This is a genomic window from Paraburkholderia sp. UCT31, from assembly GCF_014397655.1.
Classification (GTDB): Bacteria; Pseudomonadota; Gammaproteobacteria; order Burkholderiales; family Burkholderiaceae; genus Paraburkholderia; species Paraburkholderia tuberum.
Map to the genome: position 1 here is coordinate 1 of NZ_VZQP01000061.1, position 44,044 is coordinate 44,044.

Here is a 44,044-nt window from a genome sequence, read left to right on the forward strand (position 1 = left end):
CGACCCGCCGCCCGGCCGTGGACAACCCGCGATTTGATCTTATCGGGAGGTGCCACACCGCACTAAACTCAACTGCAAATCTATCCAACTCAACTGCAAATCTATCCGTCGAACCGGGTCAACCTCAAACATATCGCAAAGGCTCAACAACCCCGTACGGGCATCATGCCCGCATCGCCTTCATAACCGATTCTGAACCGAGTAGCTTGATCACCCGCTTCATGTTGTACGCCAGCACGTGCAAGCTCATCTCCGTACTCACCCGCCCGATGGTCCGTGTCAGGAAATGAGTGGCGCCCATCCATGCCTTGATCGTGCCGAACGGGTGCTCGACAGTCTGTCGCCGGATGCGCATCATCTCAGGCGCATGATCAAGTCGCGCCTGCATCTCATCAAGAACAGCTTCGTGTTCCCAGCGGGTCACGCGACGTTGAGGACCCGGCGTGCAGTCCCCTTTTAGCGAACATTGCTGGCAATTCGAACTCCAGTACTTACTGAGCTTCAGGCCGCGCTCAACGGTCGAGAATCGCCAGATGAGTCGCTCGCCTGCTGGGCACCGATATTCGTTCGTCTTTGCGTTGTAAATGAAGTCTTCCTTGCCGAAGCGGCCATGAGCTGTTGCGCTCGATGTCACCGTCTTCGGAACAAACACACTATTAAAGTTCAACGTGAATCAGGCCCATACACCAACTCGCCTAATGGTGAACCGTCGCGGCATCCCCGTGATTTCAATGCAGATTACGACTGTAGTGCGATCCAGACACGACAAGGTTAAGCGGTCAGCTCGAACTGGACCGTCCCTATTTAATGCGGCGCAGCATGATTCGAATGCGGCACTTTTTTGTTGTCGCTTCACAAGCCTTGTTGGTAGGCGATCCCGCAGACTTTGCGGATCTGCAATCGATGCAGTCTCAGAAATCGCGGTTGCTGGTGCAAACTTTGACCCTGCCTCGTGCTTGCGACTTCGACGGTGATAGCGGCCGTTCGATCAATTTTTCCCCCGAACTTTGTTGTACGCCCATAGGTGGGCAGATCGTTGAGCGCGGCTATGGTGTCCGTGCTGCCGTTCATCTGCACGTTGTATTCCTTCGTGCCGATCTTCGCGGTGCCGCCCGGCAGGATCAGGTTCTGCGCGTTGACGGCGTTGACCACGTCGAGCGGTGCGAGGCCTTTGGCTTGCAATGCGCGCGGGTCGATATCGACCATGATCTGCCGGACCTTGCCGCCGAACGGCAGCGGCACCGACGCGCCTTGTACCGTCGCCAACTGAGTGCGGATCGCGCTGTTGCCGAGGTCGTAGAGTTGCTGTTCGGAGAGCGTGTCGCTGCGGAGAGCGTGTCGCTGGAGAGGCCGAGTTGCAGGATCGGCACCGTCGAGGCGTTATAGGTAATGATGTTCGGCGGCAGCGTGCCGGGCGGCAGCACGCGTAGGATCGATGCGGAGTTCGACGCTGCCTCGGCGATCGCGCGATTGATGTCCGCGCCCGGATGGAAAAAGATCTTCACCACCGAGACGCCGTTCAGCGATTGCGACTCGATATGCTCGATGTCGTCGACGTCCGAGCTCAGCGCGCGCTCGTAATTCGACGTGATGCGATTGGCCATGTCCTGGGCGGAAAAGCCGTTGTACGTCCAGACGATGCTGACCACCGGGATATCGATGTTCGGGAAGATATCGGTCGGCGTGCGCAGTATCGCAAGCGGGCCGACGATAAGGATCAGTACGGCGAGGACCACGAAGGTATAAGGGCGGCGCAGCGCGAGCTGGACGATCCACATGACGGGTTCCTGAAATGAGGCCATGAAGGCACGGCGTTCCTGCGCTGTCAGAGCGCGTGACGCGGGCTTCGCGAGTCAGGAGTGTGATGGTGCGGCCCTTATGGGCTGCGGTCGGCTAGATTACCGTTCTGTTATCTGGTGTTGATGGGAACGTGCGGTGACGTGAGGACTCACGCGCGATCTATCGATCGTGGCCGGCCTCGCGTCTATGGAGACGGTTCAGGAAGACACCGGCGACCCGACCACCCATGGCAAGCGCGCTGCCAACGCGCCGCGCTTCCAGGCGAATGCGTTCCTCGTTTGCCGCGTTCCGGGCGTCCCTGATGTCGCAACGTCTTACCAGGCTCGCGGCCAACCTGACAGTGCGCGTTCGGCTATTCCAGGCGCGTTTCTGAGCCGGACTCCGCGTCCCGGTTCGAAGGCGCGTGATCGGTACGCCTTTCGCCGAGATCGAACTGCCGTCGCGCCGATTCCATTTCCGCCATATGCGCTTCCACCCAGTCCCAGATCCCACAGATCTTGTCGAGCAGACTGCGTCCTAGCGGCGTCAACTGATAGTCGACACGAGGCGGTATCACGGGATGCACATAGCGCGTGACGAGACCGTCGCGCTCGAGTTGCCGCAAGGTCTTCGTGAGCATCTTCTGACTGACGCCCCCCACCTCGTCGCGTAGCCGCGAGAAACGCATCTCGCCATGGGTGCCCAGCGCGTCGATCACGAGGATCGTCCACTTGTCGGCGATCTGCTCGATGACGTTGCGCGCGAGGTCATCGGTTTTCTTCTGTGGGTTCTCGGCGGCGTGAGGGCCGTCGTAGCAATTTGTTTCCATGGGGAAAGTATGGAACCTTCAGGTGCCTTCTTGTGATCGCCGGATCCGGCTGAAATAATCGACTCGCCTGCCCGTCCTTTGGGCACGTCGCATTTTCTCGGACCGCATTCGACATGGATGCGGCGCTTTAACCAGAGAGCATCGCATGACTATTGAAACAATTGAAGTTGAGGGTTTATCGACGCCTGTATCGCGTATCGGCCTGGGCACGTGGGCGATCGGCGGATGGATGTGGGGCGGCACTGATGAGAAGGACTCGATTGCGGTGATCCGCCGGGCGCTCGACAGCGGCGTGAACCTTATCGACACGGCGCCGGCGTACGGCTTCGGCGCGTCGGAGGAAATCGTCGGCAAAGCACTGGCCGATGGATATCGCCACAAGGCAGTCATCGCGACTAAAGTCGCTCTCGAATGGCAGGACGGCAAGGTATTTCGCAATGCTTCGCCGGAGCGCATTCGTCACGAAGTAGAGGATACACTTCGGCGCTTGCGGACAGATTACATCGATCTATACCAGGTTCACTGGCCCGATCCGCTCGTGCCAATCGAAGAGACGGCCGCGGTGCTGAACGACCTACGCAAGGAAGGCAAGGTTCGCGCTCTCGGCGTCAGCAATTTCTCTGCGGCGCACATGGACGCGTTCCGCCGCGTGGCGCCGCTGTCCACCACGCAGCCGCCTTATAACCTGTTTGAACGCGACATCGACCGCGATGTGCTGCCTTATGTGAAACAGCATGGGCTGGTTGCACTCGCCTATGGCGCACTGTGCCGCGGATTGCTGGCAGGGCGCATCGGCGCCGAGACGCGTTTCGAGGGTGACGATCTGCGTCAACATGACCCGAAGTTCCGTGCGCCGCGTCGTCAGCAGTATGTCGACGCTGTGAAAGCACTGGACGTCTTCGCGCGCGATAACTTCGACAAGTCGGTGCTTGCGCTTGCAGTGCGCTGGGTGCTGGACCGCGGCCCGACGATCGCGCTGTGGGGTGCGCGCCGTCCGTCGCAACTGGACGGACTCGAAGCCGCGTTCGGCTGGCGACTCGACGACAAGGCCTTCGCGCAAATCGACGCGATCGTCTCGCAATTCGTCAAGGACCCGGTAGGCCCGGAGTTTATGGCGCCGCCGCAACGTGTTCTGGTGTCGTGAAAGGAGTGTATTGAACATGCGAACCCATCGACGAACTTTCATTGTGCATACCGTTGGCGCCGCGGCGCTGGCAATGACCGGCGGCACGGCGTGGGCCGCGCCCACGCAGCTTCAGGAAAGCGATCCGGCCGCGCAGGCGCTCGGCTACCGGACCGACGCATCGCGCGTCGATCACGCGAAATATCCGCGCTTCAGCGCCACCCAGCGCTGCTCGAATTGCCAGTTCTATCAGGGCAAGCCAGCCGACACGAGCGCGCTTTGCGCGCTGTTTGGTGCGAAACAGGTGAGCGGCGCGGGATGGTGCAACGCCTATCAGGCGAGAGCCTGATAGGCTTGGGCGGGTAAAGCGATACGGCGCATGACGACTTCGTGCCGTTCGCGTCGACTACGAGGAATCAGCTGATGGAACTCATTGTGAACGGCGTTCATCACAACGTCGATGCGGATGCGAATATGCCGCTGCTGTGGGCAGTCCGTGATCTGCTCGGGCTGCACGGTACCAAGTTCGGTTGCGGGGTCGGCGCGTGCGGCGCATGCACGGTCCATCTGGACGGTGTCGCTGTGCGTTCGTGTGTGACCGCACTGGCGGATGTTCAGGGCAAGCCCGTCACGACCATCGAGGGACTCGGCAAAGGCGGCGATCACCCCGTGCAGCGCGCGTGGAAAGCCGCCAATGTGCCGCAGTGCGGTTACTGCCAGCCTGGACAGATCATGCAGGCCGCGTCGTTGCTCAAGCAGACGCCGAAGCCGAGTGACGAGCAGATCGTCGAAGCGATGTCCGGCAATGTTTGCCGCTGTGGCACCTATCAACGCATCAAGGCCGCCATCAAGGCGGCAGCGTCGGAGGCGTGATGGGCGAAATCGTCAATCTGAGCCGGCGCGGGGTGTTGAAAGGGACTTTGGCAGGTGGGGTTGTGCTGGGCTTGCAGATCGGCGGCGCGGGTACCGCACTCGCGGCGAGCGTGCTGTCATCCGCGAATGGCGCTAAAGCGGCTTTCGCACCGAACGTGTACGTCTCGGTCGCGCCGTCCGGCGAGATCATTCTGGTCGTGCATCGTTCGGAGATGGGGACCGGTATCCGCACCAGTCTCGCGATGATTCTTGCGGACGAACTCGATGCCGACTGGAACACCGTCAAGGTCGTGCAGGCGCAAGGCGATGCGAAGTATGGCGACCAGAATACCGATGGCTCGCGCAGCATCCGCCAGTTCTTCCAGCCATTGCGCGAAGCAGGCGGCACGGCCCGGCAGATGCTCGTGGCGGCGGCCGCCGTGCAATGGCGCGTGGCGCCGGCGACCTGCCACACTGAGCCGGGTCATGTCGTGCATGCGGCGAGCGGGCGGCGCGTGGCCTACGGCGCGCTCGCAACGGCGGCGGCGCGTCAGCCGGTGCCGGGCCGTGACACGCTGCATCTGAAAGACGAGGGTACCTGGCGCTATATCGGCAAGTCGCTGCCGATCGTCGATCTCGACGACATCGTCCACGGCCGGGCGACGTACGGCATCGATGTCGTGTTGCCCCGAATGACGTACGCGTCGATCGAACGTTCGGTGGTCTATGGCGCGACGCTCAAGAGCGTCGATTCGACCGAAACGATGAAAGTGCCCGGCGTGCTGCATGTGGTCCGCATTCCCGCTGCGCCGTTGCCCGCCGGTTTCCAGCCGCTGGGCGGCATCGCGGTGGTGGCAACCAGCACCTGGTCTGCGATGCAAGGGCGGCGGAAATTGAGGCTCGACTGGGACCTTGGGCCGAATGCATCCTATGACAGTCAGGCTTATCGCAAGGCGCTCGAGGACACCGCGCGGCAGCCGGGCAAAATCGTTCGCAACAACGGCGACACAGCGGCTGCGCTAAAGAGCGCCGCCCACCATGTCTCGGCGGACTACTATGTGCCGCACCTGGCGCACGCGGCGATGGAGCCGCTCGCCGCGACCGCGTCCTACGCGAACGGTGCGGTTGAAGTATGGACCGCGACGCAGAATCCACAGCAGGCTCGCACGACCGTGGCACAGGTGCTCGGCTTGCAGGAGCCGGCCGTGACGATCAATGTCACGTTATTGGGCGGCGGCTTCGGCCGCAAGTCCAAGCCTGACTATGTGGCCGAGGCGGCCTTCCTGTCACGCGAGGTTGGCGCTCCCGTGAAGCTCACGTGGACTCGCGAAGACGATGTGCACAACGACTATTTCCATGCGGTGTGCGCCCAGCACATGGAAGGCGGGCTCGATGCGCAAGGCAAGACGGTCGCGTGGTTGCACCGCACGGTGTTTCCGTCGATCAGTTCGACATTCAAGGCTGGTGTCCGTTACGGGGCGGCGGGTGAACTGGGGCAGGGCGTGACCGACATGCCTTACGACATCGCCAACGTGCGGTGTGAGAACGGCGCCGCCTCTGCACACACGCGCATCGGCTGGTATCGATCGGTGTACAACATTCCCCACGGCTTCGCATTAGGGTCGTTCGTCGATGAACTTGCCGCGGCCGCGCGGCACGATCCGGTGCAGCACCTGCTCACGCTGCTCGGCACGCCGCGGCATGTCGATTTGCATGCACTAGGGGTCGATTACCCAAACTACGGCGCGTCGATCGACGAGTATCCGATCGACACCGCCCGCTATGCGGCCGTGGTTCGCGCGGCCGCCGCGCGCTCCGGGTGGTCGACCGTATTGCCGGCGCGGCACGGGCGCGGGATTGCGGTACATCGCAGCTTTCTGAGTTACGTGGCGGCGGTCGCGCATGTGCAGGTGGCCGACGACGGTTCGGTGCGTGTGACACGCGTCGATCTGGCCGTCGACTGCGGGCGCATCGTCAATCCCGATCGGGTTATTGCGCAGTTCGAGGGTGCGGTGGTGATGGCGCTCGGCAACACGTTATACAGTGAACTCACTTTCCGGAACGGCGCGTCGGAGCAATCGAACTTCACGGACTACCAAGTTGCCCGTATCGATTCCGTTCCCGAGACACACGTGTATATCGTGCCGAGCGATGCGCCGCCGGGCGGTGTTGGCGAGCCGGGCGTGCCGCCGACTTCAGCGGCCATCTGCAACGCGATCTTCAATGCGACCGGCCAGCGCATTCGTGCGTTGCCGGTGGATACGTCGCTGCTGAAACGGGCGTAGCGGCGCAACGCATCGGTTGCGGCGGTATTGTGTTGCGAAATGGCCATTTGCAGCGCGGTGCCTCCGCGTGCGTCGACATGATTGACGTTCGCTCCGTGCGCCACCAGCACCGCAAGCATATCGAGCCGGCCGAACAGCGCAGCAAACGATAGCGCCGTTTCCCCTGCGTTGTTGGTTTGATCGATAGGGCAGCGCGTCCCGAGCAATATTTGCGCAATGTTCGTTTCGCCCTTGAAAAGCGCACCCATCAACGCGGTATTGCCGTGCTTGTCGGCGGCGCATGCGTTGGCGTGTGCGGCAAGAAGCGCCTTTAGCGTGTCCGGGTGATTGTCATACGCGCTAAGAATGAGCGCCGTATATCCGTCAGGCGTTGCGGTTTCGATCGGATAGTGTGCGTCGATCAGCAATTGAACGATATCGGTGCGCCCTTCGCGCGCCGCGGCGAACCAATCATCGGTGTATCCCCGCGCGTCGACCGTGCCGGAATACGTTGCTGGCCGACAAACGTGCTCCGCACAACTCGCGGTCAGGAGTGCGGCTATCGCTGCCACGGGTGCGTTTCGAACTACTCGCCGCGCAGTAGAGAAACCTCGCATGACATTCTCCGTCGGAAATCGTATTCAGGCAACACGGGGCCTACTGGCTTCAGTTATTGCCAAGGTGCGACGCCATATCCTGCACGCGTGAGAGATCCGCATGTGTGGCGCGCGCGAGGCGGGTACCGTAATCGGAATCAGCCTTGTAGAAGTACGACAGCATCGTGTACTTGTTCGCGTCGTTTGTTACACGGCCCAGATCGCCCGACAATGCCGTGACCCGATCCGCCTTGTTGGCTTCAGGTAGCGTCCGGTAGAACTCGCCAGCCTGACGGAAGTCGAGCGTCTTGTGGATCGCCATTTGCTGCGTCGTTCCGCTGAGCGGCGTCTGCACGGACTTGTACCTGGCCTGCTGCGAGATCTCCGCTACCCGGGTCATTCTGCACGGACTCTCTCTGTTTAATTTGGACCGGTAGCCGTCAATGCGCTCGATACAATTTCCGCACTACTGCGATGCGGCTTGCGTATGGCCGCTAACCTCGCAGCCGGCATCGGGTTCGATGCCGATAAAGTAGAGCATGGAGATCAGTACCAACGCCGCGACAAGCAGAAACGCGACCCGGAAGTCAGCGAGCGAAAGCTGCGCGTGGCCGCCATGTATCAGGACTGCAGCATGCAGCGCGATCGCACCGAATGCGATGCCTAGACCGATGGTCATCTGCTGGACCATGCTGAAAAACGTGCTCGCCGAACTCATCCGCGCCGACGGCACGTCCGCGAATGCGAGCGTGTTGATGCTGGTGAACTGCATCGATCGGCATAGCCCGCCGATCAGCAGCACCAGCATGATCAGCGTGCGTGGCGTGTCCGGCGAGAGTAGGGCGCACAGGGCGATGGTGGCGGCAGTGAGCAGGCCATTCACGATCATTACCTTGCGAAAACCAAAGCGCTTGAGAATGGGCATGGTGACGGTCTTCATGGCCAGATTGCCGGCCGCGTAAGCGAGCACGAGCAAACCGGCGGCGAACGCGTTCAGCCCGAAACCGAGTTGGAAGAACAGCGGCAACAGGAAGGGCGAAACGCTGACCGAGACGACATACAACGAACCTCCTTCGAGGGTCAAGCGAAAGGTCGGGATTCGCCACGGCGCAAGATCGATCAGCGGATGTTCGGCACGCCGGAAATGCCGTACCGCGAAGGCCGCGGCGACCATGCCAGCCGTCAGGGCTGCGACCGTGATGTGCCAGTCGCCATATGGTTGCCCAACGAGTTCCATGCCATACATGAGGCAGGTTAGCGCGACTCCGCTAAGCACGAATCCGGGCACATCGAACGGCCGGCGGCTGGATTCGCGGTAGTTCGGAATGAACGTGGCGGTCAGCACCAGACCCAGCAGACCGATCGGTACGTTCAGCAAAAAGATCCACCGCCAGCTGAAATAGGTCGATATAAAGCCGCCCAGCGCTGGACCCAGCACCGGTGCGGCCAAGCCGGGCCAGGTAATGTATGCGATCGAGCGCATCAGATGACGCTTCTCAGTGCTGCGCAGCACCGCGAGCCGGCCTACCGGCACCATCATTGCACCGCCGAGTCCCTGCAGGATCCGCGCGACCGTGAATTCGACGAGACCGTTGCTGAGTCCGCAAAGTATCGAGGCGCCCGTGAACACGACGATGGCGCTACCGAACACAGAGCGTTGCCCAAAGCGATCCGCCACCCAGCCGCTGATCGGGATGAAAACCGCGAGCGCGAGCAGATAGGCGGTCATGCCGATACTCAACCTCACGGGCGTGACGCCGAACGTAGCGGCCATGTGGGGCAGCGCCGTCGCAATCACCGTAGCGTCGAGGTTCTCCATGAAATAGGCACTGGCGACGATCAATGCGATGACGACCGATTGACGGCTTGACAAAGACATGAGCGGAGAACCGATACGGGTTGAGTGGCAGACTCGCAAACGCCTTGGCACGAGTGTTTGCCGATGCCGGCAGTCACAGATGAAGCTCGCTTCGCGATGGCACTGAGATAGTGCATGGCTAGACCGGGAGCATGGCGACACCGGTTCATGCTTGCGGACGATGTACTCTATCAAATCATAAGTCGTCATGTGAAGACGTATTTGAAAAGCCGGTTCACAAGGGAGGGGCATGAAGGCAGGGATGGCGCCGATCAAACGGCCGATAAAAAACGCCACATCGCGATTTCCTTTACAAACAGGCAAATACACCAGCTTGCATGCTGGATCGACGTCGAGCCTGTTCATGGAAATGTAGTCGTCAATTGACGATTTAATTTATCGGCGATATCCTCGTTGCCAATGCGATGGCTGAAGCAGTAGCTATCCCACAGGGTGAACAGCGCCGCGCACGCGGCTGGAGCGACTCATGAGCAGCGTCAAGCGAATCGGGAATGGCCGCCGTCGATTGCCTCGGTTATCGGCGGGCGGGGCTGTCGCGGGTTGCCTGTCATCGCCCGGAATCGCAGCCTGAGTGCGCAGGCGCAACGCGTATGAAGCCCACCGCATTTTCGTATCACCGGCCGAGCACGCTCGACGACGCGCTGTCGCTGCTTGCTCTTCACGGTTTTGACGCCAAGCTGATCGCCGGAGGACAAAGCCTCGCGCCGATGATGATTATGCGCTTCGCGCAACCGGCGCACCTGGTCGATCTGAATGCGCTGCCTCAACTCAAGGGCGTCACGCTTGAACCCGATACGCTAGCGGTCGGCGCAATGACGCGCCATCACGAGCTGGCCACCAGCAACGCAGTGCGCGCTGCTTGCCCGCTACTGGCTGAAGCGGCGGCGACGATCGGACATTACGCGATCCGACAGCGCGGGACGCTCGGCGGCAGTCTCGCGCATGCGGACCCCGCGGCGCAATTACCGCTCATTGCGAGCACGCCAGGCGCAAGGTTTGACGCCGGGCCTTGAATTTCACCTGACTTACGACCCTCCGGCCATGACCTATTCGAATGCGGCTCATGGATGCGAGATCGAGGTGGACGTCTTGACCGGCGCCATCCGTATCGCGCGTTACGTCGTCGCCGAAAACTGCGGCACGCTGCTCAATCCCACCGTGGTGGAAGGGCAGCAGCATGGCGCCGTGGCGATGGGACTGTCGGGCGCGCTGTTCGAGCAGATGCGTTACGACGACTCGGGACAGAACGTGAGCGGCTCACTCGCCGACTACCTGATCGCTACTTCAACTGAATTGCCCAACTTCGAGATCATCCCGCTGCATACGCCTGGCAAGTCGACGGCGGCCGGCATCAAGGGGATGGCCGAAGGCGGGGTGATGGGAGCGATCGGCGCTTTGACCAACGCGGTCAATGATGCGCTTGCGCCATTTGGCGTCGTTGCCGACCGTCATCCACTGACTCCCATGCTATTGCGCGACTTGCTGCGCGACAAACTCTGAACGGACCAACCATCATGAATCAATCTACAGGCAAACCCGCGATTGGTTTTATCGGCCTTGGCATCATGGGTTTCTCGATGGCCTCGCGGCTCGCCGCCGCCGGCTATCCGCTGCATGTCTATAACCGTACGCGTGCGAAGGCTGAGCCGCTCATCGAGGCCGGCGCGACATGGCAAGCGACCCCGCGGGCGCTCGCCGAAGTATCGGACGTCGTGTTCACGATTGTCGGCACCCCCGCGGACGTCCGCACACTATATCTGGGCGACGACGGTCTGATCGCGCATGCGCAGCGCGATGCGGTGCTGGTCGACATGACGACGTCGAGTCCAAAACTGGCCGAAGAGTTGGCCGCGCACGCCGCTGAGCGCGGGGTGCACATGCTGGATGCGCCGGTATCGGGCGGCAACATCGGTGCGCGCGAAGGGCGCCTGTCGATCATGGTCGGCGGCGCAAGCGCTGTGCTCGCACGCGTGGAACCGATGTTGCGCTGCCTCGGCACCAACATCGTCCTGCAAGGCGGCCCGGGTGCGGGTCAGCACACGAAGCTGTGCAATCAGATCGTCATTGCGTCGACGATGATGGGCGTGTGCGAAGGGCTCGCCTATGCGCACAGCGCCGGGCTGGATGCCGACACCGTATTGAGCGCGATTGGCGGAGGTGCGGCGGGTGGATTCCAGCTGAACAACCTGGGGCCGCGCATTGCCAAGGGCGATTTTGCGCCCGGTTTCTTCATCGAGCATTTCATCAAGGACATGCGGATTGCGCACGAGGAAGCGCGGAGCATGGGACGTGAATTGCCGGGTCTGGAACTGGTGCGCGTAATGTACCGGGAGTTGGCCGAGCGGGGCTGCGCGCGCAACGGCACGCAGGCGCTGTTCAAACTCTACGAGCGCTGAGCGGCGGCGATGAAGCTGACAGATCAAACCATCCTGCCCGTGCCCCCTGAAGCCGCATGGCGTGCATTGAACGATCCCGTAGTACTCGAAGCATGCCTGCCTGGGTGCAAAGCGCTGAAGAGGCTCGACGACAACGTCTACTCCGCGCTCGATTGAAACGCTCGGTGTTTGTTGTCGGTCGCTGTCATGGTCTTGTCATTCCGGTCGGGTGAAATGAATTCGCAGTCGTGCATGGTAGAGCGCGGACCGTGATGAAGCCATCACGGTCGTGCTCGCGGAATCGGCCGGGTGGATCTTTCCCTAAACATCTAGACGTTTAGACGAAAGCGCGGCCAGCAACCGCTTTCTGGGCCGGCAGGAAACGCCCATGAAGCACGAGCGTCGCTTTCTGCCGGGCGGAGCGTCGAGATCGCGGACGCAACAGCACGACTCATCGCGTCGAATCACGACCAACGCTGCGTCGTACAGCAGCACGCTAAAGCCGACACACATACGGAGCATGTCGATGCTGATCAGGAACGCTCGCGTCGTCACGCGGGACGAGGAATTTACGGGAACCTTGCGGATTGAAAACGGCGTCATTGTCGACCTTGAACGGGGCACGACGTCGGCGGCCGAAGCCGAAGACTGGAACGGTGACTATCTGTTGCCGGGCCTGGTCGAACTACACACAGACAATCTCGAGAGGCATCTGGCGCCGCGGCCGGGCGTGAGATGGAATATCGACGCGGCGTTGGTGATTCATGACGCACAGGTGGCCGCGGCGGGCATCACAACCGTATTCGATTCGCTCAGGATCGGCGCGCGTTCGGACGTCGACATGCACAGCCGGGATCTTCAGACGCAGTGCGTGGAGGCACTCGCGCGCCTGTCCGCGTGCGAGTTGCTGCGTGCCGAGCATTTCCTCCACCTGCGCTGCGAAATCGCCGCCCCCGACGTCGTGAATGTATTCGATTCACTGTGCACGCATCCATTGCTGCGGCTCGCTTCGGTGATGGATCACACGCCGGGCCAGCGCCAATGGCACGATCGGGATCAATGGCGTCGCTGGCAGGAACGGCACGGCAAATTGACCGACGAACACTTCGCCGCCGTGATTGCTGTGCTTTCAGACGGACAGGAACGTTTCGCCGACCGGCACCGTCGCGAGATCGTTGTGCGCTGCATGGAGCTCGGCGTGCCGGTGGCGAGCCACGACGACACCGTAATCGAGCATGTTGAACAGGCAGCGGCCGAAGGCATCGTCCTGGCGGAATTCCCAACCACCCGCATCGCCGCGCAAGCCGCACGCGAACACGGCATCGCAACGATTATGGGCGCGCCGAACGTCGTAAGAGGCGGATCGCACTCGGGCAACGTCTCGGCAATCGAACTTGCGCAAGCCGGACTGCTCGACATCCTGTCCTCGGACTACGTGCCCTCGAGCCTGTTGACCGCCGCCTTCGAACTGGTCGGCAAGGCCGGCTGGACGCTGCCGCGCGCGATGGCAACGGTATCCGCGCAACCCGCGCGCGCAGTCGGGTTGGACGACCGCGGCGCGATCGCCCCCGGTTTGCGTGCCGATTTTGTGCGCGTGCGGATGCACGATGCGCTGCCTGTCCCCCGCGCGACGTATCGGGCAGGCGAGCGCGTCGTCTGACGGACGGAACAAAGCAATCCGTTGTTGAATCGCCTGGCATGTACGAAACATAAATTGAGGAAAATATGAAGGTCTCCAAAATTCTATCTGCCGCGGCTCTGGCCGTGAGTTTTGTCTCCGTTACGGCACATGCAGCTGGTACGTGTCCGAACGATGGCGTGGTTCGCTTTGGTGTCGAACCATACGAATCGGCCCAGCGCATGCTGCCGGTCTATACGGATCTCGCCAGGATGATCGGCGACAAGCTTGGCTGCACGGTGCAACTTTACGTCGCAACCAGCTATAACGCCGAGATCGAGGCAATGCGCAACAACAAGCTCGAATTCGGCGAATTCGGTCCCCTCGGCTACGTGCTCGCGCACCAGGTCGCGCACGCTGAAGCCGTCGCCACGTTCGCCGGCGAGCAGGGCAAGCCGGCCACTTACTACGCCTCCATCGTCACGTGGCCCGGCTCGGGCATCAAGACGCTGGGCGACACCAAGGGTCGCTCGTTCGCTTACGCCGATCCGGCGTCGACGTCCGGCCATCTGTTTCCCGCCTTCGGACTGAGCAAGAACGGCATCGATCCGGACAAGGGCGTAAAAGCGGTCTACGCGGGCAGCCACACGGCGTCGTTCGAGGCGCTGCGCAACCACAAGGTCGAAGCGGGGGAGCTGAACAGCGAAGAAATCGCCAGCGCCAAGCTACACAACGAATTCGATCCTGCGGCTTACGTGACGCTGTGGAAATCGGAACCGATTCCGCTCGACCCGCTGGCCGTGCGCGGAGACTTGCCGGCGGATTTCAAGGCCCGTCTGGCCAGTGTGCTGAGTTCGCTCGATCTACGCCAATTACCGGAAGCCGATCAGAAGTTCCTGGCATCGAACGAGAACCCGGAACTGAAGACGGTGCCGCAAACGGATGCTGCTTATAACCAGATCCGCGATCTGGTTTCGACTCTTCACATCGACCTGGCAAAACTGTGAGCACTCTGTCCAGCACCTCGGGCGGCGTCCCGATAGATTCGGCGAGCCGGTTTTCAGCCGGCGTGTCGAGCCTACCCGGAGCAGCACTCCATACGACGCGTGGGCCCGGCGTAAAGCTGGCTGTCCGTGATCTGACGATGCGTTACGCAAATGGCCACACTGCGCTGCGCGGCATGAATGTGTCGGTCCACGCCGGTGAGCTGGTCGTGGTGCTGGGCAGCAATGGCAGCGGCAAGTCGACCTTCATGAAGTGCGTGGTCGGACTGAATCGGCCGACCGCCGGGTCGGTCGAGGTGGCTGGGCGCGATCTCGCCGCACTGTCGGGCAAAGCTTTGCGTGAGGCGCGTCTGCCGCTTGCGTTGATCTCGCAGAACGCCAATCTCGTGAAGCGGCGCAGCGTGCTGGCGAACGTCTGCTGCGGCGCGCTCGGCCGACACCGGACGCTGGCAACCGCGCTGGGTCGGGTGCCTCGCGAGGAGATCGATCCGGCGCTGTCCTATCTGGACGAGGTCGGCTTGCTGCATCTGGCGCGCCAGCGCGCCGGCACGCTTTCGGGCGGACAGGCGCAGCGCGTGGCGGTGGCCCGCGCGCTGGCCCAACGTCCTCACGTCTTGCTCGCCGACGAGCCGGTCGCCAGTCTGGACCCCGAAGCGGCCGACGAAGTCATGCGGCTGCTGCGCCGCCTCGCCGACGAGGACGGTCTCGCGGTGGTGTGCGTACTGCACCAGCCCGAACTGGCGACGCGATATGCCGACAGACTGATCGGTCTGCGCGGCGGCCTGCTTGAATTCGATCGGACGGCGTCGGCCGTCTCCCGTCAACAGATCGCGAGCCTTTATTTGGCCGAGGCGTCATGAGCAAGGTTCTTGAAATGCGTGCATCGACGGGCTCGTCGAGCAGCCGGACCATCTGGTCGGTGTGTGCCGCCGTCGTGCTGTTCGCGCTGTTTGTGCAGGCGTGGATCGTCGTCCAGGCCCGTCCGCAGGATCTGGTTACCGGTGCCCACGGTATGGTCGACATTATTTCGCGCGCCTTGCCGCCGGCGTTCGATCAGTTCGTCCCGAACTTGTGGCCGGTTCTCGAAACGATCGACCTGGCGATTTTCGGCACGGTGTTCGGGGTGCTGCTCGCCTTTCCGCTGTCGATTCTGGCGGCCGCGAATGTCACACCGGCGCTGCCCCTGTACTACGCCGCGCGCGCGCTGATCGGCGTCACCCGGGCAGTGCCCGATCTGGTCTGGGCACTGTTGTTCGTCACGGCGGTCGGGCTGGGGCCGTTTCCGGGCGCACTTGCGCTTGCGGTCCATTCGGTCGGCATGCTTGGGCGGCTGTTCGCGGAAGTAATCGAAGACATGGATATGGGCCCCGTCGAAGCGTTGACGCTGACCGGTGCAGGGCGCCTGCAGGTGTTAAGCCATGCTGTCGTGCCGGGCGTGTTGCCCTCGCTGCTCGGCATTGGGCTGTTCCGCTTCGACGAAAACCTGCGCTCGTCGCTCGTGCTCGGCTTTGTTGGAGCAGGCGGAATCGGCTTCCAGTTGCTGACTGCAATGAACCTGTTCCAGTACCAGACGGTGTCGTTCCTGTTGATCGCCACCTTCGTCCTGGTCGTCTGTGCCGAACGCGTTTCCGCTTACCTGCGCAGCCGTGTCACCTGAACGCGGGCCGCTCACCTGCGTCGCCGTCGCTCTACATGCCCTGGCGCGATCGTCATGGGAAGTGCGCAGCCGGCGGCCCAGGGCTCTCCTCATCATTGAAGCACGAGAATCGATATGTTGATCAATCATGGCGTCGGCGTCGATCCGTGGGCGCTCGGTCGCGTTCTGTCGGAGCATCCGGAAATCCATCCAACGGCGGTAGTTCGCGCCAGCGACTTTGGCCGTTACACCTATCTCGGTCCGCGCAGCCATGTCGCCGAATCCGTCATCGGCGACTACGGCTATGCGATGGGTGACAATCAGATCGCCCACGCACTCATTGGCAAGTTCGCCAATATCGCCACCGGCGTACGCATCAACCCGCCCAATCATACTTCGTGGCGTGCGACCCACCATCACTTTACCTATCGCTCCCGATCGTACGGATTGTCTCTCGACGACGACGTCGACATCTTCCAGTGGCGGGCCCAGGAGCCAGTCGAGGTGGGTCACGACGTGTGGCTCGGCCACGATGCCATCATCATGCCCGGCGTGACGATCGGCACTGGCGCCGCGGTCGGCTCAGGAGCCGTTGTGACCAAGGACGTACCGCCGTTCGCCATCGTCGTCGGGGTGCCGGCGCGGGTGCTGCGTTTTCGCGTCGACGCGCGCACCTCGGAGCGCATGCAGCAGATAGCCTGGTGGGACTGGAGCGCCGAGCGCATTGACGCGGCATTGGCCGATTTTCGTGGGCTCACGGCGGCCGAGTTCGTGGAGAAGTACGACGGGCAAAAGTGAATGAATGGCCAAGCGGCCGTTTCTCCGCGACGGGCGGAGCCTTGCACGGCCCTAATGGTGCGTTGCCCAGACGAGGGTGCCAACGGTCGTCGCTTCAATCACCTGGTCTCGACGTGCCCGTCTCTATGGATGTGTCACGTGGAATTCCCAGGTTAGATCCTTCAAATTAACGGAACAGTCTCAAATGGAATTTCGCCAACTTGGCCGCTGCGGCCTCAAGGTTTCGACGCTGACGCTTGGGACGATGCTGTTCGGCGATCCGACCGACGAAGCAACCGCGGCACGTATCGTCGACCAGGCGCATGAACAAGGCGTCAACTCGATCGATACCGCCGACGTCTACGCTGGCGGTGAATCGGAGCGTGTCGTCGGGCGTTGCATCGCCGCCCGGCGCGATCGCTGGGTGCTGGCGACCAAATTTGCCAGTCCATTCGGCGATGGTGACGTCAATGCGCGCGGCGCGTCGCGCAAACACATGGTGCGAGCCGTTGAGGTCAGCCTCAAGCGCCTGAAGACGGACTATATCGATCTGCTTTACCTCCACGCTGAAGATCACGACACGCCGGTCGATGAAACGGTGCGCGCGCTAAATGATCTGGTCCAGGCCGGCAAATTGCGCTACTACGGCCTGTCGAACCATCGCGCATGGAAGATCGCCGAATTCAGTCATACCGCCCAGGCACTGGGTCTCGCTGCCCCGGTAGCCAGTCAGCCGCTCTACAACCTCGCGAATCGGCAAGCCGAGGCCGAACAGCTGACAGCTGCGCACCGTTACGGCCTCGGCGTGATTTCGTACAGCCCACTCGCTCGCGGCGTGCTGACCGGCAAATACGAATTGGGCGTGACGCCCGCGGCCGATACGCGTGCAGGGCGCGGCGACCGCCGCTTGCAGCAGGCCGAATGGCGGCCCGAATCATTGGAGCTGGCACGGCGCGTTCGCGAGCATGCAGAGGCGCGTGGACTGAGTGCCGGACAATTCGCACTCGCTTGGGTGCTCAACAGCAGCTATATCAGTTCAACCATCGCCGGACCACGCACCGTGGCGCAATGGGACGATTATCTGCCAGCCTTGAGCTATCGCCTGAGCGCCGAAGACGAAGACTTCGTCGACTCGCTCGTCACTACGGGCCACCCTTCGACGCCCGGGTTCAATGATCCCAAGCATCTTTTCTTTGGGCGGATTCCCCGGCACGGTTCGTAAGCCGGACACGTACAAGAGAATTTCTAGAGTCGCGGCATTCCGAAGAGATTCCGCCACATCGGACTGCTACGCATGCTATCGACAGCGTGCGCAACCGGGTCACCCTTCCGGTTGCGCCCTGTGCAGGCCTTCAATTTGCGCCCTGTGCCATCGTTGTCGCGACGAGTGCCCGCGTGGCAGCCACCTGGGCGAGTTCATCGCTCGACCATCCGCCGCCCAGCGCATGCAGCAGTTGCACGTTGGCACTTAGCTGGCGTGTCTGGATATCGAGCACGCTGCGTTGTGCTTCGAGTGCGACGGTCTGCGCCTGCACGACATCGAGGTAACCTACAGTGCCTTGGCGATATTGGCGCAACGCCAGATCGACCGAGTACTGCGCGGCATTCGCGGCATCCTTTTGCTCGCCAAGCGCGGTGCCGAGATACGACAGCAGCGCAAGGTTGTCTTCGACCTGCTGGAATGCCGACAGAACCACGCTGCGGTAGCGGTCTCCGGCTTCCTCGGTTGCCGCCTTCGCGGCATCGAGCTGCGCATGACGGTAGCCGCCGTCGAAGACGTATTGCACGAGCTGCGGGCCGATCGCCCAGAACAGATTGGGCGCGCTAACCAGTCCAGCATAGGCGGCGCTTTGCACACCACCCTGCAAGCTCAGCGTGATGTCCGGGAAATATGCCGCGCGCGCGACGCCAATCTTTGCGTTAGCCTCGGCAACCCGGCGTTCCGCTGCTGCGACGTCGGGGCGACGTTGCAGCAGCGTCGAGGGCAGGCCGGTTGGAATCGCCGGCAACGCGATGGCGGCGGTCTGCTGCGGCAGGCTGAATTCGGACGCGGAAGTGCCGACCAACACGGCAATCGCGTGTTCGATGAGCGCTCGTTGCGCGAGATTCTGCGACAACTGGGACTTCGCCGACGACAATTGCGTTTGAGCCCGCGAAACGTCGAGGCCCGCCACGATCCCGCTGCCATGCAGCGTCTGCGTGAGTTGCAGCGCTTTCGCATACGCCATGACCGTCTCGTTCAGCAGCTCGGTCTGCTGGTCGAGGCCCCGCAAACCGATGTAATTGTCTGCGAGTGCCACTTGCAGGGCCAGTTTCACCGAAGCCAGATCGGCTTTGGTCGCCTGAGCCTCATCCTTGCCGGCCACCACGGAGTCACGCACGCGGCCCCACAGGTCGAGGTCGTAATTGACTTCGGCGCCGAGCGTGACGGAGTTGTAGTCGTTCGGGCCGCCCACGCGCAACGGCCGGTCGTCGGACTGGCGAACGCGCTGCGGCACGGCGCTTGCGCTGATGGTCGGATACAGTCCCGACGCGACCTGCGCGACGAAAGCCTGCGCTTGCGCATAGTGCGCGTACGCGGCGCGCAGATCGGTGTTGTTTGCCAGTAGACGCGCTTCGAGATCGTCGAGTTGCGCGTCGCCATATATTTTCCACCAGCCGTTACGGTCTATCCGGTCGGCAGGCTGAGCGGCGGTCCAGGGACCAACGGTTTTGTATTGCGCCGCTATCGGCGCCGAAGGCAGCTGATATTGCGGCGCGAGCGAGCAGGCGGATAGCGCCAGAACGCCCGTTAAAATCGCGACAAGTCCAGGCTTAACCATGTGCGGTCGCCTTCCTGTCAGTGGCCGGCGCAACCTGCACGCCGTCGCCGTCGGCGAGTCCATCGGGCGGCGTATCGATCACGCGATCGTTGGCGGCGAGTCCCGAGCCGATCTCCACCGAGTCGCCCAGATCGCGGTCGATCTTCACCTGCTTGAACAGTACGTGACCGTTCGCACCGAGCGTGGCGACCACGACGCCGCGGCTATCGAACACGAGCGCGCTAGCTGGGACCCGAAGTGAATCGGCGGACGCGGGCAACGTGAATTTCAGGCTGGCGAAACCGCCCGGCAGCAGCTTGCCGTTGGCATTGTCGACCAGCAGCTGCACCAGCGTCGTTCCCGAACTCGAATTGACGGAGTCTGCCGCTGCTATCACGCGCGCGGTGAAATGCTGGTCGGAGTACTCGGGAACGGTCAGGGTCGCGGTCGTGCCATCGTGGATCGCGGGAGCGTAGTTCTGCGGTACCTGAACATACACACGCAATTGCTTGACCTCGGAGACCGCGAACAGCTCCTGGCCGACGCCACCGCTACCGGCGTTCACCAGCGCGCCGACGTCGGTGTCGCGCGCGGTCACCACGCCGTCGAACGGCGCGACGATCCGCGCGAAGGCCTTCGTAGCGACGAGGCGATCGACGTTGGCCTTCGCGGCCGCCACGATCGCCTCCTTCGCGGAGTAATCAGCAGTGCGTTGGTCGACGTCCTGCTGGGCCACGGAATCGGTGCCTCTTAGCGCCTCCCAGCGCTTCGCCGTCGTACCCGCTACGACGGCATTCGCCTGCGCGCTCTGCAGATCGGCGCGTGCCTGAAGGAGCTGCTGGTCAAGCTCGGGTGTTTCGATTTCGGCGAGCACTTGACCCGCCTTGACCGGCGCGCCGATATCGACGCTCCATGATTTCAGGTAGCCGCTGACCTGCGCGAAAATCGGCGCCCGCGTGAACGCTTCGAGCCGGCCGGGCAGTTGCAGTGAAGGTCCGTTGGGGTCGCGCATGGGCTGGATCAGATTGACTGTCGGTACGGCCTGAGCCTCCGTCCAGGTTTTCAGCTTGCGGGCGTCGACGGCTCGCAGCGCGACACCGCCAACGACGATGCCTAAGGCGACCAGCAGGCCGATCACACCCGCAACCCGAAGCGGACGGCGCGATGGCGTATTAGTGGGAAAAGCGGTTTCAGACGACATGTGCAGGATCTCCCGGGACGGATGCTGGGGTCGCCGCGCGCCCTGGGCGCGCGTGAACAATACAGAAGATGACGGGGACCAGGAACAGCGAAGCCGTGGTGGCAAACATCAAACCGCCGATCACGGCGCGGCCGAGCGGCGCGTTTTGCTCACCGCCCTCGCCGAGAGCGAGCGCCATCGGCGCCATGCCGATCATCATGGATAGCGCGGTCATGAGCACCGGGCGAAAGCGCGTAAAGCCCGCTTCGAGCGCCGCCTTGAACGGATCGCCATGGACGGCAAGACGTTCGCGGCAGAAGCTGACGACCAGAATCGAATTGGCAGTCGCCACCCCCATGCACATGATCGCGCCAGTGAGTGCGGGTACGGAGAGCGTCGTGTGCGTCGCGAACAGCATCCAGACGATACCCGCCAACGCCGCCGGCAATGCGCTCACAATCACGAACGGATCGGCCCACGACTGGAAGTTGACGACGATCAGCAGATAGATCAGCACCACTGCGCCAAGCAGGCCGAACAACATGCCGGCAAAGGCGCTGTTCATCGTCTGCACCTGACCCAGCAGCGCGATGCTCGAGCCCTTCGGCAAGGTGCTGGCGTTCTGGTGCACGACGCGCTGGATATCGGCCGACACCGCGCCGAGGTCGCGGTCCTGGGTGGTCGCGAAGATCTCGACCATGGGCTGGATGTTGTATTGGCTGACGACTTCGTTGCTGGTGGTGCGATCGACCGTTGCCAGACCGCCGAGGATCTGGGCGGTGCCTCCACCGCTGGCGGTGATCGGCAGATTTTGCAATGCTGCTAGTGAATCGAGACTGTATTGCGGCGTTTGCATCACGATCGGATACGACACGCCGTTCGCGTTGTTCAGCCAGTACGTGGGCGCAACCTGGCTCGAACCTGCGAGGTTCACCACCATACTGTTCGTCACGTCGCGCTCGGTGATGCCGAGTAACTGTGCACGCGTGCGGTCGACATCGACGTTGAAGGTGGGGTTGCCGTGCGACTGCGCGATCCGTGCATCGACCACGCCGGGCACGTCGCGGACCGCGCGCAGCAGACGGTCTGCATACGCATAGTTGGCGTTCAGGTTGTTGCCGCGGATCTGCAGGTCGATCGGCGCCGGCGAGCCGAAGTTAAGGATCTGACCGATGATGTCCGCCGGCGGAAAAGAGAACGTGACTCCAGGGAATTGGCGCGGCAATCGTTCACGCATGATTCGGACATACTCGTCGGTCGGACGATGCCCTTCGTTCAGCGCAATCTGGATGTCGCCGTCCTGCGAACCGACCGTCCCGGTGTTGTTGTACGCGGTATTGATGCCGCTGACCGGCAGACCCATATTGTCGACCACCGTGCCGAGATCGGATGGCGGGATGATCTGCCGGATTGCGCCTTCGACATTCGCGAATATCTGCGCGGTCTTTTCGACGCGAACCCCGACTGGTGCGCGCACATGCATCAGGATCTGCCCGGCATCGACCGCCGGGAAGAAGTCGCGGCCGAGCAAGGGCGCGAGGGCGAACGAGAGCGCGACGAAGCCGAGGAAGCAACTGACGAACGGACGCCGATGGTTCAGCGCGAGTTCGAGTAACCCGCGATACACGCCACGCACCGTTTCAAAGCGTGCTTCGAAGCCGCGCTGGAAGCGTCCGAGCGGACCCGGACGCTGCGCCTCATCGGCATGCTCACCCTGCGCATGCGGTTTCAGCAGGTATTTGGCCATTGTCGGCACGAGGGTTCTCGAGAGGATGAACGACGAGATCATCGCGAAAATGACGGCCTCCGCCATCGGCACGAACAGGAAGCGCGCCACGCCGTTCAGGAAGAACATCGGCACGAACACGATGCAGATGCACAGAAGAGAAACGAACGCGGGTGTGACGATCTGCGCGGCGCCATCGAGGATAGCGGTCTCCACCTCCTTGCCGTGCTCGAGATGCCAGTTGATGTTCTCGATCGTCACGGTCGCATCGTCGACAAGAATCCCGACCGCTAACGCGAGACCGCCGAGCGTCATGATGTTCAAGGTTTCGCCCAGTGCGGAGAGCGTGGCTATCGAGCCAAGGATGGCCAGTGGGATCGAGGTTGCGATGATGATCGTCGAACGCCAGCTGCCGAGGAACAGCAGAATCATCAGGCTGGTGAGCACGGCAGCGATCACGCCTTCGCGTGCCACACCGGTGATGGCTGCGCGCACGAAGATCGACTGGTCGCCGATCGGCTCGACATTCAGGTTATCGGGCCACGATGCTTTCCCGTTGGCGATTTGCTGTTTGATGCCGGAGATGATCCCGAGCGTCGAAACCGAACCGTTCTTGAGTACCGACATCAGCACCGAACGCCGGCCGTTCACGTGAACGATATTGGTTTGCGGCGGACTGCCGTCGCGAACATTCGCAATGTCACGAATCGCGACCGTCGTGCCATTGACCGCCTTGACCGGTAGATCGCCCAAGGTCTTGATTTCCGAGGGCGCGTTGTTGAGTTGCAGCGTGTATTCGTAGTCGCCGATCTTTTCCGTGCCGACCGGCGTGATCAGGTTCTGACCCGCCAGGGCATTGGCGACGTCCTGCGCGGATAAGCCGCGCGCCTGCAGTGCCGCAGGATCAATGTCAATCTGCACCTGGCGTGTCTTGCCGCCGAAAGGGTAGGGAACCGACGCACCGGCGACAGTCGTGAGAACGGGACGCACCGCATTCAGACCGAGGTCGCCCAGCTTCTGCTCGGACAGCCCCTTGCCGGATAGCGCCAACTGGATGATCGGTACGGTCGACGCGTTGTAATTGAGGATCAGCGGCGGCGTAGTGCCCGCGGGCAACTGCCGCAACTGAGTTTGCGCGACCGCGGTCACTTGCGCGTTCGCCGTGCTGATATTCACGCCCGGCTGGAAGAAGATCTTGATGATCCCAAAGCCGGCGACCGATTCCGCCTCGATGTGTTCGACATCGTTCACGGTGGTAGTCAGCGTGCGTTCGAACGGCGACGTGATCCGACCGACCATCTGGTCCGGCGGCAGCCCCGTGTATTGCCACACCACGCTGATCACCGGGATTCTGATATCGGGAAAAATGTCGGTGGGCGTCTTCATCGCGGACAGTGGCCCGATGATGAGGATGAAGATCGCGAGGACGATGAAAGTGTAGGGGCGTCGGAGCGCGACACGAACTAGACCGAGCATGAGAATTCCAGGGCTTGGAGGAAACGTAAGAGCATCTTGGAGCGATCTCGCGCGATGTACGGCCGACCTCGGCCGCAGTTCTTAAGCCTGACACACTCATAAAACACGGTTGAGCCAGCGACATGTTTGGCTGTGACGGATGGCGCAACGTTTGAGAGGGCCATCGAGGGTTCTCGTGGCTCGTTTCAGACGGCATTCAAAGGGTTGGCTGCGTTCTAAAGGCGAGGTCTTCGCGTTACTGCCGTATCGTTCAGGATGATCGTCACTTACCTCTCGGTGAAGATCGCTTTAGGTGGAGAGTCAAGCGACGATTCACGGATGACATGCACATGAAGGTGCATCAGTGACCAAAGTAGATCGAGTGAGTACCTGCGGGCGTCGACGGCGCACCCGACTGCGAGGAGCCGTTCATTGACACTCCGCCGACTGCCATGCTGCCCGGCGTCGTGGCATCCTGCGCGTGAATACGCGCCTCCGCAGCCTGAATATCGGTTGGATAGTGCAAGTCATTGGCGCTCGGGCGATACCCGGCCTGTTCGACTTGCACCAGGTCCGCGCGCACTTCGGCGCGCGTCAGCGGGGCAGTGACGTCCTGCGCAAAGGAGACTGCGGGGACGACGAGTGCGCTGGCAACCAACGCTGCATAGATCAGAGTCTTCATGGTGAATTACCTCTCAAGTTAATCGTGGTCAGCTTCAGGCACGATGAATGAAGCCTGGGGTCTCGCCGCGCCACCGCCGCGAGGATGAGTAAGCTCTATTGTCCGCAGATCAGGTGACGCGAGGCTGACCTCTGCATTACGCCGCTGCCATGTTCAGATAGGCAAGAGCGTGCTGAGCGTCGCGACGTAGTGACGGATCGAATCGCTGACGAGCCACGTCGGAAGTGCGGTCTGAACTCGATGAGGCTCTATCGGCAAACGTACGCAAACGCGGCTATGATTTCTCGCGGCGATCGGCGCCGAAACAGAAAAGGAGAAGTACCCGGATGATCCATGTCATTGCCACAATCACTGCACAGCCCGGTCAACGCGAAGCCGTGCTGGCACTTTTCAACAAGAACCGGCCGGCGGTGTTGGCCGAAGAGGGGTGTATCAGCTACGAGGCCGTCATCGATGTACCTGAGTTCGGGGCGATTCAGACACCGCTCGGCAAGGACACGTTCGCTGTCATCGAGCGCTGGGAAAGCGCGGAAGCGTTGAGGGCGCACGGGGCCTCCGCGCATATGGCCGAATATGGACACGATACGCGCCCGTTGCTCGTGAGCCGCGTCATCAACGTGCTTCAGGCTTGCTAAAGAGAGCGTTCGTGGCGGCCCGCCATCGGCTGGGCGGGATTCGGTGCCAATGCGGGCGCCGTCACGCCGACACCCATCACGATGCCTCCGTGGCAACGCGGACATGGACGAACATCCGGTTCCAGGTTAGTTGGCAGCAGCAAGGACGACGCTCGCTTCGCAACGGCTGAGATAATGCGAGGGTCACGCAGGGCAGCGCGGGACTGCCGCCCACACCCGGGGCGTATACTTTATCAAAACGTAAATCGTCATGTGATGATAACAGCTATAATCCGAGAGCGTAGGGAGCTATGAAGACCAAAGGGACTATCGAGAAGCCGAGCCGTGGAACCGGCGCCGACCGCGTGGCGGTCAAGCGGCCGATGAAAAAAGCGCCGCAGCGTTTGCCGCGCGCCGAGCGTCAGGCGCGCGTGCTGGAGAAGGCCGCGGAATATTTCGCGGAGCATGGTCTCGGCGCACAGACCCGCGCCATCGCGCAAGCCTGCGGCGTATCGCAACGCTTGTTATATAGCCTGTTCCCGAGCAAGGCCGCCTTGATTGATGAAGTCTACAAGCGGGAAGTCGTCGGAATCTTCGACGCAATCTGGTTTGTTCAATTGCAAGACCGAAGTGTGCCGATTGAAAGCCGACTCAACCGCTTTTATTGCGAGTACTATGATACGCTCCTGACGCGCCGCTGGCTGAGGCTCTTCCTTTATTCGTCGCTCGAGGGCCTGCACACGGCGCCGGCCTATACGAACGCGATCGTCAGCCATGCGCTCGAGATCATCGTCACGGAGACCGCGTATGAACTGGGTCTACGCATGCCCGCCGACCCGACTCAACTGGGCGAAGTGGGTTGGCTGTTACATGGCGCCGTGTCTCATCTGGCGATTCGCCGCCGCATCTATTCGAATGAAAACAGCATGCCCGCCGCAGCGGTGATTGCCATGCACGTGCGCGCCTTCCTGACGAGCCTGCCGAGCCTGCTGCCTGCGCTATAAACGCATTGCGAGTCGGCGCCGGGCGGCTCGCCGGTGTTATCGCTGCGATCGTCCGAGTCGTCTCCAGCGCAACTCGTCAGGTGACGATATAATCCTGCGAAATTGAGCTGCGTTGCCGCGATGGCGCCGATGCAGTCGCCGACATGAGTCACGCGATTGCCGCCGGCAATGCCGATCTTGGCGCGCGCACCGAGCTCCAGGCCAGCGCGCTCGAGCAGGCCACCGGCGCACTCAAGGAATTCGACGCGAGCGTGGCCACCAACGCTGCGAACGCGGGACACGCGGACGAGCTTGCCAGGCACGCCTCGGAAACGGCTGGGGAAGGCGGCATGGCGGTCGGCCGGGTGGTGGAGACGATGCATGGGATACGGGCGTCGTCGGCGCGCATCGCGGAGATCATCTCGGTCATCGACGGGATCGCGTTCCAGACCAACATCCTCGCGCTGAATGCGGCGGTCGAGGCCGCGCGGGCAGGTAGCCAGGGACGTGGTTTTGCCGTGGTGGCCGGCGAGGTCAGCTCCTCGCGCAACGTAGCGCAGAAGCGGCGAAGGAAGTCAGGCAACTGATCGTGGCGAGCGACGCTCGCGTGAAAGACGGCGCTACCCAGGTCGATGACGCGGGCTCGACCATCACCGCGGTCGAGGGTTCGTCGGCGCGCGTCACGGGCATCATGAGCGAAATCCATGACGCGTGTCAGCAGCAAACGCTTCAGATCGGCGAGGTCCGCGAGATGATCGCAAGCCCGGAGCACAGCACGCAACAGAACGTCGCGCTCGTCCAGCAATCGGGCGCCGCCGTGGACGCCTTGAACCGGCAAGCACGAAACCTCCTTGGAGCGGTCAATCTTTTCTGCGTTGGGTCCGAACGCGGCTCGGAACTGAAATCGCCCAACCCACAGCAGCGCGATGCCACTGCGCGCAACGCGGCGCTTTCGCTCGCCAGCAGCTACCTCGTGAGCGCGTGGCGGCATAACCCGATTTTCAATTCAATCGAAATCGTCCGCGCTGCAGGCGCGCGGACATCGATACGTTTCTGTCGGCTGTAAAGGCGTATTTCGCTCGCGGCTGATGTCCGTGCGATGCCGGTTTTTTCATCGCGTGTTGACATGGCGCGTTCGGGTCGGACAATAATCTCAGCCCCGACACTCGCCAACTCAGGTTCTAAGCGTGAACGACATCACCGGCATTCCCCCCTCGCGGGCTGATCATGTCTATGTCAGCGTCCGCGAAGATATCTTCGATATGCGCCTGCTGCCCGGCGACCGCGTGACGGAAGGCAGCATCGCCGAGCGCTTCGGCGTGTCCCGCACGCCTGCGCGCGAGGCCTTGCAGCGCCTGCAAGGCGACGGCCTGATGCGCGGCTATGTGCGCGGCGGCTGGGAAGTCGTGCCGGTCGATTTCAAGCGCTTCGAAGACCTGTACGAAATGCGCAAGCTGATTGAAACCTTTGCGGTCTCGAAGCTTGCGAGTGCCGAAGGAGAGCTCTCCGAAGGCGTCGCACAGATGCTCGGTCAGCTCGAACAAATCTGGAAGATCCCGCCTGCTCATCGTCGGCGTGACGGCCGCGAGATGGTCGCGCTCGACGAAGCGTTTCATCACGCCCTCGTGCAGGCCGCCGATAACGCCGAGCTGACCAATGCGATGCAGCGCGTGACCGATCGCATCCGGGTCGTGCGGCGGCTCGATCTCGTGTATGGCGACTGCATCGACGAAACCTACGACGAACATGTCGCGATCCTCGATGCGATTCGTTGTCGCGAAACGGATCGTAGCGTTGCGTTGATCGCGCGCCATATCGAGGGTAGCCGCGTTGCGGTGCGCACCTTGACGGGCGAGCGCCTGCAACGCGCACGCACTGCAATGGGGCCGAATGCGGTCCCCTATGCACCACCCAGGTCGCGGGGCACCAAGTAGCGACATCGCCGCGCGTACCGAGCCGTGCGAAACCTATCTGGCGCGCATGAGCGGGCGACTCGCGTGCTGGCATGCTTCTCGCGTTAGTGATCGACGATGACTGAACATAACGGATGGCGCCGGATGGTCGAGAATCGACGGGTGCGCCTGACAGGCACGCAGCATAAGATCGCGAACCTGTTCAGGATCGGTGTCCAGGCTTACCCCGAGATGGACGGCAAGATAGGGATCTGCGTCAATCCGGCAAGCGCCCGGAATGGAGATGCAGCAGTTTCCAGCCGCCCTCGCGTTTGACCCAGATTTCAGTTATGAGCGCGCGAATGTTGAGCTCAGATCCATCGGTCCTGCGCACCAGGGATTGCTCGAGATGGCCCGTCGTGATCACGGTGTCTGGCAGGAACCTATACGCGAGCGGCTGCGGACGCACGATTTGACGCACCTTGATCTTCTCGGTAAGGAAGGACAGATACTCCGACTTGCCATGAACGTAGCCAGCTGAATGGACGAACGTCAGATCGTCGTCGAGTAGCGACGCGAGTTTGAGCAGGTCTCCAGCCACCGTGGCGTCGCAGCGCTGTTGTTCCAACGCCTCGACGGCGGCCTGAATGGACGCATCTTTCATCGTAAATCTCCCGAAAATACTGCATGGATACCTCTTGTCAGAGACGGTGCCGGCCGCGTCGTGGCTCGATTCGGCTCAACGCAACAGTTCGCCGCTCAGTCCATCTGTCTTCGAAGGCGACCCGGCCCGAGACTTTCCCGTCGGCAACCCATAGCTCGCAAGCAGCGCGACCGTGCATGCGGCGATGACATACCAGGCTGGCGCTGCCAAGGAGCCGGTCATGCGAATCAGCATGGTCGCCAGCAAGGGCGCAAAGCCGCTGAATACGACAACGGCCAGGTTGTAAGCCAGCGCGATTCCGCTGAATCTGACCTGGACAGGGAATTGGTCGGCGAGCACCGACGCCCATGTCCCGCTTGCCAGTGAAAAAACCAGGCCGGCAAGCACAAACAGCACCACCGGATTGACGGTGTGACTCGCCAGCGCTTCATAGAACGGGTAGCTCAATGCGATCAGCAGCGCCGCTGACGCTCGAAGCAGGTACCGGCGTGGAATCTTGTCCCCGAGCCAGCCTGCGGCGAGGAGGCCGAGGGAACTGACGATCAGATAAGCGTTCTGGGCAATTGCCGCGGTCCGTGGTGCATAGTGCAGCTGCTGGACGAGGTAGGCGGGCATGTGGCCATAAAGTATGCCGTTGACGCCGGCCATCACGGCGATCGCCAGTGCCCCCGTCACGACCGCTTTGCCATGACGTCGCAAGGTCTCGCGAAACGGCTGTTTGACGACAGCTCCTTGCATCTTCTTGAACTCGGGCGACTCGTCCAGATTACGGCGCATCAGGTAGGAAGCGATCCCGCAAACGCCGCCGAAAAGAAACGCGATCCTCCAGCCATACGCCGCCGCGTCCGTGGCGGACAGGTAGGTCTGGATGCCGAGGTTGACGAATGTGGCCAGCAAAACACCCAGGTTCACCGCGCAGATAATAATGCCCGCGGCGAGCCCCGCCCGATGCGGCGCGGCTTCCACTGCATAGGTAATCGCGCCGGGCATTTCTCCGCCGACGCAAAAACCCTGAAGCATGCGCAGCAGGATCAACAGGATCGATGCGGTCATGCCCCAGCTCTGAAAGTTGGGCAGCAGACCAAGACAGATCGTCGCGGTCGTGACCACAATGATTGAGCCGAGAAACACTGGACGCCGGCCATACCGGTCGCCCCAGCTACTGAGCACAATTCCGCCGAGCGGTCGGATCACGTACCCGATTGCGAGCACGGAGAAAGTAGCCAGCATGCTGACCAGCGACGACGAGTTCGGGAAAAACTGGGCCGCGATGTTATGGGCAAAAAAGCCGTAGACGATGAAATCGTAAAACTCCAGCGAGCCGCCAAGGCTTGCGATGAGAATCATCTTCCACTGCGACCGGGACAAGCCGGATGGCTGTGAACGGTCGGCGCCGCCGACCGGGTTGTGGGATATTCCCATGACTCCTCCAATTTGATTATCGGATGCTTTGTCCGATGGTCTACGTGCGTCGACCGCGAGACATCTCGCGTGACAACGGGGGGTGCGGGCTCACATGGCCACAGCACCTTCGGTTTGCAAGCCGGGTACGGCGTGGTGCAGAAGGTTTTGCAAGGATTCACCGTCCTGCGCGACGCCGTACACATACCGGTCGGGGCGTACAAGCACCGCTGGAGCGTCGATCGACTCCAACCACTCGCGAACAGCCGCTCCATCGCTGGCCACAATCCCGACGCCCGCTTGCGCAGCGCTATTGGCGACGTCGGGGCATTCACGAAGCAATTCCGGTCGCGCAAGCAGCGCAAACCGATAGCCGACCACGTCGTCCACGAGTTGTCCGTCCGGCAGGCGGGGTTGCGGTGCAATATGCCCGGCCACGCCCGATGGTTCATCGATCCATGCGCCCGGGCCAAGCCTGGGTTGTGGGGTCACAAAATTGCGAATCGCTGCGCTCATTTCTTCATCACGGACTTCGGCCAGGTCTGACCTCGTCGTTTGAATGACTGAGCCGAGCTGTACCGCCGTTTCGATAAATAAGCGCACGTGCGGCGAGCGTTCGGATTCGTAGCTGTCGAGGAGGGTATCGGGCGCTTCGCCATGAATGACGGCACCAAGCTTCCACGCGAGATTCGACGCGTCGCGAATGCCGGCTCCCATCCCCTGGCCCATAAAGGGTGGCGTCTGATGTGCGGCATCGCCTGCAAGCAGGAGTCGGCCACGGCGCCAACCGTTCGCCACGACCGAGTGAAATGTATAGATGGCAGAACGTTCGAGGCGCGCATCGGCGGGAGAAATCCAGCGAGCGAGTTTGTCCCACAGCCATTCGGGGGACGTGAGTTGCGTCACGTCATCACCGGGCATCACCATGATTTCCCAGCGGCGCCGATTTCCGGGACCACGCGTGTAAGTGGTCGGGCGCGCCGGGTCGCAGTATTGGACCGAGTAGTCGCCAAGATCGGGCCGCGGTGCATCGAGCAATACGTCGACCACAACCCAGCGTTCATGCGATTTCAGATCGGTCAATTCGGTGCCCATGAAGCGTCGCGCAATCGAGCGCGCACCGTCGCAGCCGACTACATATCGCGCGGTGGTACGTCCAAGTTTGCCGCAGCACGTATCCTCGAAGCGCAACTGGACGCCATCGCTCGCCTCGTCAAGCGCGAACACTTCGTGGCGCAACCGGACGTCAACGCTCGATTGCTGCGCAAGACGCTCGCGTAACGCATTCTCGAGATCGGGCTGATGGAACTTGTAACTCGCACTCCACCCCTGTGGTCCGATACAGGTTGGCCGTTGCCAGTCGATCAGCAACTTGCCTTCCCCGTTCACGAATTTCATGCCGGGACCCACGAACAGCTTGGGTAGCAGCTTGTCGGTTAAACCGAGGGTTTGGAACACGCGCATGCATTCACCGTCGAAATGCACCGCGCGGGGAAGCGCGAAAATCTCCTTGTCTCGCTCCAGCACCAGCACCCGCAAGCCTTCGATTGCCAGCAGGTTCGCGAGCGTCGCCCCGGTGGGCCCGAGACCGATAACGGCCACGTCGTAGTCGCACGCGTGCGTCGAAATAGTTTTCTCTAACATGTCTTGTTCCGCCAGATAAGACGCCGAGCGCACACGAACGCGCCCGGCTACGACTTTTACGCTTCGTCGGCGATTGGATTGGACAGAACGCCGATCCGATCAACCTCCACTTCCGCCACGTCGCCGGCCTTCATGAACAGCGGCGGATTGCGCTTCGCGCCGACGCCGCCAGGCGTGCCGGTCACGATCACGTCTCCCGGAGAGAGCGGGGTGAACGTCGACAGGTAGGCAATCTGCTTGGCAATGCCGTGAATCAGCATCTGCGTCGTCGCGCGTTGCACTTCCTGTCCATTCAGGCGGGTGACGAGCGTCATCACCGCATTGGGTTCGATCTCGTCGCTCGTCACCATCCACGGTCCGAACGCGCCCGTGCGATAGAAATTTTTGCCCGGGCCCCACTGGCCCGTATGAAGCTGCCAGTCGCGCACGGAACCGTCGTTGTAGCAGGCGTAGCCAGCGATGTGATTCCACGCGTCGGCCTCGGCGATGCGTCGTCCACCGCGCCCGATGACGACGGCAATCTCACCCTCATAGTCGAACTTCTGCGACTCAGGCGGACGCAGCATCGGCTGGCCATGGCCAACCTGGGAAGCGGGCACCCGCATGAAGATGACCGGATGCTCGGTGGTTTCGCGGTTGGTTTCCTTGACGTGGTCTGCGTAGTTGAGTCCCACGCAAAAGATCTGTTCGGGGTTCGGGATCACAGGCAGCAGCGTGACTTCCGACAGCGGGTAGTCGCCCTGCCTGCCATCGGTGGCCTGCGCGGCCTCGCGGAATGCGTCGGCGGCAATCAGTGCCTTCAGATCGGCATAGCGGCCGCCGAGACGTTTGCCAAGGTCGAACACGGTTTCATCGCGAACGATGCCGAACGACGAGCCAAGGTGGGTGGAGAAGCTGGCGAGTTTCATTGATGCTCCGGATAGATAAAAAGTAGATTGGATCAACGCCTAGATTTGTAAAAAACCCGTGCATTTATCTTATTGTGAGAATAGACTAAATTTAGCAAATGTCACAACGTGTTTTTTGTTGGGGTTTATCACTACTTGGAGACAAGCATGAACGGTATGAAGAAAGCGAGGGCAGGGCTGTCCCTCAGTCACATGGGCTTCTATGTGAGCGACATGGCGCGCGTGGAGGACTTTTATACGCGGGTGATGGAATTCACCGTGACGGATCGGGGTTCGCTGCAGACGCCGCACGGCGCTGTGCAGTTGGTATTCTTGAGCCGCGATCCCGCGGTGCATCACCAGATCGTGCTCGCGAGCGGCCGCCCCGAGCACCTGGCGTTCAATCCGATCAACCAGATTTCGTTCACAGCTGACAGCCTTGCCACGTTGAGGCGGTTTCATCGGCAGTTCATTGCGGAAGGCCTGCAGGAAATCAACCCCGTCACCCACGGCAATTCGGTTTCGATCTATGCGCGCGATCCCGAGGGCAACCGCCTCGAGCTCTACATCGACACGCCGTGGTACGTCGACCAGCCGATGCGGGTGCCGGTGGACTTCGGCTTGCCCGATGCTGAACTGATGGCGGCTGTCGAACGCCACGCAAGAACGCTATCGGGATTCAGGCCGCGAAGTGTCTGGCAAACCGAAATGGCCGAGCGCATGGGGCTTGCATAAGCGTGGCGCTGCGTGGCTCGCGTGCGACTGTTTCCGCGCGGTGGTCGTTGAAGGCGTCAATGGCGATCTTGCCAGTGGATATAATTCCGTTCACACACGGAGGCGCAGCGCAATAGATGTCGAGCATTACGAGACTTTTATCCATACTCGAGCTGTTTTCGGAGGCGAAGCCGTTCCTGTCCGTCGAAGACGTTGCCGCCGAACTCGATTGCTCAACTCCAACGGCTTATCGCTATGTACGAGAGCTCCTGGATGCTGGCTTGCTCATCCGGTTTGCAGGAGGAGACTATGGTCTCGGCCCTCGCATCATCAAGCTTGACTACCACCTGCGCATGTCGGATCCGCTGCTTGCGGTCGGGCAGCCGATCATGCGTGAGTTGAGTGAACACTCCGGCTTCGATGTGGTGATGTCGCGCTGGTACGGTAACGAACTCGTGGACACGCATCGTGAGACTCACGGCGCGGCGCTTGACCTCCGGTACGGCCGGGGCCGTCCTCGCCCCCTGTTTCTCGGCGCCGCTCCAAAAGCGATCCTGTCCACCTTTCCGAAGGCCAAGCTCGCGGTCCTGTTCGATCAGTATGCCGACGAGATCGCGCAAAGCGGCCTTGGGGCGACACTCGACGAGTTTCGCGCGTCGCTGCTCAAAATCCGGCGTGCCGGTTTTTATCTGTCGAGGGGCGAACTGGAAAGCAGCGTTTCTGCACTGGCGTCGCCGCTATTTACGGACGACTCCAGTGAAGCAGTCGGTTCGCTTGCGGTGATCGTGCCGACCCAGCGACTCGAATTTGCCAATCTGGACCGTCTTGTCGAATCGATCCGGGAGGCAGCGGCGCGAATCTCGCAGCGTACGCGTGCGTTGGTTGAAAGTCGGAGGACCGGAGCCATCACGTCGTCGCACACCGTTGCGCGAGGCAAGCGGTCCGCATGATGGCCGTCACGTGAACGTCATTCGATCGCGCTCGCGCACTTGAACCTCGGTGGGTTCGGGGGAAGCGGCACTTGCGACGAACGAACTGGTAGCACGAACGCGTAGACCGACGTCGTCACGAGAGGGCCGTCTTGAAGCCGCGAAAAGGCGGTTGGTCACTTGCGACCCTGCGGGATGCGGCTCTGAAGTGTCGACAGACAAGACGTGCAATCCGGAGCGCCGTCGGAGCGAAAACGCGATCTCCGCCTTCGATTCAAATTTCATTACCCAATCACCTGGTCGCTTCACAAAACAATCCCAAATGAGAAGACCTTTCTTGCCGCCCCGCGTACTGAAAAGCCTGCTCGGCTTCAACGACGGCCCGTGGCGGTGGTCGGCCGGCGTCGGAGGGGGCGTCGCCATGGGCGTGCCTCTGAGCGCGTTCATGCTGGCCGGCCACCAGTCACTCGGGCTCATCGCTTCTCTCGGCGCCTTCACGGCTCTCTACGGCTCGACGCTGCGCCTGGGCGACCGGCTCCAGACCTTGCCGTTCGTCGCGGCGGGGTTCGTGGCCGCCTCCACGCTGGGCGTACTGTGCGCGACGAATGCGTGGCTGACCATCGCCTGCCTCGTCGCCGTGGCTGCGCTCGCCAGCATCATTCTGCTCGGTGTCGGAATGGGGCCGCCCGGGCCGATGCAGTTCGTGCTGGTCGCCGGTGTCAGCGGTCATCTGGCCGCTTCCGCGCGTTTCAGCGGTTCGCCCCTTGGCGTCTTTATGATCCCCTCTCTGGTCGCGCTCGGCGCGCTCAGTGCGTACTTGCTCGTGATCGCACCCCTCGCGCTGCCGCTTGTGCACCAGCGCAAGGGCGAAGCGCGCAGCTTGCGCATGCGGTTTCCTCCCAGCTTGCTCGACGGGGAAAACGCCACGATCGCCGCGAGGGTGATCGTTGCGGTTGCCAGCGCCGGCTTGCTGAGTCTGTCTTTTGGGGAGCACCGTGCCTACTGGACGGTTATGGTCGCGGGTGCGGTGCTGCAGGGCAGCCACGTCTCGCGCTCAAGTGCCATTCGGGCCGTGCACCGCGTTGTGGGCACGGTCTTGGGCGCGGCTGTCTTTGGCTTGATCCAGCTCGTCGACCCGAAAGGCCTCTGGCTCGTCGGGGTCCTCGCGCTGCTCCAGTTCGCGATCGAAGTCGTGGCCGCGCGGCACTACGCCCTGGCCCTGACCTTCATTACCCCAACCGCGTTGACCATCTCAGCGGTGGGCGGGACGAGCGCTCCCCTCGCCCTCGTCGGCGAGCGGATCGTGGACACGTTCCTTGGGGCGGTCATCGCCATGGTAGTTCTCTTGGGCAGCGAATGCGTCAGGGGACGACGCGCACGATAAGCAGGTGGAGGATTCTGGGCTTGTCGCGAAGCGCATTGGTCTTGGTGATTACTTTCCGATCATGTTCAGCGCCGTGTCCCGCACCGCGCGCTTGAACCTGGTCTGATCTTCAGGAAGTGACGAGAAAGCCCGAAGCATATGGTGGTAAGCCACGGTATTGCTGATGGCGTTCATCAGCATGGAAAACATGACTTCGGGGTGGTGCGGTTTCAATTCCTTCGCCCTCGAAGCATCTTCGAGCAAAGGCACGAACACGTCGTGATAGGGGCGCACCAGACGCCCGATGAGTATGTTGAAGCGCTCGCCTTCTTCGGTCGCGGCAGTCGAAAAAAACATACCAAGGTCGGGTTCGTCGAAAACCTGATCGATGAAAAGAACCACTGCGTGTTCGACACGCTCACGCGCACCTAGCGTGGCCGAGCGCAACCTGGCTGTGGCGTCGATCATTGGCGCAGCCTGATCCGCGATCTGCTCTACCACCGCAACCCACAGCGCTTCTTTCGACCCGAAATGATGCGCGATCAGCGCCGGGTCGACACCCGCGTCGCGCGCGATTTCCCGCACGCTGGTAGCGTCGAATCCACGCTTTGCGAAGGTGTGCCGGGCCTTTCGCAGGAGGACGTCGGCACCGACGGAAGCACTGTACGCGGGTCGCCCGCGGGTACGCTTTTTCTCGATCAGCTTGGCAGGTCCTGACTTTACGTCGTTCATTTGGGTGTGAGTTGTGGATCGTCAACTCAGCCGAAGTTTAACTGACGGCGCGTGAGACGCTGAGGAGGGCCACGGTTTGACGGAGCTCGTGCTTTAGACTACGATGTGATTTATTCATCACGCGTTGAATTTATTATGTCGCAACCAATACGGATTGTCATCGTTGGCGGCGGGATTGCGGGAATTTTGCTGGCTACCCGACTCGGCGACCTGTTAGGGCGTAGCGGCCGGGCCAGCGTCACGCTGATCGACAGCAGCCCGACGCACATATGGAAGCCGATGCTGCACACCATTGCAGCCGGCACGCGCGATGTTCAGCAGCAGCAGGTGATCTACCTCGCCCATGCCCGCGATCACGGCTTCACCTATCAGCCCGGCGCAATGCACGGGCTCGATCGAAGCCGGCGGCTGGTCCAGCTCGACGAGCTCAGGACGCCGGAAGGTGAAGTAGTGCTCGGTCCGCGAACGGTCGGGTACGACGTGCTTGTGCTGTCGCTGGGTAGCCGGGCGAACGATTTCGGCGTGCCGGGCGTGAAAGAGCACTGCCATTTCATCGACAGTCAAAAACAGGCCGAAGCGTTCAACGCCGCGTTGCGAGCGCGCGTATTTCGAAGCGTCGCGAAGGACGAACCACTGCGTGTGGCGATCGTCGGCGCGGGTGCAACGGGGGTTGAGCTGTCCGCTGAACTGAGCCGCTTGCTTGACGTTGCGTCGAGTTACGGAGACCCGACTGTGCGAGAGCGGCTGAGTCTGACGCTGCTCGAAAGCGGCCCGCGCGTGCTCGGGGTGTTTGCGCCGGAGATATCGGCATCGAGCCAGTCGCAGCTCGAGCATATCGGTTTCCGCGTGTTGACTTCGACGCGCGTTACCGCGGCAGAGGCGAATGGTTTTCGCCACGGCGACGGCACGCTTGCCGAGGCCGATCTGATGGTCTGGGCAGCGGGCGTCAAGGCGCCGGATTTCATGAACAATCTCGACGGACTCGAAACGAACCGGTCCAACCAGATCGTCGTCGGAGCGAGTCTGCAGTCTTCGCGTGACGATCACGTGTTCGCGCTTGGCGATTGCGCAAGCCTGACACTTGCCGGCCACGAACGGCAACTTGCACCGACCGCGCAGGTCGCCACGCAGCAGGCCGAGCATCTCGCGCGTCACCTTCCGGGGTGGCTTGCAGGCAAGCCACTTGCCGATTTCCGTTTCCGCGATTTCGGTTCGCTCGTCTCGCTGAGCGACTACAACGCGTTCGGCACGCTTGGGCGCTTCGGACTCTTTCGTGGCGGTTTCGTGCGCGGACGTTTCGCTCAACTGAGTCACGCCATGCTCTACCGGCGCCATCAGCAGGCTCTCCATGGCTTTCGAAAGGCGACGCTGCTGTGGACAGCGGAACAGATCAACGGTCTCGTCCAACCGAAGATCCGCCTGACCTGAAAGTGGCGCCGAACCCTTTGCAGACCCTGTCGGTTTCCTGGTGCGATTCGTGCGGCGGTCGCTGTGATTACCAGCCCTGACGGGTGTTCATCGCGAAGGGGCCGGGCACGTGCGTGTTGAGCGGTCATCCGATTGAGGCGGGCGACGCCGTGTACTCTCCCGGAGCAGGCGATCCGCCGCCGCGAAACGCAGGCGCAATGATGGTCGCGGCTTCCGTTAATGTCCCACTGTGACTTTGCGCGCGTTTATATTCTCGGAGACGCGGTTTCGAATCGACATGCCTGAAGCAAGCGAGGCATCGGGGACGAAACAATGAGCCATGTGGCAATTAATACGTATGCCTATATGTGCGACATTGCCTATCACGAAGCGACATCGCTACACGCGGCGTTTCGCCGATGAGAAGCTGACGCGCGCAAGGATCGAACCAATTGTTGCGGCGAGGGGGACAGTGTTTTACGGCCAGCAAGGACACCGATGCATGGACCAAGGCGCTACTATTGCCGGTGCTCTGTACAACGATGCAAAGCACAGGGCCAGTCGAACCCGACACGCTGTGATAAGGCAGAGGCGCGGTGTGCAGCACAGCACCTCTGGTGCGCATGCGTGGGCTTTAAAGACGCGACGTCATTTGACGTCACTACTGGAGAGATAGTTGAAAATCGAACAAATCCGCAGAGATGCTTTTGCGATGCCTGTCCACAATCCTTCTTACCCCCGCCCGCCGTTTCGCTTCCTTAATCGCGAGTACTTCATCATTTCGTACGAGACGGACATGGACGCATTGCGCGCCGTGGTCCCGGAACCGCTGACAGTCGCAAGCCCCCTCGTGCATTACGAATTCATTCGCATGCCAGACTCGTCGGGATTCGGCGATTACACGGAAAGCGGCCAGGTTATCTCGGTAAGAGATGATGCCGGCGCGCCAGGCAGCTACACACACGCGATGTACCTCGACGACGAAGGCCCGATTGCAGGCGGTCGTGAGATTTGGGGCTTCCCCAAGAAGCTGGCGAGTCCGAAATTGCGTGTTGACGGCAACGACACGCTGCTTGGAACGCTCGACTATGGCACCCAGCCCATTGCCACGGGCACGATGGGCTACAAGTACGAGCCACTTGACCTCGAGGTCGAGCGCAAGAAGCTGGCGGACACGCCGAACTATCTACTGAAAGTCATTCCGCACGTTGACGGCTCGGCCCGCATCTGCGAGCTCGTGCGCTACTTCCTGCGGGATGTCACGGTGCTCGGCGCGTGGGGCGGTCCGGCCGCGCTTGAGCTGCACCCCCATGCCTTGGCTCCCGTGGCGGATTTGCCGGTGCGCAAAATCGTCGGCGCGCGGCACATTATCGCCAATCTCACGCTCGACATCGGGGAGGTGGCTTTCGATTACCTCGCCGAGGCGCCGGCACTCAAGCTTGCCGCGAATCAGTAAGCACCCTCTGACATATTAAGGAAAAGGCATGTCCGTAACAGATAAGGTCGCGCTCGTGACGGGCGCTGCAAGTGGTATCGGTGAACAGTGCGCACGCAAGCTCGCGGCGCTCGGCGCGTCGGTGGTAATCGCGGACGTGAACCTCAAGGCTGCTGAGAGCGTGGCCGAGAGCATCCGCAAGGAGGGTGGCAAAGCGCTGCCTGTATCAATGGACGTGACGAGCGAAGAAGCGGTCAACGCCGGCATCCAGCAGGCTGTCGACAGGCTTGGCAGCATCGATGTGCTGGTCTCGAACGCGGGCATCCAGATTGTCAACCCGATTGAAGATTATGCTTTCTCCGACTGGAAAAAAATGCTCGCCATTCATCTGGACGGCGCGTTCCTCACGACCAAAGCTGCTGTCAGGCACATGTACGCTGCGGGCAACGGTGGGTCGATTATCTATATGGGCTCGGTCCACTCGCACGAAGCGTCGAAGCTGAAGGCTGCCTACGTGACGGCCAAGCATGGACTGCTCGGTCTCGCACGCGTGGTAGCCAAGGAAGGTGGTTCGCGCGGTGTACGGGCCAATGTCGTGTGTCCGGGGTTCGTGCGCACGCCGCTTGTCGACAGGCAAATTCCGGAGCAGGCGATAGCGTTGGGCATTTCGGAAGCAGACGTCGTCAAGAACGTGATGTTGAAGGAAACGGTCGACGGCGAATTCACGACGGTGGAAGACGTCGCCAACACCGTGGCATTCCTCGCCGGCTTCGAATCGTCCGCATTGACGGGCCAGTCCATTATCGTCAGCCACGGCTGGTCGATGCACTAAGGAGCCGCCCAGTGCGTCAAGATCAAGAAACATCAGGCACACCTCGCAAGACTTTCAAGCTTCCGGCCTATGACGAGGTCGCTCTCGTGCTACAGGGTGGCGGCGCGCTGGGCTCCTATCAGGCCGGCGTCTACGAAGGCCTCGAGGAAGTTGGCATTCATCCGGACTGGATTTCCGGCATCTCCATCGGCGCGCTTAACACAGCCATCATCGCGGGCAACGCTCCGGGCAAGCGTACCGAGGCATTGCATGGATTCTGGAACACCATCTGCCAGCCGGCGGACATGCTTGGGAACCTTGGCGCGTGGCTACCCCGCGCCGCGGGCATGCACGACCTGTCGCGTAAGTGGTCGAGCTGCTGGGCGGCAGGCCGCGCACTCACCGAAGGGCAGCGAGGCTTTTTCTCGCCGCGCCTTCCGGTGCCCATCCCAGGGATGGGTAAGCGCTCGCCAGAAGAAGTGAGCTTTTACGATACCACCGCGCTTCGGGCGACCCTTCTGCAATTCGCCGATTTCGACAGAATCAACGACGGCGATATTCGCGTCTCCGTCGGCGCGGTCAACGTGCGCACGGGTAACCTGGTCTACTTCGACAACACGCAGATGCGCCTTTCGCCGGAGCACTTCATGGCCTCGGGTGCGCTCCCTCCGGGCTTTCCTGCCGTCGAGATTGATGGCGAATATTACTGGGACGGCGGTCTGGTGTCGAACACCCCGTTGACCGAGGTTGTAAGCGACCCGCAGCACAAGGACACCCTGGTCTTCCAGGTTGACCTCTGGAGTTCGAGCGGCGGCCTCCCGGGCGACATGCTGGATGTGTCCGAGCGCGCCAAGGACATCCAGTATTCCAGCCGGACCCGCGCTATCACCGCGATGCTCGGGTCGACCCAGCGTCATGCACAGCTCATCAAGGAGCTACTGAAGCATGTGCCGCCGGGCCTGGAGAAGCAGCATCCGCTCATCCGGGAGGCACGGGAAGTTGCCGATGGCAGCACGGTCAATGTTGTGCACCTCATATACAAGAACAAGGCGTATGAGGGGCACTATAAGGATTACGAATTCAGCATCGACACGATGAGCGAGCACTGGCAGACGGGCCTGGACGACATTCGCGCGTCGTTTGAGCATCCGGACTGGTTTGCGATACCGAATCACGATTCGGGATTCGTGACGCACGACGTGCATCGTCCCGGGGGCGCGCCTCACGCGGCGCGACTGGAGGGCGCTACCAAGCCAGCGCATTACTCGCGCAGGCGCCATAAAGCGGGCGTCGCGCAACCACATCTCGAAGTGGCAGCGCCGAAGTCCGCCCCACTTGGGGAAACCACGAAGGAAGCTGTGCAGGATGCGACAGGCCGCTAGCCATCGTGGGGCCGGCCGGGTTCAGTTTGGCCGGTCCCTTTCCACGCCAGCCAAAGGGGCGCTGCCGCAGGTGAGTTCGTCCGCCTGTGGTGTTACCGGCAACCAAGGTACATGACATGCAGAATCCCAGGTTTATGTAGAAGAAATCCCTGTATCGGGTCAAGTGCGCACGGTCAATCTGATACCGTCAAACGGTTTTGCGTTGCCGCAGGCCGCGTTATGCCGCTCGGCGCATTCGGCCTGCTCGGCGGATGCAGCATGAATTTATTCAATTTCAAGGGCGACATCGGTGCACAGGAGAAGCGTCTGATCCTGCTTGCGTTGGGTCTGATGCTGCTCGTGGTCGTCCCAGTCATTCTGTTGACCTTGTACTTCGCACGGCACTATCGCGCGCGTCAAACAAGAGTGCGACGTACGCGCCCAAATGGGCACACTCCAATGCAATCGAAGTTGTCGTCTGGGCGATCCCTTGCGTCATCGTGGTGATGCTGGCTCTCGTGATCTGGCGTACCACGCACATCCGCCGTTACCCCACGCCTCCAGAAATGGTGGAGCGCGGACTCGCGCCAACGCCACTTGATCTTTGGAGGTACGGAACTGAGATCAATGGTTGCGGAAGACATGTCGACGTAGACGAATTCCGGGCGAAAGCGATGCCGAGGGCGACAGTTCCAACAGATGGTGAGGGAAGCGTATTCCTCCTGCTTGTCCTTCCTGTTGAGGTAGCGATTCGGGTGGCGTCTTTCAACAGCTCAGCGGGGTTTCGCGCAGTCTATGGAAATTCTGCGAGGTTGGCTTCGTTCGTCCAGCTAGCCCCGGTCGTGCTCGTGCTCCTGGTTCTCCACGTATATACGCACGTGTGGATGAAGCCTTCGTGGCTCGCTCGCGTCGTACGCGGGCTACCGGAGTGAGCATTTGATTTCCTCGAAGGCTCTTGCCACAGGCCCATGGCAAACTTTCCAAATTTGTCGACATACGCGACACAGCGGTCGAGGCTGACCGCATCGGGGCTGAGGCTGACCAAATCCTGAAATTTGCAGAGAACAAATCTGCGGCGTCGGTCGCAGTTGCCGGGGAAGAGGCTGCGCGTCCAGCGCAAGCGACTACCAAGCAGAAGCGCGGAGAGTCGGAACAGATGATTTCCCGGGCGAGCCAGCAGGCCGTCAGCAATGTGGCGGCGCATTGCTGACGGTGGCGGCATTGAGCAACCCGACGGCAGCTTCCTGCATCTGCGAACTCACACTCCCGACCCTGAAAAGACCTTCAACTTTCTCGTTAGCAGAGTGTCGCTGGACGCCCTTGGTGGAATTCATCGATCAAGCTCGGAGAGTCTTCCGCAAGAAGATCATCGAATGACCAAGCTACACGCTGACGAGAAACTTTCCGCAAGCCGGGCTCGAGCCGATGCGCTCATCCGGCACCCCGTGACCGGCCACCGGCTATCCAGCCCTGTCGCGCGTGCAAAGGTCCGACTCGAGCGAGCCGACGGGGTAGGCCGTACTGGATTCGAACCAGTGACCAACGGATTAAAAGTCCGCTGCTCTACCAGCTGAGCTAACGGCCCGGCTCGCCCGATGTCCGCCGCGACCAGGGCACTTCTTGCCTGGTTGCCCTAGCCGATATCGATCGTGCGGCTAGTGGATCGCGCCGGCTCCGATTTTGGCACGGTCAACGTGAGCACACCGTTATCAAATTTTGCCAATGCGTGATCGGGGTCGGCGTTTTCCGGCATCGGAATCGTGCGCATGAAGCTTCCATAGGCGCGCTCGAGCCGGTAGCAGCCGTCTTCCTCGCTGCGTACGTCCTGTTTCTTTTCGCCGCGCAACACGATCGCCCCGTCCTCGACGCTCACACTCAGGTCTTCGCGCTCCATCCCGGGCAGCTCGGCGGTCACGCGCAACACCTTCCCTTCGTCGACCATGTCGATGCGCGGCTGGAAGCGCGATGAACTGAAGTCGCCAAACCATCGTTCGAGCGCGCCGCGACCTGCAAACGGGTCATGGAAGAACTCTTCCAAAGCACGCCACGGTTCGCGTGCGAACAGCCGCGGAATGTCAGGCCACGGGGCACGCCACTGTTCGCTCGCCTGGGGGCTTTCCGAGGTGTCCGCATCGGACTTGCGGGCCGCCCCGCGTAGGAACTTGAAGGGATTCCACTTTTTCGGATCCGTATTCATCGTATCCTCCTCTACAGTCTGGCCGGAGAACCGGATTCCTGTCATTGCGCTGAAGTCGCGGCTCTGCCCTCGACATTCCGGACTGCATCTGCGGAACGCCGCCACGGCCGCCTCGCGATCCGCGGCGCGTCCTGAGCTCACGTACCGGCACCGCGCCGTATGCTGAGCGTGCGTCCGCGCCAGCATTCATGTATGACGTCCGCATCCAGGCCTCCGCAGTCAGTAGGTGGCGGCCAGACGACCGCCACCGGTTTTCTCCCTGTCGTTGCTGCCCACCTGCCGACTTCAGTCCGTCCGCACCTCGATCCGGCGCGGCCGGGCTTCGTCGCGGCGCGGTATCGTCAGTTTCAGCACGCCGTCCTTCAGGTTCGCATCGATTTTCGTTGCGTCGAAGTCAGCCCCGAGAGCGAACGCCCGCGCGAAATGCGGCTGGC

General features: G+C 61.7%; 40 protein-coding genes, 1 tRNA gene and 5 pseudogenes. 28 read left to right on the plus strand and 18 right to left on the minus strand.

Translation table 11 applies throughout. The annotated features are described in order from the left end of the window. Nucleotides 1-163: 163 nt before the first annotated feature. From F6X40_RS34540 to F6X40_RS34550, 3 genes and pseudogenes are all read right to left on the minus strand, one after another. Nucleotides 164-655: pseudogene (locus F6X40_RS34540) on the minus strand (transposase); the annotation flags it as partial. Nucleotides 656-1,026: 371 nt separating this feature from the next. After that, nucleotides 1,027-1,778: pseudogene (locus tag F6X40_RS34545) on the minus strand (efflux RND transporter permease subunit); the annotation flags it as partial. Nucleotides 1,779-2,152: 374 nt separating this feature from the next. Next, nucleotides 2,153-2,608 carry a winged helix-turn-helix transcriptional regulator gene (locus F6X40_RS34550; protein ID WP_187630934.1) on the minus strand — a complete coding sequence of 152 codons (456 nt, stop codon included), beginning with the start codon at nt 2,606-2,608 and terminating at the stop codon, nt 2,153-2,155. 145 nt (nt 2,609-2,753) lie between these two features. Here F6X40_RS34550 and F6X40_RS34555 point away from each other — a divergent pair, with 145 nt between their 5' ends. From F6X40_RS34555 to F6X40_RS34570, 4 genes are all read left to right on the plus strand, one after another. Further along, nucleotides 2,754-3,752 (plus strand): aldo/keto reductase, encoded by a 999-nt coding sequence (locus F6X40_RS34555; RefSeq protein WP_187630935.1) that lies wholly within the window; start codon nt 2,754-2,756, stop codon nt 3,750-3,752. 16 nt (nt 3,753-3,768) lie between these two features. After that, nucleotides 3,769-4,080, plus strand: a complete 312-nt coding sequence (locus F6X40_RS34560) for a high-potential iron-sulfur protein (RefSeq protein WP_184062627.1) — start codon at nt 3,769-3,771, stop codon at nt 4,078-4,080. A gap of 71 nt (nt 4,081-4,151) precedes the next feature. Next, nucleotides 4,152-4,604, plus strand: a complete 453-nt coding sequence (locus F6X40_RS34565) for a (2Fe-2S)-binding protein (RefSeq protein WP_026226223.1) — start codon at nt 4,152-4,154, stop codon at nt 4,602-4,604. Further along, nucleotides 4,604-6,868 (plus strand): xanthine dehydrogenase family protein molybdopterin-binding subunit, encoded by a 2,265-nt coding sequence (locus F6X40_RS34570; protein WP_187630936.1) that lies wholly within the window; start codon nt 4,604-4,606, stop codon nt 6,866-6,868. Before F6X40_RS34565 ends, F6X40_RS34570 begins: the two co-directional genes overlap by 1 nt. On the opposite strand, the pseudogene F6X40_RS34575 reads toward F6X40_RS34570, so the two are convergent. From F6X40_RS34575 to F6X40_RS34585, 3 genes and pseudogenes are all read right to left on the minus strand, one after another. After that, a pseudogene (locus tag F6X40_RS34575) lies at nt 6,868-7,464 on the minus strand (ankyrin repeat domain-containing protein); the annotation flags it as partial. The gene F6X40_RS34570 and the pseudogene F6X40_RS34575 overlap by 1 nt on opposite strands. Before the next feature lie 49 nt (nt 7,465-7,513). Next, nucleotides 7,514-7,828 (minus strand): annotated as a pseudogene (locus F6X40_RS34580) (catalase-related domain-containing protein); the annotation flags it as partial. A gap of 81 nt (nt 7,829-7,909) precedes the next feature. Next, the gene (locus tag F6X40_RS34585) at nt 7,910-9,322 is read right to left on the minus strand and encodes a DHA2 family efflux MFS transporter permease subunit (RefSeq protein ID WP_187630956.1); all 1,413 of its coding nucleotides are present in this window, start codon (nt 9,320-9,322) and stop codon (nt 7,910-7,912) included. Between the two features lie 590 nt (nt 9,323-9,912). On the opposite strand from F6X40_RS34585, the gene F6X40_RS34590 reads away from it, so the two are divergent. The 10 genes from F6X40_RS34590 to F6X40_RS34635 all read left to right on the plus strand — a co-directional run bounded on the left by F6X40_RS34590 (nt 9,913) and on the right by F6X40_RS34635 (nt 17,954). Then, entirely contained in the window at nt 9,913-10,335 is a 423-nt protein-coding gene (locus tag F6X40_RS34590; RefSeq protein ID WP_262421658.1) for an FAD binding domain-containing protein, read from the plus strand. Between the two features lie 28 nt (nt 10,336-10,363). Further along, nucleotides 10,364-10,822 (plus strand): molybdopterin cofactor-binding domain-containing protein, encoded by a 459-nt coding sequence (locus F6X40_RS34595; RefSeq protein WP_262421659.1) that lies wholly within the window; start codon nt 10,364-10,366, stop codon nt 10,820-10,822. 14 nt (nt 10,823-10,836) lie between these two features. After that, nucleotides 10,837-11,718, plus strand: coding sequence for an NAD(P)-dependent oxidoreductase (locus tag F6X40_RS34600; RefSeq protein WP_187630937.1), 882 nt, complete (start codon nt 10,837-10,839; stop codon nt 11,716-11,718). Between the two features lie 9 nt (nt 11,719-11,727). Further along, nucleotides 11,728-11,874: a CoxG family protein gene (locus tag F6X40_RS34605; protein WP_187630938.1), complete on the plus strand. Its 147-nt coding sequence runs from the start codon at nt 11,728-11,730 to the stop codon at nt 11,872-11,874. Nucleotides 11,875-12,223: 349 nt separating this feature from the next. Continuing rightward, the gene (locus tag F6X40_RS34610) at nt 12,224-13,357 is read left to right on the plus strand and encodes an alpha-D-ribose 1-methylphosphonate 5-triphosphate diphosphatase (RefSeq protein WP_187630939.1); all 1,134 of its coding nucleotides are present in this window, start codon (nt 12,224-12,226) and stop codon (nt 13,355-13,357) included. Between the two features lie 65 nt (nt 13,358-13,422). Beyond that, entirely contained in the window at nt 13,423-14,322 is a 900-nt protein-coding gene (locus F6X40_RS34615; RefSeq protein ID WP_184062620.1) for a phosphate/phosphite/phosphonate ABC transporter substrate-binding protein, read from the plus strand. A gap of 173 nt (nt 14,323-14,495) precedes the next feature. Next, the gene (locus tag F6X40_RS34620) at nt 14,496-15,179 is read left to right on the plus strand and encodes a phosphonate ABC transporter ATP-binding protein (protein ID WP_260330459.1); all 684 of its coding nucleotides are present in this window, start codon (nt 14,496-14,498) and stop codon (nt 15,177-15,179) included. 14 nt (nt 15,180-15,193) lie between these two features. Next, nucleotides 15,194-15,976 carry a phosphonate ABC transporter, permease protein PhnE gene (phnE, locus tag F6X40_RS34625; protein ID WP_262421664.1) on the plus strand — a complete coding sequence of 261 codons (783 nt, stop codon included), beginning with the start codon at nt 15,194-15,196 and terminating at the stop codon, nt 15,974-15,976. A gap of 114 nt (nt 15,977-16,090) precedes the next feature. After that, a complete protein-coding gene (locus F6X40_RS34630; protein ID WP_187630940.1) occupies nt 16,091-16,753 on the plus strand; it encodes a DapH/DapD/GlmU-related protein in 663 nt (220 codons plus the stop codon). A gap of 184 nt (nt 16,754-16,937) precedes the next feature. Continuing rightward, the gene (locus F6X40_RS34635) at nt 16,938-17,954 is read left to right on the plus strand and encodes an aldo/keto reductase (RefSeq protein WP_187630957.1); all 1,017 of its coding nucleotides are present in this window, start codon (nt 16,938-16,940) and stop codon (nt 17,952-17,954) included. Between the two features lie 130 nt (nt 17,955-18,084). On the opposite strand, the gene F6X40_RS34640 is transcribed toward F6X40_RS34635, so the two are convergent. The 4 genes from F6X40_RS34640 to F6X40_RS34655 all read right to left on the minus strand — a co-directional run bounded on the left by F6X40_RS34640 (nt 18,085) and on the right by F6X40_RS34655 (nt 24,576). Further along, nucleotides 18,085-19,554, minus strand: coding sequence for an efflux transporter outer membrane subunit (locus tag F6X40_RS34640; RefSeq protein WP_184062613.1), 1,470 nt, complete (start codon nt 19,552-19,554; stop codon nt 18,085-18,087). Further along, complete coding sequence (locus F6X40_RS34645; protein WP_187630941.1) at nt 19,547-20,734, minus strand: efflux RND transporter periplasmic adaptor subunit; 1,188 nt, start codon at nt 20,732-20,734, stop codon at nt 19,547-19,549. Before F6X40_RS34645 ends, F6X40_RS34640 begins: the two co-directional genes overlap by 8 nt. Next, on the minus strand, nt 20,724-23,915 hold the full coding sequence (locus F6X40_RS34650) for an efflux RND transporter permease subunit (RefSeq protein WP_187630942.1): 3,192 nt from the start codon (nt 23,913-23,915) through the stop codon (nt 20,724-20,726). Before F6X40_RS34650 ends, F6X40_RS34645 begins: the two co-directional genes overlap by 11 nt. Nucleotides 23,916-24,255: 340 nt before the next feature. After that, nucleotides 24,256-24,576, minus strand: coding sequence for a DUF4148 domain-containing protein (locus tag F6X40_RS34655; protein WP_187630943.1), 321 nt, complete (start codon nt 24,574-24,576; stop codon nt 24,256-24,258). 224 nt (nt 24,577-24,800) lie between these two features. Between F6X40_RS34655 and F6X40_RS34660 the strand changes: the two genes are divergently transcribed. The 5 genes from F6X40_RS34660 to F6X40_RS34675 all read left to right on the plus strand — a co-directional run bounded on the left by F6X40_RS34660 (nt 24,801) and on the right by F6X40_RS34675 (nt 28,107). Further along, complete coding sequence (locus tag F6X40_RS34660) at nt 24,801-25,211, plus strand: putative quinol monooxygenase (RefSeq protein WP_316251872.1); 411 nt, start codon at nt 24,801-24,803, stop codon at nt 25,209-25,211. A gap of 383 nt (nt 25,212-25,594) precedes the next feature. Next, complete coding sequence (locus tag F6X40_RS34665) at nt 25,595-26,194, plus strand: TetR/AcrR family transcriptional regulator (protein WP_262421660.1); 600 nt, start codon at nt 25,595-25,597, stop codon at nt 26,192-26,194. Between the two features lie 143 nt (nt 26,195-26,337). Continuing rightward, nucleotides 26,338-26,760: a methyl-accepting chemotaxis protein gene (locus F6X40_RS42855; protein WP_262421661.1), complete on the plus strand. Its 423-nt coding sequence runs from the start codon at nt 26,338-26,340 to the stop codon at nt 26,758-26,760. Nucleotides 26,761-26,762: 2 nt separating this feature from the next. Beyond that, on the plus strand, nt 26,763-27,239 hold the full coding sequence (locus F6X40_RS42860) for a hypothetical protein (RefSeq protein WP_262421662.1): 477 nt from the start codon (nt 26,763-26,765) through the stop codon (nt 27,237-27,239). A 121-nt stretch (nt 27,240-27,360) separates the two neighbouring features. Next, on the plus strand, nt 27,361-28,107 hold the full coding sequence (locus tag F6X40_RS34675) for a GntR family transcriptional regulator (protein ID WP_187630945.1): 747 nt from the start codon (nt 27,361-27,363) through the stop codon (nt 28,105-28,107). A gap of 235 nt (nt 28,108-28,342) precedes the next feature. On the opposite strand, the gene F6X40_RS34680 is transcribed toward F6X40_RS34675, so the two are convergent. From F6X40_RS34680 to F6X40_RS34695, 4 genes are all read right to left on the minus strand, one after another. Next, nucleotides 28,343-28,729 carry a nuclear transport factor 2 family protein gene (locus tag F6X40_RS34680; RefSeq protein ID WP_184059839.1) on the minus strand — a complete coding sequence of 129 codons (387 nt, stop codon included), beginning with the start codon at nt 28,727-28,729 and terminating at the stop codon, nt 28,343-28,345. A 75-nt stretch (nt 28,730-28,804) separates the two neighbouring features. Continuing rightward, nucleotides 28,805-30,151, minus strand: coding sequence for an MFS transporter (locus F6X40_RS34685; protein WP_187630946.1), 1,347 nt, complete (start codon nt 30,149-30,151; stop codon nt 28,805-28,807). Nucleotides 30,152-30,241: 90 nt separating this feature from the next. Continuing rightward, nucleotides 30,242-31,774, minus strand: a complete 1,533-nt coding sequence (locus F6X40_RS34690; RefSeq protein WP_187630959.1) for a bifunctional 3-(3-hydroxy-phenyl)propionate/3-hydroxycinnamic acid hydroxylase — start codon at nt 31,772-31,774, stop codon at nt 30,242-30,244. 56 nt (nt 31,775-31,830) lie between these two features. Beyond that, nucleotides 31,831-32,682: a fumarylacetoacetate hydrolase family protein gene (locus F6X40_RS34695; RefSeq protein ID WP_187630947.1), complete on the minus strand. Its 852-nt coding sequence runs from the start codon at nt 32,680-32,682 to the stop codon at nt 31,831-31,833. A 147-nt stretch (nt 32,683-32,829) separates the two neighbouring features. On the opposite strand from F6X40_RS34695, the gene F6X40_RS34700 reads away from it, so the two are divergent. The 3 genes from F6X40_RS34700 (at nt 32,830) to F6X40_RS34710 (ending at nt 35,688) form a co-directional block, all read left to right on the plus strand. Continuing rightward, entirely contained in the window at nt 32,830-33,396 is a 567-nt protein-coding gene (locus F6X40_RS34700) for a VOC family protein (RefSeq protein WP_184059845.1), read from the plus strand. A gap of 116 nt (nt 33,397-33,512) precedes the next feature. After that, nucleotides 33,513-34,325: an IclR family transcriptional regulator gene (locus F6X40_RS34705; RefSeq protein WP_090809648.1), complete on the plus strand. Its 813-nt coding sequence runs from the start codon at nt 33,513-33,515 to the stop codon at nt 34,323-34,325. 301 nt (nt 34,326-34,626) lie between these two features. After that, nucleotides 34,627-35,688, plus strand: a complete 1,062-nt coding sequence (locus tag F6X40_RS34710; protein ID WP_187630948.1) for an FUSC family protein — start codon at nt 34,627-34,629, stop codon at nt 35,686-35,688. Nucleotides 35,689-35,736: 48 nt separating this feature from the next. Here F6X40_RS34710 and F6X40_RS34715 read toward each other — a convergent pair whose 3' ends face one another. Further along, on the minus strand, nt 35,737-36,399 hold the full coding sequence (locus tag F6X40_RS34715) for a TetR/AcrR family transcriptional regulator (protein ID WP_187630949.1): 663 nt from the start codon (nt 36,397-36,399) through the stop codon (nt 35,737-35,739). 135 nt (nt 36,400-36,534) lie between these two features. Here F6X40_RS34715 and F6X40_RS34720 point away from each other — a divergent pair, with 135 nt between their 5' ends. From F6X40_RS34720 to F6X40_RS34745, 6 genes and pseudogenes are all read left to right on the plus strand, one after another. After that, nucleotides 36,535-37,827, plus strand: coding sequence for an NAD(P)/FAD-dependent oxidoreductase (locus F6X40_RS34720; RefSeq protein ID WP_187630950.1), 1,293 nt, complete (start codon nt 36,535-36,537; stop codon nt 37,825-37,827). 655 nt (nt 37,828-38,482) lie between these two features. After that, a complete protein-coding gene (locus F6X40_RS34730) occupies nt 38,483-39,262 on the plus strand; it encodes an acetoacetate decarboxylase (protein ID WP_187630952.1) in 780 nt (259 codons plus the stop codon). A gap of 28 nt (nt 39,263-39,290) precedes the next feature. Beyond that, nucleotides 39,291-40,073 carry a 3-hydroxybutyrate dehydrogenase gene (locus tag F6X40_RS34735; protein ID WP_187630953.1) on the plus strand — a complete coding sequence of 261 codons (783 nt, stop codon included), beginning with the start codon at nt 39,291-39,293 and terminating at the stop codon, nt 40,071-40,073. An 11-nt stretch (nt 40,074-40,084) separates the two neighbouring features. Further along, nucleotides 40,085-41,434 carry a DUF3734 domain-containing protein gene (locus tag F6X40_RS34740; RefSeq protein WP_187630954.1) on the plus strand — a complete coding sequence of 450 codons (1,350 nt, stop codon included), beginning with the start codon at nt 40,085-40,087 and terminating at the stop codon, nt 41,432-41,434. A gap of 219 nt (nt 41,435-41,653) precedes the next feature. Beyond that, nucleotides 41,654-41,952, plus strand: a pseudogene (locus F6X40_RS42865) (cytochrome c oxidase subunit II transmembrane domain-containing protein); the annotation flags it as partial. Nucleotides 41,953-42,368: 416 nt separating this feature from the next. Beyond that, nucleotides 42,369-42,623, plus strand: a complete 255-nt coding sequence (locus F6X40_RS34745) for a hypothetical protein (protein WP_262421663.1) — start codon at nt 42,369-42,371, stop codon at nt 42,621-42,623. A 302-nt stretch (nt 42,624-42,925) separates the two neighbouring features. Here the strand turns inward: F6X40_RS34745 and F6X40_RS34750 are convergent. The 3 genes from F6X40_RS34750 to F6X40_RS34760 all read right to left on the minus strand — a co-directional run. Beyond that, nucleotides 42,926-42,998, minus strand: a tRNA-Lys gene (locus tag F6X40_RS34750). Nucleotides 42,999-43,046: 48 nt separating this feature from the next. Next, nucleotides 43,047-43,610 (minus strand): Hsp20/alpha crystallin family protein, encoded by a 564-nt coding sequence (locus F6X40_RS34755; protein ID WP_187630960.1) that lies wholly within the window; start codon nt 43,608-43,610, stop codon nt 43,047-43,049. A gap of 285 nt (nt 43,611-43,895) precedes the next feature. Next, a partial coding sequence (locus F6X40_RS34760) for an Hsp20/alpha crystallin family protein (protein WP_187630955.1) occupies nt 43,896-44,044 on the minus strand: 149 nt, incomplete at its 5' end.

Excerpts from the sequence above, each read along its gene's own strand:
- F6X40_RS34615 (WP_184062620.1), top strand. The coding sequence starts at position 13,423 with ATGAAGGTCTCCAAAATTCTATCTGCCGCGGCTCTGGCCGTGAGTTTT.
- F6X40_RS34690 (WP_187630959.1), bottom strand. The coding sequence starts at position 31,774 with ATGTTAGAGAAAACTATTTCGACGCACGCGTGCGACTACGACGTGGCC.
- F6X40_RS34635 (WP_187630957.1), top strand. The coding sequence starts at position 16,938 with ATGGAATTTCGCCAACTTGGCCGCTGCGGCCTCAAGGTTTCGACGCTG.
- F6X40_RS34555 (WP_187630935.1), top strand. The coding sequence starts at position 2,754 with ATGACTATTGAAACAATTGAAGTTGAGGGTTTATCGACGCCTGTATCG.
- F6X40_RS34560 (WP_184062627.1), top strand. The coding sequence starts at position 3,769 with ATGCGAACCCATCGACGAACTTTCATTGTGCATACCGTTGGCGCCGCG.
- phnE (WP_262421664.1), top strand. The coding sequence starts at position 15,194 with ATGCGTGCATCGACGGGCTCGTCGAGCAGCCGGACCATCTGGTCGGTG.
- F6X40_RS34570 (WP_187630936.1), top strand. The coding sequence starts at position 4,604 with ATGGGCGAAATCGTCAATCTGAGCCGGCGCGGGGTGTTGAAAGGGACT.
- F6X40_RS34585 (WP_187630956.1), bottom strand. The coding sequence starts at position 9,322 with ATGTCTTTGTCAAGCCGTCAATCGGTCGTCATCGCATTGATCGTCGCC.
- F6X40_RS34605 (WP_187630938.1), top strand. The coding sequence starts at position 11,728 with ATGAAGCTGACAGATCAAACCATCCTGCCCGTGCCCCCTGAAGCCGCA.
- F6X40_RS34755 (WP_187630960.1), bottom strand. The coding sequence starts at position 43,610 with ATGAATACGGATCCGAAAAAGTGGAATCCCTTCAAGTTCCTACGCGGG.
- F6X40_RS34590 (WP_262421658.1), top strand. The coding sequence starts at position 9,913 with ATGAAGCCCACCGCATTTTCGTATCACCGGCCGAGCACGCTCGACGAC.
- F6X40_RS34550 (WP_187630934.1), bottom strand. The coding sequence starts at position 2,608 with ATGGAAACAAATTGCTACGACGGCCCTCACGCCGCCGAGAACCCACAG.
- F6X40_RS34695 (WP_187630947.1), bottom strand. The coding sequence starts at position 32,682 with ATGAAACTCGCCAGCTTCTCCACCCACCTTGGCTCGTCGTTCGGCATC.
- F6X40_RS34640 (WP_184062613.1), bottom strand. The coding sequence starts at position 19,554 with ATGGTTAAGCCTGGACTTGTCGCGATTTTAACGGGCGTTCTGGCGCTA.
- F6X40_RS34735 (WP_187630953.1), top strand. The coding sequence starts at position 39,291 with ATGTCCGTAACAGATAAGGTCGCGCTCGTGACGGGCGCTGCAAGTGGT.
- F6X40_RS34610 (WP_187630939.1), top strand. The coding sequence starts at position 12,224 with ATGCTGATCAGGAACGCTCGCGTCGTCACGCGGGACGAGGAATTTACG.
- F6X40_RS42855 (WP_262421661.1), top strand. The coding sequence starts at position 26,338 with ATGAGTCACGCGATTGCCGCCGGCAATGCCGATCTTGGCGCGCGCACC.
- F6X40_RS34685 (WP_187630946.1), bottom strand. The coding sequence starts at position 30,151 with ATGGGAATATCCCACAACCCGGTCGGCGGCGCCGACCGTTCACAGCCA.
- F6X40_RS34705 (WP_090809648.1), top strand. The coding sequence starts at position 33,513 with ATGTCGAGCATTACGAGACTTTTATCCATACTCGAGCTGTTTTCGGAG.
- F6X40_RS34620 (WP_260330459.1), top strand. The coding sequence starts at position 14,496 with ATGAATGTGTCGGTCCACGCCGGTGAGCTGGTCGTGGTGCTGGGCAGC.
- F6X40_RS34680 (WP_184059839.1), bottom strand. The coding sequence starts at position 28,729 with ATGAAAGATGCGTCCATTCAGGCCGCCGTCGAGGCGTTGGAACAACAG.
- F6X40_RS34710 (WP_187630948.1), top strand. The coding sequence starts at position 34,627 with ATGAGAAGACCTTTCTTGCCGCCCCGCGTACTGAAAAGCCTGCTCGGC.
- F6X40_RS34630 (WP_187630940.1), top strand. The coding sequence starts at position 16,091 with ATGTTGATCAATCATGGCGTCGGCGTCGATCCGTGGGCGCTCGGTCGC.
- F6X40_RS34595 (WP_262421659.1), top strand. The coding sequence starts at position 10,364 with ATGACCTATTCGAATGCGGCTCATGGATGCGAGATCGAGGTGGACGTC.
- F6X40_RS34645 (WP_187630941.1), bottom strand. The coding sequence starts at position 20,734 with ATGTCGTCTGAAACCGCTTTTCCCACTAATACGCCATCGCGCCGTCCG.
- F6X40_RS34715 (WP_187630949.1), bottom strand. The coding sequence starts at position 36,399 with ATGAACGACGTAAAGTCAGGACCTGCCAAGCTGATCGAGAAAAAGCGT.
- F6X40_RS34650 (WP_187630942.1), bottom strand. The coding sequence starts at position 23,915 with ATGCTCGGTCTAGTTCGTGTCGCGCTCCGACGCCCCTACACTTTCATC.
- F6X40_RS34700 (WP_184059845.1), top strand. The coding sequence starts at position 32,830 with ATGAACGGTATGAAGAAAGCGAGGGCAGGGCTGTCCCTCAGTCACATG.
- F6X40_RS34720 (WP_187630950.1), top strand. The coding sequence starts at position 36,535 with ATGTCGCAACCAATACGGATTGTCATCGTTGGCGGCGGGATTGCGGGA.
- F6X40_RS34655 (WP_187630943.1), bottom strand. The coding sequence starts at position 24,576 with ATGAAGACTCTGATCTATGCAGCGTTGGTTGCCAGCGCACTCGTCGTC.
- F6X40_RS34600 (WP_187630937.1), top strand. The coding sequence starts at position 10,837 with ATGAATCAATCTACAGGCAAACCCGCGATTGGTTTTATCGGCCTTGGC.